65 protein-coding genes and 1 other RNA gene (1 of these 66 only partly in view) are annotated in these 56,315 nt (G+C 59.9%); 10 read left to right on the top strand and 56 right to left on the bottom strand.

The annotated features are described in order from the left end of the window. Nucleotides 1–77: 77 nt before the first annotated feature. Nucleotides 78–2,450 carry an endopeptidase La gene (gene lon, locus EDD75_RS09480; protein WP_123931452.1) on the bottom strand — a complete coding sequence of 791 codons (2,373 nt, stop codon included), beginning with the start codon at nt 2,448–2,450 and terminating at the stop codon, nt 78–80. Nucleotides 2,451–2,585: 135 nt separating this feature from the next. Next, complete coding sequence (gene lonB, locus EDD75_RS09475; protein WP_123931449.1) at nt 2,586–4,292, bottom strand: ATP-dependent protease LonB; 1,707 nt, start codon at nt 4,290–4,292, stop codon at nt 2,586–2,588. A gap of 201 nt (nt 4,293–4,493) precedes the next feature. Between lonB and EDD75_RS09470 the strand changes: the two genes are divergently transcribed. The 10 genes from EDD75_RS09470 to EDD75_RS09425 all read left to right on the top strand — a co-directional run bounded on the left by EDD75_RS09470 (nt 4,494) and on the right by EDD75_RS09425 (nt 15,938). Then, a complete protein-coding gene (locus EDD75_RS09470; protein ID WP_123931447.1) occupies nt 4,494–5,639 on the top strand; it encodes a S1C family serine protease in 1,146 nt (381 codons plus the stop codon). Nucleotides 5,640–5,771: 132 nt separating this feature from the next. Next, entirely contained in the window at nt 5,772–6,086 is a 315-nt protein-coding gene (locus tag EDD75_RS09465) for a LapA family protein (protein WP_123931445.1), read from the top strand. Nucleotides 6,087–6,136: 50 nt separating this feature from the next. Then, nucleotides 6,137–8,887 carry a helicase C-terminal domain-containing protein gene (locus EDD75_RS09460; protein ID WP_123931443.1) on the top strand — a complete coding sequence of 917 codons (2,751 nt, stop codon included), beginning with the start codon at nt 6,137–6,139 and terminating at the stop codon, nt 8,885–8,887. 333 nt (nt 8,888–9,220) lie between these two features. Continuing rightward, a complete protein-coding gene (locus tag EDD75_RS09455) occupies nt 9,221–9,775 on the top strand; it encodes a 4Fe-4S dicluster domain-containing protein (RefSeq protein WP_123931441.1) in 555 nt (184 codons plus the stop codon). A 1-nt stretch (nt 9,776) separates the two neighbouring features. Beyond that, the gene (locus EDD75_RS09450) at nt 9,777–10,637 is read left to right on the top strand and encodes a CoB--CoM heterodisulfide reductase iron-sulfur subunit B family protein (RefSeq protein ID WP_123931439.1); all 861 of its coding nucleotides are present in this window, start codon (nt 9,777–9,779) and stop codon (nt 10,635–10,637) included. 23 nt (nt 10,638–10,660) lie between these two features. After that, on the top strand, nt 10,661–12,646 hold the full coding sequence (locus EDD75_RS09445; RefSeq protein WP_123931437.1) for a CoB--CoM heterodisulfide reductase iron-sulfur subunit A family protein: 1,986 nt from the start codon (nt 10,661–10,663) through the stop codon (nt 12,644–12,646). Further along, the gene (locus EDD75_RS09440) at nt 12,643–13,092 is read left to right on the top strand and encodes a hydrogenase iron-sulfur subunit (protein WP_211328189.1); all 450 of its coding nucleotides are present in this window, start codon (nt 12,643–12,645) and stop codon (nt 13,090–13,092) included. The genes EDD75_RS09445 and EDD75_RS09440 overlap by 4 nt, the downstream gene beginning before the upstream one ends. Next, the gene (locus EDD75_RS09435) at nt 13,089–14,054 is read left to right on the top strand and encodes a 4Fe-4S dicluster domain-containing protein (RefSeq protein WP_123931433.1); all 966 of its coding nucleotides are present in this window, start codon (nt 13,089–13,091) and stop codon (nt 14,052–14,054) included. Before EDD75_RS09440 ends, EDD75_RS09435 begins: the two co-directional genes overlap by 4 nt. A 19-nt stretch (nt 14,055–14,073) precedes the next feature. Continuing rightward, nucleotides 14,074–15,099, top strand: a complete 1,026-nt coding sequence (locus EDD75_RS09430) for a 4Fe-4S dicluster domain-containing protein (protein ID WP_123931431.1) — start codon at nt 14,074–14,076, stop codon at nt 15,097–15,099. Next, nucleotides 15,096–15,938 carry an FAD/NAD(P)-binding protein gene (locus tag EDD75_RS09425; protein WP_123931429.1) on the top strand — a complete coding sequence of 281 codons (843 nt, stop codon included), beginning with the start codon at nt 15,096–15,098 and terminating at the stop codon, nt 15,936–15,938. Before EDD75_RS09430 ends, EDD75_RS09425 begins: the two co-directional genes overlap by 4 nt. 67 nt (nt 15,939–16,005) lie before the next feature. On the opposite strand, the gene EDD75_RS09420 is transcribed toward EDD75_RS09425, so the two are convergent. The 54 genes from EDD75_RS09420 to rpoB all read right to left on the bottom strand — a co-directional run. After that, a complete protein-coding gene (locus tag EDD75_RS09420) occupies nt 16,006–16,881 on the bottom strand; it encodes an Mrp/NBP35 family ATP-binding protein (protein WP_245963167.1) in 876 nt (291 codons plus the stop codon). A gap of 26 nt (nt 16,882–16,907) precedes the next feature. Beyond that, nucleotides 16,908–17,225 (bottom strand): MTH1187 family thiamine-binding protein, encoded by a 318-nt coding sequence (locus tag EDD75_RS09415; protein WP_123931425.1) that lies wholly within the window; start codon nt 17,223–17,225, stop codon nt 16,908–16,910. A 188-nt stretch (nt 17,226–17,413) separates the two neighbouring features. Then, entirely contained in the window at nt 17,414–18,379 is a 966-nt protein-coding gene (gene moaA / locus EDD75_RS09410; protein WP_123931423.1) for a GTP 3',8-cyclase MoaA, read from the bottom strand. Between the two features lie 17 nt (nt 18,380–18,396). Next, complete coding sequence (locus EDD75_RS09405) at nt 18,397–18,912, bottom strand: hypothetical protein (protein ID WP_123931421.1); 516 nt, start codon at nt 18,910–18,912, stop codon at nt 18,397–18,399. A gap of 64 nt (nt 18,913–18,976) precedes the next feature. Next, nucleotides 18,977–19,837, bottom strand: a complete 861-nt coding sequence (locus EDD75_RS09400) for a formate dehydrogenase accessory protein FdhE (protein ID WP_170157791.1) — start codon at nt 19,835–19,837, stop codon at nt 18,977–18,979. A 30-nt stretch (nt 19,838–19,867) separates the two neighbouring features. Further along, nucleotides 19,868–20,572: a 4Fe-4S dicluster domain-containing protein gene (locus EDD75_RS09395; RefSeq protein ID WP_123931417.1), complete on the bottom strand. Its 705-nt coding sequence runs from the start codon at nt 20,570–20,572 to the stop codon at nt 19,868–19,870. A gap of 37 nt (nt 20,573–20,609) precedes the next feature. Continuing rightward, entirely contained in the window at nt 20,610–23,060 is a 2,451-nt protein-coding gene (fdnG, locus tag EDD75_RS09390) for a formate dehydrogenase-N subunit alpha (RefSeq protein ID WP_484421916.1), read from the bottom strand. Nucleotides 23,061–23,072: 12 nt separating this feature from the next. Then, entirely contained in the window at nt 23,073–23,675 is a 603-nt protein-coding gene (locus tag EDD75_RS11610; protein WP_123931413.1) for a twin-arginine translocation signal domain-containing protein, read from the bottom strand. 204 nt (nt 23,676–23,879) lie between these two features. Beyond that, the gene (locus EDD75_RS09380) at nt 23,880–26,378 is read right to left on the bottom strand and encodes a DNA internalization-related competence protein ComEC/Rec2 (protein ID WP_123931411.1); all 2,499 of its coding nucleotides are present in this window, start codon (nt 26,376–26,378) and stop codon (nt 23,880–23,882) included. 39 nt (nt 26,379–26,417) lie between these two features. Continuing rightward, entirely contained in the window at nt 26,418–27,014 is a 597-nt protein-coding gene (locus tag EDD75_RS09375) for a ComEA family DNA-binding protein (protein ID WP_123931409.1), read from the bottom strand. Between the two features lie 50 nt (nt 27,015–27,064). Further along, nucleotides 27,065–27,781 carry a DUF421 domain-containing protein gene (locus EDD75_RS09370; RefSeq protein WP_211328167.1) on the bottom strand — a complete coding sequence of 239 codons (717 nt, stop codon included), beginning with the start codon at nt 27,779–27,781 and terminating at the stop codon, nt 27,065–27,067. A gap of 56 nt (nt 27,782–27,837) precedes the next feature. Further along, nucleotides 27,838–29,274, bottom strand: coding sequence for a methyl-accepting chemotaxis protein (locus EDD75_RS09365; protein ID WP_123931407.1), 1,437 nt, complete (start codon nt 29,272–29,274; stop codon nt 27,838–27,840). 109 nt (nt 29,275–29,383) lie between these two features. Next, nucleotides 29,384–29,739, bottom strand: a transfer-messenger RNA (tmRNA) gene (gene ssrA / locus EDD75_RS09360). Between the two features lie 11 nt (nt 29,740–29,750). After that, the gene (gene smpB, locus EDD75_RS09355; protein WP_211328188.1) at nt 29,751–30,212 is read right to left on the bottom strand and encodes an SsrA-binding protein SmpB; all 462 of its coding nucleotides are present in this window, start codon (nt 30,210–30,212) and stop codon (nt 29,751–29,753) included. Nucleotides 30,213–30,309: 97 nt separating this feature from the next. Further along, nucleotides 30,310–31,017: a hypothetical protein gene (locus EDD75_RS09350; RefSeq protein ID WP_123931403.1), complete on the bottom strand. Its 708-nt coding sequence runs from the start codon at nt 31,015–31,017 to the stop codon at nt 30,310–30,312. After that, nucleotides 31,014–31,811 carry a tRNA pseudouridine(38-40) synthase TruA gene (gene truA, locus EDD75_RS09345; protein WP_123931401.1) on the bottom strand — a complete coding sequence of 266 codons (798 nt, stop codon included), beginning with the start codon at nt 31,809–31,811 and terminating at the stop codon, nt 31,014–31,016. Before truA ends, EDD75_RS09350 begins: the two co-directional genes overlap by 4 nt. Further along, a complete protein-coding gene (gene rplQ, locus EDD75_RS09340; protein ID WP_123931995.1) occupies nt 31,808–32,146 on the bottom strand; it encodes a 50S ribosomal protein L17 in 339 nt (112 codons plus the stop codon). Before rplQ ends, truA begins: the two co-directional genes overlap by 4 nt. Before the next feature lie 71 nt (nt 32,147–32,217). Continuing rightward, a complete protein-coding gene (locus EDD75_RS09335) occupies nt 32,218–33,162 on the bottom strand; it encodes a DNA-directed RNA polymerase subunit alpha (RefSeq protein WP_123931399.1) in 945 nt (314 codons plus the stop codon). A 32-nt stretch (nt 33,163–33,194) separates the two neighbouring features. Beyond that, nucleotides 33,195–33,821 (bottom strand): 30S ribosomal protein S4, encoded by a 627-nt coding sequence (gene rpsD, locus EDD75_RS09330; protein ID WP_123931397.1) that lies wholly within the window; start codon nt 33,819–33,821, stop codon nt 33,195–33,197. Between the two features lie 15 nt (nt 33,822–33,836). Beyond that, entirely contained in the window at nt 33,837–34,223 is a 387-nt protein-coding gene (gene rpsK / locus EDD75_RS09325; protein WP_123931395.1) for a 30S ribosomal protein S11, read from the bottom strand. A gap of 12 nt (nt 34,224–34,235) precedes the next feature. Beyond that, nucleotides 34,236–34,607, bottom strand: a complete 372-nt coding sequence (gene rpsM, locus EDD75_RS09320) for a 30S ribosomal protein S13 (protein WP_123931393.1) — start codon at nt 34,605–34,607, stop codon at nt 34,236–34,238. Nucleotides 34,608–34,621: 14 nt separating this feature from the next. Then, nucleotides 34,622–34,735 carry a 50S ribosomal protein L36 gene (gene rpmJ, locus EDD75_RS09315; RefSeq protein WP_123931391.1) on the bottom strand — a complete coding sequence of 38 codons (114 nt, stop codon included), beginning with the start codon at nt 34,733–34,735 and terminating at the stop codon, nt 34,622–34,624. A 139-nt stretch (nt 34,736–34,874) separates the two neighbouring features. Continuing rightward, entirely contained in the window at nt 34,875–35,093 is a 219-nt protein-coding gene (gene infA, locus EDD75_RS09310; RefSeq protein ID WP_123931389.1) for a translation initiation factor IF-1, read from the bottom strand. A 36-nt stretch (nt 35,094–35,129) separates the two neighbouring features. Next, nucleotides 35,130–35,423, bottom strand: a complete 294-nt coding sequence (locus tag EDD75_RS09305; protein ID WP_245963141.1) for a KOW domain-containing RNA-binding protein — start codon at nt 35,421–35,423, stop codon at nt 35,130–35,132. A gap of 12 nt (nt 35,424–35,435) precedes the next feature. Next, nucleotides 35,436–36,182 (bottom strand): type I methionyl aminopeptidase, encoded by a 747-nt coding sequence (gene map / locus EDD75_RS09300; protein WP_123931385.1) that lies wholly within the window; start codon nt 36,180–36,182, stop codon nt 35,436–35,438. Nucleotides 36,183–36,192: 10 nt separating this feature from the next. After that, nucleotides 36,193–37,458, bottom strand: coding sequence for a preprotein translocase subunit SecY (gene secY, locus EDD75_RS09295; RefSeq protein ID WP_123931383.1), 1,266 nt, complete (start codon nt 37,456–37,458; stop codon nt 36,193–36,195). 1 nt (nt 37,459) lies between these two features. Next, on the bottom strand, nt 37,460–37,897 hold the full coding sequence (rplO, locus tag EDD75_RS09290; RefSeq protein WP_123931381.1) for a 50S ribosomal protein L15: 438 nt from the start codon (nt 37,895–37,897) through the stop codon (nt 37,460–37,462). A 15-nt stretch (nt 37,898–37,912) separates the two neighbouring features. Beyond that, complete coding sequence (gene rpmD / locus EDD75_RS09285; RefSeq protein WP_170157790.1) at nt 37,913–38,092, bottom strand: 50S ribosomal protein L30; 180 nt, start codon at nt 38,090–38,092, stop codon at nt 37,913–37,915. Then, complete coding sequence (gene rpsE, locus EDD75_RS09280) at nt 38,092–38,604, bottom strand: 30S ribosomal protein S5 (RefSeq protein WP_123931377.1); 513 nt, start codon at nt 38,602–38,604, stop codon at nt 38,092–38,094. The genes rpmD and rpsE overlap by 1 nt, the downstream gene beginning before the upstream one ends. 17 nt (nt 38,605–38,621) lie before the next feature. Further along, nucleotides 38,622–38,990, bottom strand: a complete 369-nt coding sequence (gene rplR, locus EDD75_RS09275; protein WP_211328166.1) for a 50S ribosomal protein L18 — start codon at nt 38,988–38,990, stop codon at nt 38,622–38,624. 14 nt (nt 38,991–39,004) lie between these two features. Next, complete coding sequence (gene rplF, locus EDD75_RS09270) at nt 39,005–39,553, bottom strand: 50S ribosomal protein L6 (protein ID WP_123931375.1); 549 nt, start codon at nt 39,551–39,553, stop codon at nt 39,005–39,007. A 14-nt stretch (nt 39,554–39,567) separates the two neighbouring features. Beyond that, nucleotides 39,568–39,966 carry a 30S ribosomal protein S8 gene (gene rpsH, locus EDD75_RS09265; protein WP_123931372.1) on the bottom strand — a complete coding sequence of 133 codons (399 nt, stop codon included), beginning with the start codon at nt 39,964–39,966 and terminating at the stop codon, nt 39,568–39,570. Between the two features lie 20 nt (nt 39,967–39,986). Beyond that, the gene (locus EDD75_RS09260) at nt 39,987–40,172 is read right to left on the bottom strand and encodes a type Z 30S ribosomal protein S14 (RefSeq protein WP_123931370.1); all 186 of its coding nucleotides are present in this window, start codon (nt 40,170–40,172) and stop codon (nt 39,987–39,989) included. Nucleotides 40,173–40,193: 21 nt separating this feature from the next. Further along, nucleotides 40,194–40,736, bottom strand: a complete 543-nt coding sequence (gene rplE, locus EDD75_RS09255) for a 50S ribosomal protein L5 (RefSeq protein ID WP_123931991.1) — start codon at nt 40,734–40,736, stop codon at nt 40,194–40,196. 46 nt (nt 40,737–40,782) lie between these two features. After that, nucleotides 40,783–41,100 (bottom strand): 50S ribosomal protein L24, encoded by a 318-nt coding sequence (gene rplX, locus EDD75_RS09250; protein ID WP_170157789.1) that lies wholly within the window; start codon nt 41,098–41,100, stop codon nt 40,783–40,785. Between the two features lie 28 nt (nt 41,101–41,128). Next, nucleotides 41,129–41,497: a 50S ribosomal protein L14 gene (rplN, locus tag EDD75_RS09245; RefSeq protein ID WP_123931368.1), complete on the bottom strand. Its 369-nt coding sequence runs from the start codon at nt 41,495–41,497 to the stop codon at nt 41,129–41,131. A 74-nt stretch (nt 41,498–41,571) separates the two neighbouring features. Continuing rightward, the gene (gene rpsQ / locus EDD75_RS09240) at nt 41,572–41,874 is read right to left on the bottom strand and encodes a 30S ribosomal protein S17 (RefSeq protein ID WP_123931366.1); all 303 of its coding nucleotides are present in this window, start codon (nt 41,872–41,874) and stop codon (nt 41,572–41,574) included. A 17-nt stretch (nt 41,875–41,891) separates the two neighbouring features. Then, nucleotides 41,892–42,092 carry a 50S ribosomal protein L29 gene (gene rpmC / locus EDD75_RS09235; RefSeq protein WP_123931365.1) on the bottom strand — a complete coding sequence of 67 codons (201 nt, stop codon included), beginning with the start codon at nt 42,090–42,092 and terminating at the stop codon, nt 41,892–41,894. Further along, nucleotides 42,082–42,513 (bottom strand): 50S ribosomal protein L16, encoded by a 432-nt coding sequence (rplP, locus tag EDD75_RS09230; RefSeq protein WP_123931363.1) that lies wholly within the window; start codon nt 42,511–42,513, stop codon nt 42,082–42,084. Before rplP ends, rpmC begins: the two co-directional genes overlap by 11 nt. Beyond that, nucleotides 42,491–43,171 carry a 30S ribosomal protein S3 gene (gene rpsC / locus EDD75_RS09225; RefSeq protein WP_123931361.1) on the bottom strand — a complete coding sequence of 227 codons (681 nt, stop codon included), beginning with the start codon at nt 43,169–43,171 and terminating at the stop codon, nt 42,491–42,493. Before rpsC ends, rplP begins: the two co-directional genes overlap by 23 nt. Nucleotides 43,172–43,174: 3 nt before the next feature. Beyond that, complete coding sequence (gene rplV / locus EDD75_RS09220) at nt 43,175–43,531, bottom strand: 50S ribosomal protein L22 (RefSeq protein ID WP_123931359.1); 357 nt, start codon at nt 43,529–43,531, stop codon at nt 43,175–43,177. An 11-nt stretch (nt 43,532–43,542) separates the two neighbouring features. Continuing rightward, nucleotides 43,543–43,827 (bottom strand): 30S ribosomal protein S19, encoded by a 285-nt coding sequence (gene rpsS, locus EDD75_RS09215; RefSeq protein WP_123931357.1) that lies wholly within the window; start codon nt 43,825–43,827, stop codon nt 43,543–43,545. A 13-nt stretch (nt 43,828–43,840) separates the two neighbouring features. Then, nucleotides 43,841–44,665, bottom strand: coding sequence for a 50S ribosomal protein L2 (rplB, locus tag EDD75_RS09210; RefSeq protein ID WP_123931355.1), 825 nt, complete (start codon nt 44,663–44,665; stop codon nt 43,841–43,843). Between the two features lie 17 nt (nt 44,666–44,682). Then, nucleotides 44,683–44,970 carry a 50S ribosomal protein L23 gene (gene rplW / locus EDD75_RS09205; protein WP_123931353.1) on the bottom strand — a complete coding sequence of 96 codons (288 nt, stop codon included), beginning with the start codon at nt 44,968–44,970 and terminating at the stop codon, nt 44,683–44,685. Further along, nucleotides 44,967–45,590, bottom strand: coding sequence for a 50S ribosomal protein L4 (rplD, locus tag EDD75_RS09200; RefSeq protein ID WP_123931351.1), 624 nt, complete (start codon nt 45,588–45,590; stop codon nt 44,967–44,969). The genes rplW and rplD overlap by 4 nt, the downstream gene beginning before the upstream one ends. Nucleotides 45,591–45,725: 135 nt before the next feature. Beyond that, nucleotides 45,726–46,355: a 50S ribosomal protein L3 gene (rplC, locus tag EDD75_RS09195; protein ID WP_123931349.1), complete on the bottom strand. Its 630-nt coding sequence runs from the start codon at nt 46,353–46,355 to the stop codon at nt 45,726–45,728. Nucleotides 46,356–46,390: 35 nt separating this feature from the next. Beyond that, on the bottom strand, nt 46,391–46,699 hold the full coding sequence (gene rpsJ, locus EDD75_RS09190) for a 30S ribosomal protein S10 (protein ID WP_123931347.1): 309 nt from the start codon (nt 46,697–46,699) through the stop codon (nt 46,391–46,393). 30 nt (nt 46,700–46,729) lie between these two features. Further along, nucleotides 46,730–47,932 (bottom strand): elongation factor Tu, encoded by a 1,203-nt coding sequence (gene tuf / locus EDD75_RS09185; RefSeq protein WP_123931345.1) that lies wholly within the window; start codon nt 47,930–47,932, stop codon nt 46,730–46,732. A gap of 15 nt (nt 47,933–47,947) precedes the next feature. Next, nucleotides 47,948–50,029: an elongation factor G gene (gene fusA, locus EDD75_RS09180; RefSeq protein WP_123931343.1), complete on the bottom strand. Its 2,082-nt coding sequence runs from the start codon at nt 50,027–50,029 to the stop codon at nt 47,948–47,950. Nucleotides 50,030–50,046: 17 nt separating this feature from the next. Beyond that, nucleotides 50,047–50,517: a 30S ribosomal protein S7 gene (gene rpsG / locus EDD75_RS09175; RefSeq protein ID WP_123931341.1), complete on the bottom strand. Its 471-nt coding sequence runs from the start codon at nt 50,515–50,517 to the stop codon at nt 50,047–50,049. Between the two features lie 18 nt (nt 50,518–50,535). Next, nucleotides 50,536–50,910, bottom strand: a complete 375-nt coding sequence (rpsL, locus tag EDD75_RS09170) for a 30S ribosomal protein S12 (protein ID WP_123931339.1) — start codon at nt 50,908–50,910, stop codon at nt 50,536–50,538. Nucleotides 50,911–51,054: 144 nt separating this feature from the next. Beyond that, entirely contained in the window at nt 51,055–51,306 is a 252-nt protein-coding gene (locus EDD75_RS09165) for a L7Ae/L30e/S12e/Gadd45 family ribosomal protein (RefSeq protein ID WP_123931337.1), read from the bottom strand. A gap of 95 nt (nt 51,307–51,401) precedes the next feature. Continuing rightward, a complete protein-coding gene (gene rpoC, locus EDD75_RS09160; protein WP_123931335.1) occupies nt 51,402–54,941 on the bottom strand; it encodes a DNA-directed RNA polymerase subunit beta' in 3,540 nt (1,179 codons plus the stop codon). Nucleotides 54,942–55,004: 63 nt separating this feature from the next. Further along, on the bottom strand, nt 55,005–56,315 hold the 3' portion of the coding sequence (rpoB, locus tag EDD75_RS09155; protein ID WP_123931333.1) for a DNA-directed RNA polymerase subunit beta. 2,115 nt of this gene lie beyond the right edge of the window; the window shows 1,311 of its 3,426 coding nt (coding positions 2,116–3,426); its start codon lies beyond the right edge, outside the window; it ends in the stop codon at nt 55,005–55,007.

Below are 56,315 nucleotides of genomic sequence, written 5' to 3'. Positions count from 1 at the left end.
CTTCAATCTTCTTTATCAAAGCGCCTTCGCCAATTCCCTCCGGCGGAAACGCGCCCCCCATTTACCCCCGGGGCCGCTCACGCCTGGCTCCAGGCCACCACCGGAATGTTCTCCGTCTGCGCGAAAGCCGGTGGGTGCTCGTCAACCAACGCCGCCGCCAATACTTCATCCATATGGCTGACGAAGATCACCTTAAGCTTATTCCGCACGTGCGGCGGGACCTCTTCGAGTTCCTTCTTGTTGTCTGCCGGCAGGATTACCGTCTTGATGCCTGCCCGGTGCGCCGCCAGAACCTTTTCCTTGATCCCGCCGACGGGCAGGACCCGACCCCTCAGGGTGATCTCCCCCGTCATCGCCACATCGTGCCGTACCTTGCGCCCGGTAAGCGCCGAAGCGAGGGCGGTCGCCATGGTGATACCGGCAGAAGGACCGTCCTTTGGGGTCGCGCCCTCCGGAACATGGATGTGGACATCAAACTTTTCGTAAAAATCTTCGTCGATCCCTAACTGCCGCGCGCGCGAACGAATGAAGCTATAACCGGCCTGCGCGGACTCCTTCATCACGTCGCCTAACTTCCCCGTCAGGATCAGGTTCCCCTTACCCTTGCAAAGGGTGACCTCGATGGAGAGGGTATCGCCGCCGGTTTCCGTCCAGGCAAGGCCGGTCGCCACACCTACTTCATCAGCATTTTCCGCCAGCCCGTAACGGTACTTCGGGATACCGAGGAACTTCTCGATGTTCTGGGCCGTCACCCGCGCCCGCTTCACCTTCCCGGAAACGATCTGCTTCGCCGTCTTCCGGCAGACAGCCGCTATCTGCCGCTCTAGGTTCCGCACCCCGGATTCCCGCGTGTACTCACGGATGATCTTCCGCAGCGCGTTCTCCGAAAGAGTCAGGTGCTCCTTGGTCATCCCGTGCTCCTTGAGCTGCTTCGGGATCAGGTGGCGCACCGCGATCTGAACCTTTTCCTCCTCGGTGTAGCCGGAGATCTGGATGATCTCCATCCGGTCCCAAAGCGGCCGCGGGATGTTGTACGGATAGTTGGCCGTCGTGATGAACAACACCTGCGACAGATCAAACGGAATCTCGATGTAGTGGTCCGAAAAGGCACTGTTCTGCTCCGGATCCAACACCTCGAGAAGCGCCGCTGATGGGTCCCCCCGGAAGTCGGTGCTCATCTTATCGACCTCGTCGAGCAAAAAAACCGGGTTCTTCGAACCAGCCTGACGCATACCCTGGATGATCCGCCCCGGCAAAGCACCCACATAAGTCCGCCGGTGCCCCCGGATTTCCGCCTCGTCCCGGACGCCGCCGAGCGAGATCCGGACGAACTTCCTTTCGAGCGCCCGCGCAATCGACCGTCCGAGTGAGGTTTTGCCGACGCCCGGCGGCCCTACGAAACAGAGAATCGGCCCCTTCATACTTTTGGCCAGCTTTCGGATGGCCAGGTATTCCAAGATGCGCTCTTTGGGCTCTTTCAAGGCGTAGTGGTCTTCCTCTAAGATCTGCTCCGCTACGGCGATGTCGAGGCGGTCCCTGGTCGTCTTAGTCCACGGCAGGGCCAGCAGCCAGTCCAAATAGTTTCGCACCACCGTAGCCTCAGCCGCCATCGGCGGCATCTTTTCCAGGCGCTCGACCTCTTTTAACGCCTTCTCTTCAACTTCCTTGGGAAGTTTAGCCTGCGCGATTTTGGCCCGGTACTCCTCACCCTCGGCCTGCCGTTCGTCTTTCTCGCCCAGCTCCTTTTGAATCGCCTTGATCTGCTCGCGCAAGTAGTACTCCTTCTGGGTCTTCTCCATCTGCTTCCGGACCCGGATGTTGATCCGCCGCTCAAGCTCCACGATCTCGAGTTCCCGGGAGATGATGGCGCAGAGCTTCTCCAGCCGCGCCGCCACATCTACCGCTTCAAGCAACTCCTGTTTATCCTCGACCTTCAGGGTCAGGTGCGACGCGATGATGTCCGCCAACCGGCCCGGCTCCTCGATGCTCACGATCGAAACGACCGTCTCGGGCGGGATGCGCTTGGAAAGCTTTACGTACTGCTCAAACTGGCTGATGAGGCTCCGTTTCAGTGCTTCCACATGGCTGTTTCCCGTCTGGGTCTCCGCGAACTCCTCGACCTCCACCCGGAAAAAAGGCTCCTCCGCCACGTAGCGCAGAACTTTCGCCCGCGCCACACCCTCCACCAGCACCCGGATCGTCCCGCCAGGAAGCTTTAAGAGCTGCTTAACTTCGGCAACAGTACCGACTTCGTAAATATCCCCGGGTTGCGGGTCGTCAATCTGGGCGTCCCGCTGCGCGGCCAAAAAAATAAAACGATCGCGCAGCATCGTTTCGTCTATCGCTCGAACCGATTTTTCCCGGCCAACGTCGAGGTGGATCACCATGTAGGGGAAGACCAACACCCCGCGCAGCGGTAAAAGCGGCAAAACCCGCGTCTTTGCTTCCACCTGTAGCACCTCCGTTGCGGCGAACCGCTCCTGTTACCTGATTAGTTAATTTTTATTTTAGCACAGGAGATAGGGGCATGCTACAGGAATAAACGCCTTGCAGAGTAATAAAAGCCCGAAAATGGAAATTTGGGCTCAGATGTTGTTGCAACTCATGCCGGCGCCGCAGGAAACCACCGGCCGCAGGCAGACCTCCCCGGCCGCAACCTTGTTCTCGCCAACCAATGCTTCCCGGATGGCGTCTTCCAACCGGTCCACAGGAACCACCGCGACCCCGCGAAACTCGCTGAAAAGCTGCTGGTAATTATCCCGGGGAATGAGTACCCGCTTCGCCCCGGCCCGGACCGCGGCCGCCACCTTCGGAACTATCCCGCCGACGGGACGGACCTTCCCACCGATGGAGACTTCACCTGTGAGGGCCACCCGGTTGTCTACCGGGATGCCGGTCAGGGCCGAGTAGATGGCCGTGGCAATCGCCACCCCCGCAGAAGGGCCGTCCACCGGCACCCCGCCGGGGAAGTTAACATGAATGTCGAAGTTCCCGGGCTCGACGCGCATTACAAAGCGCAGCGCCGTGATGACGTTTTCGACCGCGTTCCGCACCGAACTCTTCCGGCGCACCCGGCGTCCCGCTCCCTGGAGTTCCTCTTCTTCCACCACCCCCGTTACGGTAAGTCGCCCCCGCCCCTTTTCGGCCGGAAGCGCCGAGGCTTCAATTTCCAGCACCGTGCCGACATTGGGCCCGCAAACCGCCAGCCCCGCGACCACACCAACCGCCGGCTGGAAAGGCATCCTGTTCTCCGGGCGCAGGTTATACTGGCCACAGGTCACCACCCACTCCATATCGACCACCCGGACGGCCGACCGTCCTTCGGCGATGGCCATGCCGGCGGCAAGCTGAACCATGTTGACCGCTTCCCTGCCGTTGGTAGCGTACTTCATCACCACGCCGAGCACCCCCTCTTCCGCCTCCAGGCCGATGCGCCGGATCGCGTTTGCCGCAATCACGCCGATTTCTTCAGGAGAAAGCGGCCGGAAGAAGATCTCCACGCACCGGGAACGGATCGCTGGCGGGATTTCCTCGGGCAATCTGGTCGTTGCCCCTACCAGCCGGAAATCTGCCGGCAAGCCGTTCTGGAAGATATCGTGGATGTGCGCCGGAACGTTGGGGTCCTCGGGATTGTAGTAGGCGCTCTCTAACAGCACGCGCCGGTCCTCAAGAACTTTTAGCAGCTTGTTCATCTGGACCGGATGCAGTTCCCCGATTTCGTCGAGGAAAAGAATCCCCCCGTGGGCCCGGGTCACCGCCCCCGGCTTCGGCTGGGGTATCCCGGCCACGCCGAGCGGACCCGCCCCCTGGTAAATCGGGTCGTGTACCGAACCGATCAGGGGGTCGGCAATCCCCCGCTCGTCGAAGCGGGCGGTTGTCGCATCGATTTCCACAAAGTTCGCGTTTTTACCGAAGGGCGAATGCTCGCTTCGCTTCGCTTCCTCCAAAATAAGGCGCGCCGCGGCGGTCTTCCCCACCCCCGGCGGGCCGTAGAGGAGCACGTGCTGCGGGTAAGGGCCGCAGAGCGCCGCCCGTAGCGCTTTTACCGCCTCTTCCTGGCCAATGATCTCCCCCAGGCTACGGGGACGCGTTCGCTCTGCTAACGGCTCGGTGAGGGATATCTGCCGTAACTGACGGAGCCGCTCTACCTCCCGGTGCGATTCGCGCCGCACCGCCGTCCTGCCCCCCTGCTGGGCCCGCAGCAGGTTCCAGAAGTAGAGCCCGATGACGATACCGAAGAAAATCTGTACCAACGTAATGATCCCGGCCAGACCGTTAGGGAAATCAAGCATAATCCTGCCCCCTCTGCAAAGCGCTAGTTCGGCACCCCGTTCTTGCTTTCGCCAATCTCATCTTCAAGGTTCTATTATTGTTAGGTTTTCCCGTTTTTATCCAAATTTCCGGTATGAGCGCTTCTAAAAAGGCTTGTCTGCCTGCTAACGGAGTTTTATAATTTACCTGTCAGGGTAGTGACTGTATAAGGAGGAGAAAAGATGTTCAGACGCTGGCTCGTACCGGTAGCTCTGATAGCCTTTATCGCGGGCATCTGCTTTGCGGGGGGCTGCTACCTCGTCCAGGACCTCCACCAAGGAGCCGCATTCAACGGTGGGGGAACTACCGCGGTAGCCGGTCCAGAGCTTCCGGGCCTTGGCGCCGATACTATCGCCGCCATTGTAGATCGGACCGGGCCGGCAGTGGTAAAGATTGATACTCTTACGCCGGTTCGGAACCCCCACCTCGATCCCTTTTTCAACGACCCGTTCTTCCGCGATTTCTTTGGCCGGGTCATGCCGGAAGGGCAGGAGTACCGCCCGGGACTCGGTTCCGGGTTCCTCATCTCGGATGACGGCTACATTCTCACCAACGAACACGTGATCGACAACGCGAGCGAGATCAAGGTAACCGTTAGCGGTTTTAGCGAGCCCTTCAATGCCCGCGTGGTCGGCGCAGACTACGACCTTGACCTGGCGGTGCTGAAGATCGACGCGCCCCGCAAGCTCCCCTATCTCAAGCTTGGTGACGCGCAGCAGGCGCGCGTTGGGGAGTGGGTGATCGCAATCGGCAACCCCTACGGCCTCGACCATACGGTTACGGTGGGCGTGATCAGCGCGAAAGGGCGCCCGATCGATATCGAAGACCGCCATTACAAAAACCTTCTCCAGACCGACGCCTCGATCAACCCCGGGAATAGCGGCGGCCCGCTCCTAAACCTTAAAGGCGAGGTCATCGGCATCAACACCGCCGTAAACGCTCAGGCCCAGGGCATCGGGTTCGCCATCCCGTCCGACACGGTAAAAGGAGTGCTTGGCGAACTGATTAAGAAAGGAAAGGTGGTCCGGCCCTGGCTGGGCGTTCAGGTCCAGCAGGTGGACGAAAACTGGGCTAATTACCTCAAGCTGCCGCGGGCCGAAGGCGCGCTTGTAGTAGGCGTGGTGCCGGGAAGCCCTGCCGAGCGGGCGGGCATCACGCGCGGGGACGTGGTCTTGGAGATCGCCGGCCGGAAGATCAAGACTCCTGACGACTTAGTAGCGGCAATTAAGGACCAGAAGGTGGGCGCCACGGTCGAACTCCTGCTCTGGCGCGAAGGCAAGCTCGTCCGCATCCGCGTCGTAATTAACGAAAAACCGGCGCGACTGTAAATTGGCGCGAAAAAGGGCCCGACCTTAGGCCCTTTTTCTTTCAATCTTCAGCGGCGCAACCGGCAACTCCAGACCGGTAGGTTCTGAGCAGCGTAGCGCGTGAGTGGCTCTGTTTTCTTCGGGGGTGAATAAATGCAACTTTACATAATTATAGGCCTCATCTTCGCGCTCCTCGTCGCCGCTTTCGCGGTGCAAAACGCTACCAAGGTTGACATCCGGTTTCTCCTCTGGGAATTCAAGGGAATCTCCCTGGCGTTAGTGGTTCTCGGCGCAGCGGCCGGCGGGGCCCTTATCGTCTTCATCCTCGGCGTGGGGCGCGAACTCCGCCACACCCTGCGGGTACGCGAGCTCTCCCACCAGAACCTGAAGCTCTCCCAGCGCGTCTCCAAGCTAGAAGCCGAGCGGGAGAAGAAAAACCAGCGCCGCGAAGAAGAAAATCTCTCTTAGAGTTACGCTGCGGGTCTCAAAACACGGGAATTAAAGCAGAGGTTCTGCTCATGCTTTACGTAGCTCTTGACGTAGAAACTACGGGTCTGGACCGGACCCGGGACGAGATCGTCGAAGTAGGCCTCTGCCGTATCGAGAACGGCGCCATCACCGCGCGGTTTTCGTCTTTAGTGCGGCCAGAAGGTCCCATCCCCCTCCGGGTCAAGCGTCTTACCGGAATCGACGCGGCAGCGCTCCGGGAGGCACCCCCCTGGCGCGAGATCGCCCCGTCAGTCGCGGCCTTCATCGGCGATCTGCCCGTGGTGGGGCACTGCGTGGATTTCGACGCTGCTTTTTTGGAACGCTACCTCGGCCAGCCGCTCGCACACCGTCTCGATACCTGTGAACTAGCGCGCCTTCTCCTGCCGCAGCTTCCGGCCTTTAGCCTGCAAAGGGTCGCCGCCGCCCTCGCGATAGAGTGCCCGGTGCACCACCGCGCCCTTCCCGATGCCGAGACCACGGCGCAAATCTTTCTCGCGCTTACCCGAAAAATAGCCGAACTTCCCGTCGCCATTTTCCCGCGCTTGATCTTCTTCCTGGAGCAGGCCGGCTCCGCCTGGACCGCTTTCTTTAAAAAGGCGCTGCGGGAGGGAAGTCTTGCTGGACGTCACCCCGCAGCCTGCGCCCCGCCGCCTCCGGGAGAAACCGAAAGCAGCGCTTTACCCCCAGAAGTGGCAACCGACGCTGATATCTTCGGAACCGGCGGCAGGCTGGCCGCCGTCTTTCCCGGTTACGAAGAGCGGCCCCAGCAGAAAGAGATGGCGGCGGCCGTAAGCGAAGCCTTCAACGAAGGTTTCTACCTCCTCGCGGAAGCGGGAACCGGAACCGGAAAGTCGCTCGCCTACCTTATCCCGGCGGCCCGCGCGGCCCTGGCTCACGGCCAGCGCGCCCTCATCTCGACCCACACCGTCAACCTCCAGGAGCAGCTGCTCCGCAAAGACATCCCCGTGGTCCAGCAGGCCATTGGTGCAAGCTTCCCGGTGGCCCTGGTCAAAGGCCGCCAGCACTACCTCTGTCGCCGGCGCTGGGAGCAGGTCCTGGAGGAGCGCGCGCTTTCCCCCGATGCGGCTCGGTTTTACGCCCGGGTACTCGTTTGGCTTACGGCGACCACTACCGGCGACTTCGGGGAACTCAGCCTCCTCGAAGCGGAAAAAGAAGCGCTGCCACGGATAAACGCCACGGCCGAAGGCTGCTTTGGCAGGCGCTGCCCGTGGGTGGCGCACTGCTTTGTAAACCGGGCCCGCCGCCAGGCGGAACAGGCAATGGTGCTCATTACTAACCACGCCCTCCTCCTAACGGACGCCTTTGGCGGCCAAGCGGTCCTCCCCGAATACGGCCCGCTGGTTATTGACGAAGCCCACCACCTCGAGGATGTAGCCACTGAATGTCTCACCCGGAGCATTTCCCGGCACGCCATTGATGAATGGCTGGCGCGCCTCGATACGCTTCTCCGGCGCGCCGGCAAGGCCCTTCTCCTCCTGCCGGCCGGGGAAAGAACGGCCGGCAGGATAAAGACGGCGGTAGAGGCGCTGCAAGACGCGGCCGCAAATCTTTTCCTTCTGCTGGAAGAGATAGTAAGACACGAAGAGCTCCCGGGACCGGGAGGGGGGCTACCGGCCAGGTTGCTTAATACCGGCAGCAGCCACCTCATCCGCGACACGGAAGCCAATACCTGGTACCAAAAAGCGACCGCGGCGTTTAATGGTTTGCTCGCCGTCTGCCGGGAGCTCTTGCGGGAAACGGCCAACTGGGAGGCGGACTGGGTCGAAGAATTCGGGCTTGCCTTGCAGGAGGGGCAGAACCTGCTTGACACCCTGACGGAAATCGTCGCCAGCACGTCTGCGGATCGGGTCGCCTGGGTGGAGGGAGGTTATTCTATCGGCACGCGCCGGGCCGTGCTCAAGGCCGCTCCTGTATCGGTGGCGGCAGCGCTGCACCAGGCTCTTTTCACCCACCCCCGGGGCATCGTCCTCACCTCGGCTACTTTAACCGTGGAAAGGCGTTTCGACCACTACCTGCAGCGTGTCGGCCTCGACCGGGTGCCATCTGAAAAGCTCCGTTTCCTGCAAATCGACTCTCCCTTTGCCTACCGGGAAAAAGCGGCTCTCTGTATTGTCCGGAACCTGCCGCTGTGGCAGGAAGTAGCCGCCGCAGAGTATCTCGCGGCGGTAGCAGAAGCGCTGGCCGACCTGGCCAGCGCGGCAGCCGGTCGCACGCTGGTTCTTTTCACCGCCAGCCGGATACTGCGCGAAGTGGCCGTGCGCCTTAAAGCGCGCCTAGAGCCGGAAGAGATCGTCGTTCTCGCCCAGGGGATCGACGGGGGACGCACACGGCTCACCGAAGAGTTCCGGGAAATGCCGCGCGCCGTTCTCTGCGGCACGGCAAGCTTTTGGGAAGGGGTAGACCTCCCCGGCGGCATCCTGCGGCTGGTGGTCATCGTCAAGCTGCCCTTTCCGCCCTACGAAGCGCCGGTTCTGGCAGCCCGGCGCGCCCTCCTGGCGGCGCAGGGACAGGATGACTTCCAGGCGCTCTGCCTCCCCCACGCCGTTCTACGCTTCAAGCAGGGCTTCGGGCGCCTGATACGTTCCCAGCAGGATGAAGGAGTAGTGGTAGTGCTCGACCGCCGGCTGCTCGCAAAAAGTTACGGCGCTTCCTTTATCCGTTCCCTGCCACCCATACCCGTGATGGCCATGTCGCTCGCCGAAGCGAGCGCCTGGCTCCGGACCCGTTTTAAAAACCACACCACCGCCAGCCACGGATAGCGGGCTGGTATGATTTTCCGTTATCTTTCCTGCGCGCTCCCGAATAAAATAACGGTGGAGGCGACAAAACCGAAGGGGGAAGAAAGGTGCGCGTCTTCTTCATTAGGCTGCCGGGATTTTTACGGGCGTTACTTACCCGTTTTGCCCGTTGAGGCACGAAAAGTTTTGGTATCTATAGTATCTTCACGCGTGCCGTTCAGGGTTTTAATTTTACCGCCAAGGAGGATTTTTTGCTTTTTTAACGAACAACTAATAACGGCGCCCGCGCTTCGGAGTTAAAAATTAAGCAGGCGCAGGAACTCGTTAAACCTTATTTAAGAGGGAGTCTTGGCCGTGTTCCTCGAAAAAACAGATACTACCGACCCCGGTTTCCTCACAGCGGTAGTCCGGGCAAGCGGTCAGAAAACGCTTTTCCACTGTTACCAGTGCGGCAAGTGTACCGCGGGGTGTCCCGCAGCCTTTGCCATGGACTACAAACCCAACCAGGTCATCCGGTTGCTCCAGTTAGGGCAGAAGGACAAGGTCTTGAGCGCGCGCGCAATCTGGGTCTGCTCCGGATGCTCCACCTGCACCACCCGCTGCCCCTGCAACATTGATATCGCCCAGGTAATGGACAGCCTCCGGGTCATCGCCCGGCAGGAAGGCAAAACCGCGCAGGGCAGAAGGGTGGTTCTTTTTAACGATCTTTTCCTGCAGTCGGTCAAGCGAAACGGGAGGGTTTTTGAGACGGGCGTAGCCCTTTCCTTCAACCTCCGCACGAAAGCCCCCTTAAGGGACGCGGCAATAGGCCGGTTCATGCTCCGGCACGGTAAGTTAGGCCTCACGCCCGTAAGAATCAAGAAAATCCAGGAAGTCGCCCGAATTTTTGGCGAACGGGAGAAAGGGTAAAATGAGAATCGGGTACTACCCGGGATGTTCTTTAGAAAAGAGTGCTAAAGAATACGATCTTTCGGCCCGCCTGGTCGCACGCCACCTTGGCATCCAGTTGGTGGACCTGCCCGACTGGAACTGCTGCGGCGCAACCGCGGCCCACAGCACCGACCCTTTTCTGGCCGTGGCGCTGCCAGCGCGTAACCTCCTGCTCGCGGAGGAAATGGGGCTGGACGTTACGGTCCCGTGCGCCGCTTGCTACCAGCGCCTCCGGGTGGCGCACGAAGAGCTTGTGCGGGACGAGGACCTTGCCCGGCAGGTAACCGAAGTGATAGGGCGACCCTACCGGGGGACGGTGCGGGTCTATTCCCTCCTCGAAACGATCGCCGGGGTGGGCCTCGAATCACTGGCCGCTCAAGTGGTAAATCCCCTCAAGGGACTGCGCGTGGCCTGCTACTACGGGTGTCTTTTAGTGCGGCCGCCCCGAGTCGCCTGTGACGACCCCGAAAACCCGCAGCTGATGGACAAGATCATCGAAGTAACCAAGGCAGAAACGGTAGACTGGGGTTATAAGAACGAGTGCTGCGGCGCCTCGCTCATTTTCGGGGCCCGGGAAGCAGCACTTAGGATGATCCTCCGGATCTTGCGGAACGCGGTAAACGCCGGTGCCCAGGCGATTGCTTGTGCCTGTCCGCTCTGCCAGAGCAACCTCGACCTCCGGCAGGGGCAAGTTAACCAGCTCTTTGGCACCAACTTCGCGCTGCCCATCTTCTACTTTCCACAGCTCCTGGGTCTGGCAATGGGGCTTAATCCCCGCGATCTCGGTTTCGAAGGCCACTTCGTGGATCCGCAGCGGGCGCTGAAAGCGCTCGGTGCCTAACGGACGAGAGAAAGGGAGGCTTTATGCCGCGAATCGGCGTTTTTGTCTGCTGGTGTGGTTCGAATATTGGTGGGGTGCTTGACTGTCCGGCAATAGCGAAGGAGGCGGCTTCTTTCCCCGGGGTTGTTTTCAGCACCGACTATAAGTACATGTGTTCCGACCCCGGCCAGAACCTCATCATCGAGGCGATTAGGGAGCACCGGCTCGATCGCGTGGTGGTCGCTTCCTGCTCCCCCCGGCTGCACGAGGAAACCTTCCGCCAGGTGTTGCGAAGAGCCGGTCTTAACCCCTATTTCTTAGAGATGGCCAACCTCCGGGAGCACTGCTCCTGGGTCCACCCCCACGAACAGGAAGCAGCCCAACGGAAAGCAGTCGATATCGTGCGGCGGGCTGTGGCTAAAGCCGCGCGCCTCACACCCCTCTCACCCGGTCGCATCCCGGTCACCAAACGGTGCCTGATCATCGGCGGTGGCATCGCGGGCATCCAGGCGGCCCTGGACGTTGCCGATGCCGGATTTGAGGTGGTTCTGGTCGAAAGGGAACCCACCATCGGCGGCAACATGGTGAAACTCGACAAAACCTTCCCCACCCTCGACTGCTCGGCCTGCATTAACACCCCCAAGATGGTAGCGGTGGCCCAGCACCCCAGGGTGAAGCTGTACACCTACGCGCAGGTGGAGGAAGTAAGCGGTTACATCGGGAACTTCAAAGTGCGCATTCGCCAGAAGGCGAAATACGTTGACCACAGCAAGTGCACGGGCTGCGGCACCTGCTGGGCCAGGTGTCCGGTAAGTGTGAAGGACGAGTTTAACCTGGGACTGGGCGAGCGGTCGGCAATCTACATACCCTTCCCGCAAGCGGTGCCGAACAAGCCGGTGATCGATGCCGCCCACTGCCGGCAGCTTACTAAAGGCAAGTGCGGTGTCTGCGCCAAGGTTTGCCCGGCCAAAGCAGTGGACTACAACCAGCAGGACGAGATTATCGAAGTGGACGTTGGCGCCATTGTGGTGGCCACCGGTTACGGCCTCTTCCCCTGGGAAAAGGTTTACGGCGAGTACGGCTACGGACGCTACCCAGACGTTATCAGCGGTATGGCCTTCGAACGGCTGGTAAACGCTGCTGGCCCCACCGGCGGCAAGATCCAGCGGCCCTCAGACGGGAAAGAGCCGAAAACGGTCGTTTTTATCCAGTGCGTAGGCTCCCGGGATGAGGCCAAAGGCAAGGCCTACTGCTCGCGCATCTGCTGCATGTACACCGCTAAACACGCCCATCAGGTGTTAGAAAAGATACCGGGGGCCAGGGTTTACGTTTTCTACATTGACGTCCGCACCTTTGGCAAAGGCTACGAAGAGTTTTACCGCCGGGTTATGGAGGAAGGCGCGGTCTATATCCGTGGCCGGGTTTCGAAAGTCTTCCAGGAAGGTTCCAAGCTCATCGTTAAGGGTGCCGATACCCTTTTAGGCGAGCAGGTCGAGATTGCGGCAGATATGGTGGTCCTCGCCACCGGGGTCACGCCGGCCGAAGGTGCCCACGACCTCGCCCGCATGATTGGTATCCCCGTGGATAAAGACGGCTTCTTCCAGGAGGCCCACCCGAAACTGCGCCCGGTGGAAACGCACACCGGCGGCGTCTTCTTAGCCGGCGCTTGTCAGGGGCCGAAGGACATCCCGGACACCGTCGCCCAGGCAAGCGGCGCGGCGGCAAAGGTTTGCGCCCTGCTCTTTAAGGATGAACTGGAAACCAACCCGATGGTTTCCCGCGTAAACGAGGCGCTCTGCACCGGTTGTCTGGCCTGCCAGAAGGTCTGCCCCTACCGCGCGATCCAGGAAGCCGTCATCACGGAGCGCATTCCCGGCCAGCCCCCGCGGGAACGGATCGTGGCCCGGGTCAACGAGGGGCTCTGTCAGGGATGCGGCGCCTGTGCGGTTACCTGCCGGGCCGGAGCGATAGACCTCAAAGGATTTACCAATGATCAACTACTTGCGGAGGTTGACGCCCTTTGTCTATAAATAAAAATGGTGCAGCAGAAAGGGAAAACAGCACCTGGCAACCGAAGATTGTCGCCTTTCTCTGTAACTGGTGCAGCTACGCCGGCGCCGATCTGGCCGGTGTTAGCAGATTGAAGTACCCGGCCAACGTGCGCATTATCAGGGTGCCCTGCTCCAGCCGGGTTAACCCGCAGTTCATCCTGCGGGCTTTTCAGCGCGGCGCCGACGGCGTTTTGGTGGCGGGGTGCCACCCGGGCGACTGTCACTACGTCACCGGTAACTACTTCACGCGGCGGCGGCTCATGCTCTTCAAGCGGCTGCTCGAGTTCACCGGTTTTGCGCCGGAAAGGCTCAAGGTACGCTGGGTTTCGGCGGCCGAAGGGGGCCGTTTTGCCGAAACGATCAAGGAAATGGTTGAAGAACTGAGGGACCTCGGTCCCAACCGGGTAATGAGGGAAGAAAAATGAAGGAAATAACCGAATCCCTCCGCAGGGAAGCAGCACGGCTCTTAAATGAAGGCGTTGAGCTTTTCATCGGTTACGCCGCAGGCACGCGGCCGGCCTGCGCGCGCCCCTTCTTCGTTACAAAGCCGGAAGAGGTAACCGGCCTCGTTTTCGATCCTTTTTGCGTCCCCAACTTAGTGAAATACATCCTCCGGCACGCAGATAAAAAGGTAGCCGTGGTCGTTAAGGGGTGCGACCGCGCTGCCGTGGACCGTCTCGTTGCCGAACGCCACCTCGATCGCGCCCGCATCACGCTCGTAGGGGTTCCCTGCGGCGGCATGCTCGCCCGCGAGCGGGTGCTGGCGGAACTGGGCCCGAATCCCCGGATCGAAGCGGTAGAGGACCGGGGTCCAAGTTTCGTGCTCCGCGTCCGGGGCGAAGAACGCACCTTCGAAAAAAGGAAGTTCCTGATGGAAAAGTGCCTCGGCTGCACCAGGAACAACCCCGCCGGCGTTGACGTGATGGTGGGGAAGGAGGCCCCGCCGGTAGCCGACCCCGAATATGACCCGTTAAAAGAAATCAGAGCGATTGAGGCGCTTCCGGCTGCGGAGAGGGCAGCCTTCTGGGAAAAGGTTTTCGGCCGGTGCCTGCGGTGTTACGCCTGCCGGGAGGTTTGTCCCGCCTGCAGCTGCACCGAGTGCACCTTTGAGCAAGCGGTACCCGGGTGGCAGCAGGGAGCCACCTGGATCAGCAAGGCCAAGAGCCTGCCGGATAACTACCATTACCACCTGATCCGGGCTTTTCACGTCGCCGGCCGGTGCGCCGGCTGCGCTGAATGCGAGCGGGTCTGCCCGGTTGGCATCCCGCTGATGCTCCTCAACCGGAAGCTCGCCGCGGACATCGCGTCCCTCTTCGGTGAAACAGAGGAAGATCCGTGCGGCGCCCTGTGTGTTTATTCGCTCGCCGATCCGGATGAATTTGAGTAAAAAAGCGGGAGTCTGAGAGATGGTCCTGAAACTCCTAAAAAAAGAGCGTCTCCTTTCCTTTCTCGAGCGGCTAATGCAGAAATTCCTTTTAGTGGCACCGGTAAGAGAAGGCAACCTTACCGTTTACCGGCCGGTCAAGGCGGCAGCCGAAGTGGCTGTTGACGCGCCTAAGAGCGTCGTGCCGCCGAAGGAATGGTTCTTCCCGCAGACGGAAGAGATTTACCGTTACGCCACCAGCAAAGAAAATCTTGTCTTGGAAGAAAACGTTCTGGCGCCTCCCGCCGTCCTCTTCGGGGTTCGTCCCTGCGACCTCCGGAGTTTCCAAGTGCTGGACGCGGTATTCCTGCAGGAGCCGGCGGACCGCTACTATGCCGCCCGCCGCGAAAACACACTCCTTATCGGCATGAGCTGCAACACAGCCTGCCCCGAATGCTTCTGCACCGCTTACGGTATCTCGCCGCTCAAGGGAACGGGGGCGGACATTCATTTAACCGATATCGGGACGGCTTACCTTGTTGAGGCGCTCACCCCGAAAGGGGAAGAGATCGTGCTCCAGGACCCCGAGTTTTACGAGGAAAAGGTGGCCGGGATTGACGAGGCCCTGCGCGCCAAAGAGCAAGCGCTCACGGCGGAATTTGCGGTGCAGGTAGCGGTAACAGATCTTCCGGCAAAGATGGCGGCGCTCTTCAACCACCCGTACTGGGAGGAGCTCAGCCGGCGGTGTCTAGGGTGCGGTATCTGCACCTACGTTTGCCCCACCTGTCACTGCTTTGACATTACCGACGAGAACCGGGGAAACACAGGGAAGCGGCTTAGATGCTGGGACGCTTGCCTTTTCCGGGATTACACGCTCCATACCAGCGGGCATAACCCCCGGCACGCGCTCCACCAGCGCCTCCGGAACCGGTTTTTCCACAAGCTTAAGTACAATTTAGACCGTTACGGGATTGAGGGTTGCGTTGGGTGCGGCCGGTGCGTCGCCCTCTGCCCCGTCAACATTGACATCCGGGAGGTCATCGCCACAGTGAGGGGGCTCCAGGTATGAAGGTAGCCAATCCGCTTCTGCCGCAACCGGCAACCATCATCGATATCATCCAGGAAACCGGGGACGTCAAAACCTTCCGGGTGGTACTCGACGACCCCGACGCGATGGCGGCGTGGCGTCACAGGCCGGGTCAGACGGCAATGGTTTCCGTCTTCGGGGTAGGCGAGGCGATGTTCTGCCTCGCTTCTTCACCCACTTCCCGGGACTGGATCGAGTTTAGCATCCGGCGTGCGGGAAAAGTGACCACCGCCATCCACCAACTGGAGCCGGGCGCCAAGATCGGCGTCCGCGGTCCCTACGGCAACAGTTTTCCCGTAGAGGCAATGCGGGGTAACGATTTATTAGTCATCGGCGGGGGGATAGGGCTTGCACCCCTGCGGCCCCTGGTAAACTTCATGATTGCCCCGGAAAACCGGAAGGACTACGGCAATATCGAAATCATCTACGGCGCCCGCTCGTACGGCGACCTCTGTTATAAGGAAGAGGTCTTCCGGACCTGGCCGGAAACGCCGGGGGTTACAGTCTGGACGACGATCGACGCCCCTGAGGAAGGGTGGGAGGGGCACGTCGGCTTCGTTCCGGCCTACGTCGCAGAGATCAAGCCCGCGCCAGAAAACAAGTTTGTGGCCATCTGCGGTCCGCCGGTCATGATTAAGTTTACTTTGAAAGAGCTTGAAAAGTTGGGCTTTAAAGAGGAGCAGATCTACACCACTCTGGAGATGCGGATGAAGTGCGGCATCGGCAAGTGCGGCCGTTGCAACATCGGCGCCAAGTTTGTCTGCCGGGACGGCCCTGTTTTTAACCTCGCCGCGCTCAAGGAACTCCCGCCAGAGTATTAAAGGCCAGCGAAAAAAAAAGCAACTCCCGCCGGAAACGCGCACGCCGGCGGGAGTTGCTTTTCTTCTGTTACTGCTGGAAGAGAAGCCGGGCCGTCTTAGAGGAAGATTTGAACCGATCCTCAAGAGTGCTGGCCAGTTCCTCAAGTCCGGTGGGGGTATAATCCTCTATCCGCCCCTCGTCGCCGAGGCGGCTTAGCTCTGGGTCTATCGGCAGCGTTGACAGAAGCGGCACGCCGGTTTCCGCCGCCACCTTTTCCCCTTGCGGTTCGCCGAAAGCAAATATCTTCTGGCCGCACTTCCCGCAGGTAACGTAAGTCATATTCTCCACCAGGCCCAGGATAGGTACCTTCATCTCCGCCACCATCCTGATCGCCTTACGCACCACCATCACCGCCAGGTCCTGAGGCGAAGAAACGATGATTACCCCGTCAAGCGGCAGGGACTGCATCACGGTGAGGGGCGCATCCCCTGTTCCCGGTGGTAAGTCGACTATCAGGTAGTCGAGTTTTCCCCAAGCCACATCGGTCCAGAACTGCCTGATCACGTTGCTGATAATCGGCCCCCGCCAGATCACCGGGTCGTCTTCCCGCTCTAAAAAGAGGTTCGCCGACATCACGTAGATCCCGAGCTTAGGGCTCTTGGGAATATAAACGCCGAACTCGCTCCCTTCCACCCGCTCCTTAATCCCGAAAAGCTTGGGGATGCTCGGCCCGGTAATGTCCGCATCCAGGATACCAACCCGGCATCCCTGGCGGGATAGGGTTGTGGCTAAAAGCGCGCTCACCGAGGACTTCCCCACCCCACCTTTGCCGCTCATGACCGCTACCAGGTGGCGCACCTGAGAGAGCTTATGAGCCGGCGCAAAAGTTTCCCCTGCCGGACAGGTTTCCCGTTCGCCACACGCACCACACTGCTTACCAGCCTTTTCACATTCTTCCTTCACTCCGGCCAAGCAAAAAACACCTCCGCTTAAACCCCAAAATTCTTTAGTTGCCCGGTTACCGCCGCTACTTTGCCCCGAATCGAAAGTGCCTTATCCCGCCGCTCGTCAATCTTGATGGTCGTTACTACGCGGGCAACCCCGGCGGCGAAAGGTGCCTCGTGCATCTGCCGGGCCACAGCCAGCACCTTCTCGAGCTCACCCTCGACGATGGTCCCCATCGCCGTCACTTCGTACTTGAGCCCGCTCGCCGCAAGTAGCCGCACACACTCCGCCACGTAGCGGCTGACGCTTGGCGAGCCCGTCCCAAGAGGGACCACCGCGATTTCGGCCACCACGCCGGCCATAGGATTCCCTCCCGTAGAAAAGATAGACCCCCCTCTCCCGTTTCCGGTGCCGGGGGATTTATAGCTTATGCTCAAAACTTTAATCTATACACATTTTAAAGCGAAACACACCAAAAATCAAGACAGAGTCGCAGAAATGCACCCTCCGCCCCGCAGCGAAAAGCAGCAGCGCTACCTAATTTTACACCTTACCCGCCAAGACGGGCCATCACGCCAAGCCGCCCGGTTTTAGCCCTGGTTCCGGCCTTCTTCTCAATCGCCTCGCGGAGCAGCGCCGCGACCGCCGCCTGATTAGCACCAGCCCGGAGCGGCCCCTTGAGATCAACCCCCGGCCCCCCAAAAAGGCAGGTCCGGAGCTCTCCCGTAGCGGTCAGGCGCAGGCGGTTGCAGCGAGAGCAGAAATGGCCGGTAACCCCGCTGATAAAGCCGATGGTGCCGGTCGCACCCGGTATCCGGTAATAACAGGCGGGGCCGCAGCCGGCCAGTTTACGGATGGTGACAAGAGGACCAAAGTGCGCCTCAAGGCGCGCCCGGACCTCCCGGGTGGGGAAAAAACATTCGTTCTGCAGCGCGTCCGCCGGGCCGAAAGGCATTAGCTCGATGAACCGGACGTGTAACGGCCGCTCCAGGGAAAGCCGCGCCATATCGATAATTTCGTCGTCATTGAAACCCTTCAGCACTACCATGTTGAGCTTGACCGGGTGCAGTCCAAGCGCGAGAGCCGTCTCCACGGCCGTTAAAACCCTTTGCAAATCCCCGCCCCGCGTGATCCAGGCGTAACGTTCCGGCCGTAAGGTGTCGAGGCTGATGTTGACCCGCCGCAAGCCCGCTCTTTTAAGCGCCGCAGCCATTTCCGGAAAGAGGACGCCGTTCGTCGTCAGCGCTACATCGTCGATTCCGGGAACCGCCGCCAGCATCGCCACTAACTCCACAATTCCCCTGCGGACGAGCGGTTCCCCTCCCGTAAGCCGGACCTTTTTAATCCCCACCGCAACCGCCGCCTGAACTATAGCCACAATCTCTTCGTGCCGCAGGACCTCTGCATGCGGAACTGTAGGCACGCCCTCAGAAGGCAAGCAGTAACGGCAGCGAAGATTACAGCGGTCAGTCACGGAAATACGTAGGTAATCAACCCTTTGCCGTTCTCTACCCACAAAACAGCCCGCCTCTTTTAGTCGTTACTATGCGCGTGCGCGTGGCAGGCAGCACAAACTTCAGCGCCCTGCTTGGTCAACCCGATATGCCTGCCAGAACCTATATTAACCTCGTAGGCCAGCATAACTTTCACCGGCTGACGGCCGATTTTGGTTTTCACCTTTGTGGGTGCCTTCATATGGGCCGCGCCACCTTCATGACAGGCCTCACACTTCATCCCCGCAACGGGCGTTGTAGCCCGGGGGTGACACTGCTTGCAGGAAAGGGCCGCGCTTGCCGCCTGCTTAGCCTGTGCGGCCTGCTTCTGCGTTGCTCCGGCCTGTTTCTGCTGCGTCACCCCAGTTTTGCTAGAAGGCGTAGTCTTTTTCTGCGGTGCCGGTGCCGGCTTGCTGCCTCCCGGCGCACCGCCGGGGTGACAGAGAGCACAATTACCACCCATACTCGGGTAAGCCTGAACAGGACTCGGACCCAGACTCGCCAACCCGGTAAGTAAAAGGGCCAGCACTAACATCAGTATAGCGTATTTCTTCATTACCGAGAACCCTCCTTCTTCTGACTCCGTAAGCAAAGGCGCTATAAAAGATGTAGCCGCACCTTTAGCCTTCCGACCGCAAGGAATGGGGTTCCACCAGCAAGTTGCTCCACTCCAGCGCTGGGTTTTGGTAACCTTCGCGCAGCGCCAGCAGATCTAAAAAAAGCGTGCGAAAAGATTCTACAAGCAGGTCTTCCGGTTTCCCCCACTTAGCGTCAAACGCCTTCAAATAGGCCCGGCATTCGTGACAGAGGTAAACCCTGTACGCTGGCTGCTCTTCCCAGATGAGCAATTCCCCCTGCCCGTCCTGGCGGCCGCAAAACGGGCAAGCCAGCCGCTCAAACCGCCAGCTCGTGCCACAAAGGCCGCAATACAAATGCCGCGCCCGCTCCTCTTCCTGCAAAACGGCGAAAACCGGGTAATTCCCGCATACAGGGCAGATGCCCCGCCGCCACTCACCGGCGGCAAACCAGGCCGCTGCTTCCCTTGCGTAAGCCCGCATCAGAAGCCTCGCCGCCGTACCGGTTACAAACCCCACCGCCTCGGGGGAAAGGCCGGACGGCAGAGGTACTTCCCGCACAACGCCGTCCTTACGTATGATTCTCTCGCGCAGGTAATCTGTGAGAACCGCCTTCAACGACTCATCCTGCGTTAAAGCCCTATCTACCGCCGCAATTTCGGGTTCCAGTTCCGGTAGAACCTGCTTTATAGCACCCGCGATACAGGCAACCACTGTGGCGAAAGAATCCGTCTCAATCTGGGGCGGGAGAAGCATCACCCACGGAATACCCTTCCCCCACTCCTGCCGCTCTTGAACGGTAGGTGATCGCTTAAAGAAGAGCGGAGCAGTAACCCCACAGGAGCCCAACGCTCCCCAGAGGGCCACCATCTGCGCCGCAAGGTCTGCCACGTCCAGCCTCTTCACCTGCATCCTCCGCTACCCGAAATTTTGGCGTTAAGAGCCTGTTCTCAGCCTCTGCAACCGTTTAAAGAAGCTAGCCGCTCCCGAACCTACCTCAAATCCAAGCTCCGCAAACGGTACATCCGAGAGGTAAAGCCAGGAAGTGCCTCCCTGGTCCTTTTCCCCGTACACGTACCGCACGTAGTGTGGGTGGGCGTTGATTCGCTCCCACGCTTCAGCAATAAGCTGATCCCGTTCCCCAAACTTCAGGGCCCCGGTAGGGCACGCTTGAACGCACGCCGGGGCAAGTCCCTGACCAAGGCGATCGTACTTCCCGCCCGGTTCGAAGCAAAAGCGGCATTTCTGAGGCCGCGCTTTTCCTTTCTGCCACTCGTAGCGGGGCACCTCGAAGGGACAAGCCACCTGACAGTAGTAGCAGCCGATACACCTGTCCGCAGCGACGACCACCGGCCCCTGGGGCGTCTTTTTCAGCACCCCCATAAAACAGGCCCCGACACAGGCGGGCTCAAGACAGTGCATACACTGCCGTTTCACGAAACGGTAACTTAGTTTTGCTCCGTCCGTAACGTATTTATGTTCCACTCTGGTCCAGGTCGTCTTGCTTAAAGCCGCCGGGTTGTCCCGCCCGCCGCCGAAGGATGTCCGCTCCGCCGGCAGGTCATTCCACTGCTTGCAAGCGACCTGACAACTGCGACACCCGATGCAGCGCGTAAGGTCAACGAGTACCGCTTTGGGCATCCCGATCATCCCCTCTCATGCTTCTTTGCCGTTAACGCTAAGCCTTGCGGATGTTGCAGAGGCACGCCTTGTATTCGGGAATCTGCGTGTTGGCGTCGCCAAGAGAGAGCGTCAGCACGTTCGCAGATTCGCCCACTCCTATACCCTGGTAGCCCCAGTGCCAGGGAAGACCAACAACCTCTACTTCACGCCCGCCGACCTTTAAGGGTTTCAGGCTCGGCGTAACGCAAGCCTTGCACTTGATCGTGCCCCGGATAGTGGAGACCACAACGGCGTCACCGGATTTGATACCTAACCTGGCCGCAAGCTGTGGTGAAATCTCCACGAACACTTCGGGCATAAGCTCTACCAACCAGGGTGAATTCCGCGTCACAGCACCACTCTGGTAGTGTTCGACTAACCGGAAGGTGGTAAGCACGTAAGGATATTCAACACTTCCGCTTGGCGCAACCCGATCAAAAGCTCCCTTCCGGCGGAGGATGACAGGGTTGTTTTGCTGCTTGGCAATCAGGTTTGCAATCGGGCTTTCCACCGGCTCGTAATGCTCCGGAAGCGGGCCCTCTTTAAGAGCGCCAGCTCTAATTCCGTTATCAGCGCCGAAGAGCCGCCCGACCCCTTCCGGCACCATGATGAAGGGTGCTCCAGCCGTCTTCGCCGGTGGCACCGGATTCCCTGCCGCGTCCTTAACCGCAAAGTCCGGAACATCGTTAGTTACCCATTTAGTGCCATCCCAGGCTACCAGGGCGCGCTGCGGATCCCAGGGTTGTCCGTTCGGATCGCACGAGCAGCGGTTGTAAACGATGCGGCGGTTTACCGGCCAGGCAAAGGCCCATTTCGGGTAGAGTCCCAGACCACTTTTGTCCACACGGCTCCGCCGCTTCGCCGCCTCCACCTTCAGTTCCGGATCAACCACCCAGTAACCGGCGTAGATCCAGCACCCGCAGGCGGTAGAACCATCGTCTTTCAACTTAACAAAGGTATCTAACGCCTTACCGTCAGCAACGGTGTACCCGTTAATTTCCAGGGCCACCTTCCCGATATCAGGCTCGTCGCTGCCGGGCGCGTCGTAATTCCAAACCATATTCAAGATCGGGTCGGGGAACCTTCCCCCAGTCTGGTACTCCTTCCGGATGGCCTTGAAGAGCCGGTCCGCAATCCAGAGATCGCTCTTAGCGTCACCTGGGGGCGCCACCGCTTTCCAGCGGTACTGGACCCAGCGGCCGCTGTTGGTAACCGTCCCTTCTTTCTCGTAAGAAAAGGCTGCCGGTAGGAGAAAGACCTCCGTCTTGATCTTCTTCGGGTCAACACCGGGGCGCTTCCAGAAAGCCGCCGTCTCGGTCTCGAAAAGATCCACAACAACCAGCCAGTCCAGGTTCTCCATCGCCTGCCGTTCCGCTGCCACAGTCGGCCCGCCCACTAACGGGTTCTGCCCCCAGGCGAAGAAGCCCTTGATCTTCCCCTCCGCCATGCTCTGGAAGATGGAAACGTGGTCGTGGGGCTTCCCGTCAAGCTTCGGCAGCCAATCGAAACAGAAGTCGTTCTCCTTGGTCGCCTTATCGCCGTACCAGGCCTTCAACTGACTGATGAGAAACTTTCCGGTATTTTGCCAGAAGCTGGTTTTGGGAACTTCCTTATCCAGGTAATCTTGAAGCTTAGTATGTTTGGTGGCATCAACCATCGCCAGGTACCCGGGAAGCAGGTGGAAGAGCATCGCCATGTCCGTTGAACCCTGGACATTCGACTCGCCGCGCTGGGCGTTCACCCCGCCCCCCGCGACGCCAATGTTACCGAGAAGCAATTGCAGCATCGCGATGGCCCGCACGTTTTGGCTGCCGTAAGTGTGCTGGGTAATCCCCATCGCGTAAATGACGTTACCGGCTTTGTCGGGCACGCCGGTAGCACAGAAGGTTTCGCATACCTGGCGGTAAATATCTTCGGGCGTCCCGGTAATCTGGCAAACGGTTTTGATGTCGTACCGCGCCACGTGCCGCTTTAAAATTTGAAAAACACAGTTGGGGTCGCGGAGCGTGGGGTCCTTTTTGATGGTGTCGCCATCCTTCTGATAGCGCCAGGTGGTGGTGTCGTAGAAGACCTTTCCGTCCTTCAGATTGAAACCAGAAAAGAGGCCGTCTTCACACTTGAAATTTGGGTCTACCAGGAAAGAGGCGTTGGTGTAATTGACCACGTAATCGTGCTGGTAAAGCTTGTTCTCGATGGCATAGTTAATCAAGCCCAGCAGGAAGGCGATATCGGTTCCGGGCCGGATGGGAGCGTAGATATCGGCCAGGGCCGCACTCTTGGTAAACCGGGGATCCACCACGATCAACTTGGTGCCACGGGTCTCCCGGCCACGCAGGATCCAGCTCATTGCCCGGGGGTGACATTCGGCGGAATTGGAACCGATCATCAAGACAACATCCGCATTCTTGTAGTCGATGAAGTGGTTGGTCATTACTCCTCTGCCGAACGTGTTGGCCAGACCGGCCACGGTAGAGGAGTGTCAGAGACGGGCGTGGTGGTCGATATTAATGATGCCTAAGCTCCGGAGAAGCTTATGGATGACGTAATTCTCTTCGTTATCGAGGGAAGCGCTTCCTAAGTGAGCGATCGCTGGGGTCCGGTTAACCGTAACGCCGTTGGCGTCTTTTTCTTCAAAGGTCGCATCGCGCGTTGCTTTGACCCGCTTCGCAATTTCCTTTAAAGCCCAGTCCCAGTCTTTGACCTCCCACTTGGTAGCGCCGGGACGCCGGTATAAGACCTTGGTCACCCGCCGCGGGTTGGGCACCCGGCGTTTATTCTGATCCACGATCGTATTCGCGTCGGAAAGCGCGATCCCTTTCGGGCACATGTGGCCTTCATTGATAGGGTGATCGGGATCCCCTTCAATATAGACGACCCGGTCGCCCTCACTATAAACGACCAAGCCACAGCCACAGCCGCAGTACGAGCAAACCGAAACGGTTTCTTTGGCCCGTTTAAGCCTGTAGGACCCCGGCACAGGAGCTGGCAATTCACCTGCTGCACTTACGGCAGGAAAACCGGCGATCCCAGCCGTTCCTAAACCCAAAAGCTTTAGGAAATCCCGTCGGTTCAATCTGCTCATGGCTCTCCTCCTTCCGGTACTAACAAGTTTTCACTTCTTCCGTGTAATCGCTGCTATGCCGACTTACCACCCCTACTAAACATTTTCTAACATTTTACTACATATCCAGTCACAAATCAACCATGGCAATAACATTTTCTTGCGGAAAAGTTTTCTTTTCGACAAATCGGACGGCCAGGGGAAAATACTTGTACCGCTCTCTCCTCAAGCGGCGCGGCGGAGGAAGCGGCGGGCGGTGTGCACCTTAAGATTATGCCCGTCGGTCCAGAGGGAAACGGCACCGTCCTGGTCCGTCCGGTAAACTTTGGCCCCGACACGCTGGAGTATCGCAAGCGCCGCCGGAGCAGGCTGGCCGAAACGGTTCGGCGTCCCCACCGAAATGACCGCAACTTCCGGGCACACCGCCCGGTAAAAAGCCGGAAGGAAGTGCGCAGAACCGTGGTGGGGGACCTTCAGAACGTCACTTTGTAGCCGTACGCCTGAATGCAGGAGGCGCCCCTGCCCTTCCTGCTCTACATCTGCGGCAAAAAGCACGCTTCTTTCTCGGTAGCGCAGGCGCAGTACCAAGGACGCATCATTTAAAGTCGGCGCGGCCGGCAATTTACCGGCTGGAAGCGGCGCCAGCACCGCAACCTCCACCGCCGGGTCAAGCCGGATGCGGTCGCCTCCTTTGGCGGTGCAAACACGGATACCCCGCGCCCGAAAATCATCGAGGAGCCGGTCGTAAGGGGGTGCTATGCCGCGCGGCAGCGGCGGTACCACCACCAGCCGCACCGGTAAGCGCTCCACCACCGCCCGCGCCCCGCCGCAGTGGTCTTCGTGCGGGTGGGTCAGCACCAGCACATCAATGTGGCGCACCCCCTGCCGCCGGAGGTAACGGACAACGCGCATCCCGGCCCCATCGGGCCGCTTACCTTCCAGTTCTCCCGGCCAACCGCCCGCATCGATCAAGATTACACCCCCGCCCGGCGTCCGCACGAGAGCGCTGTCTCCCTGTCCTACGTCTAAAAAATCTACCCGCAATCCCGGTGTCATCCCGCCCACCCAGCGAAAGAGGCCAAGCCAAGCCACGACCACCAGACCAAGAACCGCGGCGCGGGCCAGAAAAGGACCGAAACCGGAGCGGCCGGGAACAGCCGCCCGCGCCGGGCGCCCGGAAAGCCGTAAAACCGCAAGGTAGAGAAGACCGTACCAGAGGGGAACGATCCCCCAGGGCAGCGCGGGAAGGTAAAAGAAGGCGCCGGGCAGGCGGTCAAAAAAGCGGATGAGGCCGGTAAAAAGATCGAGCAGCAGACCGGTGGGCGCCGCCATAATCTCCCCGAGAGGCAGGTAGAAGAGCCCAAAGACGGCCGCCAGCACGCCGCAGAGGAGGATAAAACCCGTGAGCGGCACCGCCAGGATATTCGCCAGCACCGCAACGGGGGAAACGAGACCATAGTATAGCGCCACCAGCGGCAGGGTCCCGAGCTGCGCGCCGAGCGGTACCGCCACCCCCCAGGCCAGCGCCGGGGGCACTTTTCGCTGCAGGCGGGCACCGCAGCCTTCGATCAGGTTGACCATTACCGGGCCCAGGAAAAGGATGCCCCAGGTGGCAGCGAAGGAGAGCTGAAAGCCGGGGTCGCCTACCGCAAGGGGATTGGCCAAAAGGATTATTAGCGCCGCAACTGCCAGCGCCGTCGGCCAGTCACGCTCCCGCCCCAAGTGTTTCGCCCAGAGAAAAAGAACCGCCATTACCGTAGCCCGGACGACCGGGGGTCCGGCGCCGACCATCAGGTCGTAGAAGATGAGGACAAGCAGGGAAACAAGAAGCGTTGCCCCAGACCGGAGCCGGATGCTGCGGGCGATACCGAGCACAAAACCGAGCACCAGACCGACGTGCAGCCCGCTGACGCTTAATATATGGACCACGCCTGTTTCTCTGAAGGCCTCGTTTACCAGCGGGTCGAGCGCCGTCCGGGCCCCGAAAGCGATCCCCTTCACCAACGCGCTCTGCTCAGGCGGAAAAAGGGCGTCCATGGCAGCGAACAGCCGCTCCCGGAGCCATAGCGCTGCACCGACTACCGGATTGAGACTCCCCCGCCCGGTTCGCGTGACCGCCTCCGCCCGGGCGTAAAGGAGCACGCCGACGCCGCGCCGCTCTAAGTACCTCGCGTAGTCGAACTCACCGGGATTTCCCGGCGCCCGGGGCGCACGCAAGAAGCCTTTTGCCGTTAGAAGATCCCCATAGCCGAAGACCTTCTCTGCCCCCCGGACGACCAGTAGCAGCCGGCCGCCGCTAAACCGCTTTTCCCCGATCCTGGCTTCAGCCACCCGTAAGAGATACCGCGCCTCCCCCTGCCGGACCTCCGGGGCCGCGACTACCGTACCGCGAACCACCGCGTAGTGGTCCGACCACGCGGTAAGCGGCGTCACCGCTTCGGCAACAGCCAGACGGACGCCCACCACGCCGAGGAAAAAGAAGAGCGCGTAAATGAGCGGGTGATTGCGGTTGCGGGCGTAGAAATAACCGATAACGGCGAGAAGGATGGTGAAAAGGCTGCCGAGAAAGGCAACCCCTGCCGCAACGGAAACAAAATAGCCAGCCGCGCACCCGCCCGCGTAAAGCGCAGCAACGAGGATAAGCGGTGGCACCGCGAAACCTTTTCTCCCTGCGGGGTCGCCCCCCGTCCCCCCGACCGCTACCATCCCTTCTTTAAAGCCCACGCGCCGCTTCCCCAACGGAAAAAATATGCGGCTGCAGCGCTAGTGAATCGTAACATGTTCTCTCAACTGCGCGAGCTTTTTCTCGCCGATCCCGGGGACGTTGAGGAGGTCTTCTACCGCAGTGAAGGGACCATGGGCCTCCCGGTACGCAACTATCCGCTGGGCAAGCGCCGGGCCGACGCCCGGAAGGGTTTCGAGGGCAGCGGCATCCGCAGTGTTGATGTTGAGCCTGCCGCCCGTAGCGCCACTACTGGAGCCGTCCTGCGCCACAGGCGCGGCGAAGGGATTCCCGGCACCCGCAGGAAGCTGTCCCTGAGCGGAAAGCCTGGCCGGTACAACCACCTTCTGCCCGTCTTCAAGCGGCTGGGCTAAATTTAGCGCATCCACGTCCGCATCAGGACGGGGCACCGCCCGGCGCACCGCGTCGAGGACGCGGCTCCCCTGCGTCAGCCGGTAAACGCCGGCGTGGTAAACCGCTCCCGCAACGTGGACATAGATTGCGGCGGGTTTCTCGGTTACTACCGCGGGCCCCTCAACCACTCGCTGGCGATTAAGCGCGTACTTGGCCCCAAAACCGAACGCCACCGCTACCGCGAGAAGAAGCAGGATGAGTTGTTCGCGGCGTCCGAACTCCACCGCCCCTAACCTCCGAATCCTGCGCGTCCGCTACCAGGAGCACGCAAAGTTCAATCTTCTTTTTTCGCGGTAGGCAGAGGAAATCCCTCCCGGGGACTCACAAAAAGCTCTCCGTCGGGGGAAAGGGTAACTAAAAAGGCATCTTTGGGCCGCAGGCCCCGCGCCTGCAGCGCCGCTTCAAGCCAGTCGCGCTCCCGCCCGCCGGCCCTGAGATCTGGCAACAGGAGCTCTCCGTCCGCTACCAAAACCTTCGGGAGCCCGGTAGGCCGGGCCTTCAGCCCCAGGTCCTGCCGGGTTGGCGGCTGGACCTCGGCCCACGGAACCACGCTTAGCCGCCCCGAGGTCTCTAACACGGCGAAGGCCACTTCCGCCGGGTTAGGGTAGCCTTTCTCCCGTAACTGGCTCAGGAGATCATCGAGGTTGTACCTGGCGCGGCGCATCTCCCGGTTCAGAATCCTACCGTTACTGATAACTACCTGCGGCCGCCCGCACATGAGCTGTCTTAACCACCGGCTGTGGAGAATGGCGTAAGAGAAAGCGATCTCTAAGGCCACGAGGACAAAAAGGGGAACCAGGCCCCGCAAGAGCGGAATCTCCGGCTGCTCCATCGGCAGGGCGGCCACCTCCGCGATAATGATCGCCACCACGAAATCGAAAGGCGAAAGTTGCCCGATTTCGCGCTTTCCCATAAGGCGCACCATGAGCAGCACCACAAAGTAGATGATGACCGTACGGGCCACCACTTCGAGCAAGCCCAAACCGCTCACCCTTCTGGGGGGAATCCTTTTTTATCTTGTCCGCCCGGGGGTTTTGGCTAACCGCTTTATCCCTCATCCCCTTTAAGTCGTGCCGCCAGCGCCTCGAGTTCCTCCGTCATCTGGGCGACAACGTAAATCGAAGAGGTTACCTCTTCGACCATCGCGGTATGCTGCTCGGCCATCGCGCCAAGACCGGTTACCTGCTCCTTCAGGGCCAAGAGGCGCTGCATCAAACCGCGGAATTCCTCCCCCCACTGCTCAAGCACCCCGAGGGTCTCCTGGAAGGAGCCGAGCGCTTCCGTTATGCGCCGGACCGCTTCGCCGGTAGCACCGCCTTCGGGATTTAAAAGCGCCGCCAATCCGGCGATCTCCTGCCGGAACCCGCCAAGCTCCTTCCCCTCGCTCACCGCCGCCTCCAGACGCCGCAGCACCATGCAGGCCCGTTCGAGGGTCTCCTGAAGGCCGTCCACTTCCTCGAGAACGGTAGCGAGCTTCGCCGTTTCTGCGCCGATCCTCTGGGTGACCACGCTGGCCGTGTCGGAAAGCGTCACGGAACCTGCCGATACCGCCTCGGCGTCCCGGGCCGCCTGAAACGCCGCCCAGGTAGTATTCATCACTAACCCTGCCGCCTGCTCCGCCCCTTCAGCCAGCGTATCTACCGCCCCGCGCAGATAGCGCGTCTTCTCCTCCAGCCTTACGGCAACATCCTGCAACTCCGCCAGCCGGGCATTCAGCAGGGTGAGCAGCTCCTCGAACTTGCCGCCGATGCCGCCTTGCTGAACTTGCCGCCGCGCCCCCGCCAGCTCTTGGGCTAACCGGTTAACCTGGCGGAAGGTCATAACGCAGAGGCCAAAATAAGCCGCGAAGGCCAGACCCAGGACCCCTTTGGCGATCGCCAACCACCGCAGCGCCGCTACCGCCTGGCGGTCGGTCTCCTGGTTATGGGCCTCGATCGCCGCCCCGATGCGCTCGCCGGCGCTGAAAATGTCCTGCCGGCAGGCGGCCAACTCGCCCCGGTAGAGCGCCTCTATCATCTGCGGGTCGCCCTTCTGCCCCGCTGCCATCCCTCTTTCGGCGAGGCGCCGGTAATCTTCCATCGCTTCTTCGAGCGCGTGGATCACGCCGGCCGGAATCTCGCCTGCCGCAAGCTCGTCCAGGCGTTTCAGATGCCGGTAAAAATCGTCCAGCCCGGCATAGAATTCCCGCTCTGCCTCTTTACTCCGGCTTTGCAGAAACCTCTGGCGCTGAAAATCGGCGGTGGTAAAAGCAAGGAGGGTCAAACGAAGCTCCCGTTCCACGAGGATATGACGGTTAAGCGCGTGCCGGTAAAGACTGGTGGTGTACCTTGCAGCCACGATACCAACAAGCCCCGTTGCCATCATCAGCAGCACAAAGGCAACGGAGAGTGCGAGTGTGCGCCGGCGCCAGGTTCCTGCTGGGGAAGAATTGATACCGTTTTTTGCCTCCTGCGGCTTAGTTTCACTACCCGTCAAAGCGCCCATCCCTCCTTCGGGTTCTCAAAAGTGATTTCGGCAAAAGAGGGAAAAATCTTTACGCGCGGCGCAAAACAAAAAACCCCCGCGTTTTCACGTCGGGAGTTCTGCGTGCTAATGGTGGAGGCGGGGGGAATCGAACCCCCGTCCGAAGGACCGGCCACAAGAGTTTCTCCGAGCGCAGGCTGTGTACTGCGCTTCGCGCCGGTAGCGCCCACAGCCAGGCTCTACCGGACGCTATCCCGGTTAGTTCTCCCTACCGGCCGCCGGGAACCGGCCTTAAGGCAAGCCTGCTCATGTCACACCCCGACCCGCCCCGCAGGCAAAGGCGCGCAGGATGCTGGCCGAACTTATGCGGCCAGAGCGAGCTCTTGTTTGTTGGCGTTTATACTTTTGCCACCGTTTTAACGGGCTGGCAGCAACCCCGGCTCGCTCCTCTTGCCTCCGCTTCCCCCGTCGAAACCTGTCGCCCCCATGTTTTAAGATCACTCTTTACCCCGCAGGGCCCGCTCCACTTCCCGCTTCGCCTCGCGGGCCGCAATCTCCTCGCGCCGGTCGTAGAGCTTCTTACCCTTGGCCAGCGCTATCTCGACTTTTGCCCTGCCGTCCTTAAAGTAACACCGCAAGGGAACAAGCGTCAAACCCTTCTCGCGCGTCCGCCCCCAGAGACGCATGATCTCACCTTTGTGCATCAGGAGCTTGCGCGGCCGTTTCGGCTCGTGGTTGAAGCGGTTCCCCTGCTCGTAAGGGCTGATATGCATGTCGTAGAGCCAGAGCTCCCCGTTTTCCACCCGGGCGTAGCTCTCTTTGAGGTTCCCGCGCCCGGCCCGGAGGGATTTTACCTCCGTGCCAGTCAGCACTATGCCAGCCTCGAAGGTTTCGAGGATAAAATAATCGTGCCGCGCCTTACGGTTTTCGCAAACCACCTTTACCGGCACGGCTCCCAGCTCCTTCGAAAACCCTCGCTTTTATTATATCCCTGCATAGTTCGCACCGTCAACCCGCTGCCGCCTGAAATAACAAAATATGTCTGACGTTACACTTTCAGCCACGCCCTCTACCCGCCTTCGCGCGCGCCATCTCCCGACCCGCCGCCGTTTCGAAGCTCGCCGCCAGCGCTTCGACTTCGAGCGGACTCTTCCCCTCCGTTTCCCGGGGCCAGTCCGCCAGGCGGAGCGCGTCCCGGGCCAGTCGCTCCTCAAGCTGTCCGGTGCCCGGACCGCCGGCAAGCACCCCGAGAACCGCCACCGCCGCCTCAATCGCCTCCGGCGGCAGGCCTACCGACGCCATTACTTCCCGCGCGTCAGCCTCAAGCCCCATCCCCGCAGCTTCCGGGCCAGCCAGGCCGATGTTCTGGAACAAAACCGCCGCCGTCACCACCAAGGGCGCCCCGCCTTCCCGCCGGGCCAACTCGGCCGCGTAAGTTGCGGCGGCGAGCGCCCGCCGCCGCGCCGCCGGAAAATCGGCCAGTATGCGGTTCACCGCCCCGACCAGCTTTTCCCGCAAGACTTCTGGCTGTCGGCGGTAAACCGCTGCCACCGCGCCAAGACACTTATCCGCGTAGGCGCACCAAGCCGCGCAGGCAGGGTTGAACTTCGGATTGCGGGCAAGCTTGCCGCAGGCAGAACAGCGCACCATGATGTCATCGGGGAAGAATTCTATCTCCGCCCCGCACGCCGGGCAGGGCGCCAGGATGACATCCTCCGGCTTAAAATCGCGCCGGTCCTGCCCCGGGCACTTCCACAGCGTCATAAGCATCGCTCCTCACCACTACCGGTAAAGAGTTCCTGCCGGTAGTGAACCTCTTCGAGGCAGAGCCCGTGCGGCGGCGCGGTCGGCCCTAAGAGCCGCCTCTCCCCGCTCTTCAAGGCCTCGCCGATCACCGCAGGCGCAAGCCGCCCACGCCCAATCTCGAGCAGCGTCCCCACGATGATCCGGACCATCTGGTAGAGAAAACCGTCAGCGGCGAACCAGAGGTGGAGGAAGTCCCCATCCTCCTGGACCCGGCACGTGAAAAGGGTGCGCACAGCCGACTCTACCGGCCGCCCGGTATTCTGAAAAGCGCGAAAGTCGTGCTTCCCTACTAAAAGGTCCATCGCTTCCGCCAGCCGCGCCACATCAAGGGGTCCGGGGAAATGGAGCGCGTAAAGACGCGCAAGCGGACAGCGTACTGCCCGCCGAAAAATGGTATAACGGTAAACCTTGCGCACCGCGTCGTAGCGGGGGTGAAAACCCGGTGGCACCTCCGCTGCCGCTAAAACGGCGATATCTTCCGGAAGCGCGCCGTTAAGGGCCGGCACCACGCGGTCCACCGGAATCGGCCAGTCCCCGCAGCAGAACGAGACCACCTGGCCTTTTGCGTGCACTCCCGCATCGGTTCGCCCCGCCCCTTGCACCGAACACGCCCCGCGGGTTAAAGACGCGAGACACGCCTCGAGCACCCCCTGCACCGTCCGGAGGCCTGGCTGCTTCTGGAAGCCATGAAAATGCGTCCCGTCGTAGGCAACCTTCAGGGCGAAGCAGCGCTTGCAGCCCGCAGCGCTCACACTAATTCCAGAACCACCATCTCGGCCGCGTCGCCCCGCCGCTCCCCAAGCTTCATAATGCGGGTATACCCGCCGGGCGTGTTGGTATAACGCGGGCCAATGGTACTAAAAAGCTTCCGGACGACGTCCTCGTCGTAGATGTAACCGAGAACCTGCCGCCGGGCGGCAAGATCCCCTCTTTTGGCCAGCGTAACCATCTTTTCCGCAATGCTGCGGACCTCTTTGGCCCGCGGTTCGGTTGTGGTAATCTTTCCGTCCCGGAAAAGCGCGGTAACCAGGTTTCGCAGCAGCGCCTTCCGGTGCCCGGTCCTCACGCCAAGTTTTCTGTAGCCCACAGCCAATCGTTACCCCCTTCCTGATCCATCCGCATAAAGAATCACAAACCGCAGTCAGTAAAGCTTACACCCTATTCGCCGCTCTTGCGGAGGGAAAGCCCGAGCTCAGCCAGCTTCTGCTTGATCTCCTCGAGCGACTTCTTGCCGAGATTCCGAACCTTGCTCATTTCCTCCTCGTCGCGCTGGATCAACTGTTCAACCGTCAGTATTCCCGCCCGCTTCAGACAGTTAGAGGAACGAACCGAAAGGTCAAGTTCGTCGATCGTCAGGTCAAGCAGCCGGTTCTTCTTTTCCTCTTCTTTTTCAACCATGATCGGCATCCTGCTCACCGTCTCGCTCAAGCCGGTGAAGAGCAGGAAGTGCTCCGACAGGATGCGTGCCGCCAGGCTCACCGCTTCGTCTGGACGCACGCAGCCGTTGGTCCATACTTCAAGGATCAGCTTATCAAAATCGGTGGCCTGCCCGACCCGCGTGCTCTCAACGGTGTAATTCACCTTTTTCACGGGGGAAAAGTCCGCGTCAATCGGGATCACCCCGATAACGAACTCAGCCTGCTGGCGTTCTGCCGGAACATAACCCCTCCCCCGCGCCACCTTCATCTCCATGAAGAGGCGACCTTCAGGCGCCAGGCTGGCGATGTAGTGATCGGGATTGATAATCTCTACGTCGGCGTCCCCGATAATATCCGCTGCCCGGACCACCTTCTCGCCCGTAGCCTCGATGCGGAGGACACGTTCCTCATCGGTATGCATCTTGATTTTCAGGCCCTTCAGATTCAGAATAATCTCCGTTACGTCCTCGCGCACACCCGGCACCGCCATGAACTCGTGCAGAACGCCCTGGATCTTCACCGTTGTTACCGCGGCGCCGGGAATAGATGAAAGAAGCACCCGACGCAACGCGTTTCCAATGGTAGTTCCAAAGCCCCGCTCCAGCGGCTCAACCACGAAACGCCCGAAATCACCCGCAGGCGAGATGGTGTCACACTCAATCCTGGGTTTTTCAATTTCCAACATAAAAAGCCCCCTTAAACCAGCCTCTCCCGGCGTTACCGTGAGTAGAGCTCGACAATCAAATGCTCCCGCACCGGAACGTCGATCTGGTCTCTGGCAGGATAAGCCAGGACCTCCCCCGTCGCCGCGTCCGCGTCGTAGCTCAGCCAGGCCGGGGGGGTGTTCTGGGCTGCCCGCTCCATCAACTCCTTGATCCGCGGCGACTCTTTCGAATTTGCCGCCACGCTGATCCGGTCACCGACCCGTACCAAGTATGAAGGAATATTGACCTTTCGCCCGTTGACCTGGAAGTGACCATGGCGCACAAGCTGCCGGGCTTCGGCGCGGGAACTCGCCAGACCGAGCCGGTAAACTACGTTATCGAGCCGCCGCTCTAGCAGGCGCAAAAGGTTCTCGCCGGTGATCCCCCGCTGCCGTTCAGCCTTCTCGAAATAGTTCCGGAACTGGGCCTCTAAGACCCCGTAAATCCGGCGGAGTTTCTGCTTTTCCCGCAGCTGCAAGGCGTACTCTGTAACTTTCCGCCGCGCCCGACCGTGCTGTCCTGGAGGGAAATTCCGCCGCTCCATGGCGCAACGATTACTGTAGCACCGGTCACCTTTGAGATAGAGCTTGACCCCTTCACGGCGACAGAGCCGGCAACGAGCCTCAGTATAACGTGCCACTTTTTCCCTTACCTCCTATACGCGCCGGCGCTTTGGGGGCCGGCAGCCGTTGTGCGGAATAGGCGTTACGTCCTTGATCAGACTTACCTGCAGGCCGGCCGCCTGGAGCGACCTGATTGCCGCTTCCCGCCCGGCGCCCGGACCTTTCACCAACACGGCAACCTCTTTCATCCCGTGTTCCATGGCTTCTCGCGCCACCTTCTCGGCGGCCAGCTGAGCCGCAAACGGGGTGCTCTTCCGGCTCCCTTTAAAGCCTACCGTGCCGGCACTGGCCCAGGATACCGTGTTGCCGTTGTTATCCGTAATCGTGATAATGGTATTGTTGAATGTCGATTTGATGTGGGCTATGCCCTGTTCAACATTTTTCCTCTCTTTCTTCTTCGTTCGCGCACGTCGCGCCATCCATTACCCTCCTTATTTCTTTCTCCGAACGCCGACCGTGCGGCGCGGGCCTTTCCGGGTGCGAGCATTAGTCCGGGTGCGCTGTCCCCGCACGGGGAGGCCCCGCCGGTGGCGCAAACCCCGGTAACAACCGATCTCCATCAGGCGCTTAATATTCAAGGCTACTTCCCGCCGGAGATCGCCCTCGACCTTGTACTCCCTGTCGATGACTTCGCGTAACCGGCTTATTTCTTCTTCGGTAAGGTTCTTAACCCGGGTATCAGGGTTGATCCCCGTCTTTGCCAGGATCTTCTTCGCGGTGGAGCGACCGATACCGTAAATGTAGGTGAGCCCGATTTCCACCCGCTTATCCTTCGGCAAATCAACACCTGCAATACGCGCCAACTTCCTTCACCTCCCTAGCCCTGCTTCTGCTTATGCTTCGGGTTGACACAAATAACCATCACTTTCCCTTTCCGCCGGATAATCTTGCATTTTTCGCAAATGGCCTTAACCGACGGCCGCACCTTCATTGCTTGCGCCTCCCCTCCGAAAAGTGAGCAAAAATGCCGGTCGAAGCCCGGCGCGGCACACCGGGCCCGTAAATCCGCACCGTTTTCTCGCCCTATCTGCGTCCAGCCGGCAACCTTGCACCGCGCTGCTGGGCCACGTTTACTTGTACCGGTAGACGATACGGCCCCGGGTCAGGTCATAGGGCGAAAGCTCCACCATCACCTTGTCCCCAGGCAGGATCCGGATGAAATGCATCCTGATTTTCCCGGAGACGTGGGCTAAGACCTTATGCCCGTTAGCCAGTTCGACCCGGAACATCGCGTTCGGCAGAGGCTCGATAACCGTACCCTCTACTTCGATAACATCCTGCTTGGACATGGAGCCCCCCCTTTTGGTCGCAGGGTCGATTCTTCCTTAATCTTCATTCTTGTTTACCAGGCGCTCGAGCGCCTGTCTAATCTCCGCATCCGTCACCCGCTCGCCCCGCCCTAACTTTTCAGCCACCGCCACGGCCACCGCAGGGTGGAACTGCAGGTGCTTCACATTCTTCTCTTTTGGGTTCTCGATCCGCCGCCTCACACCGTCGACAACTCTGACCAGGCGGTCGGAAAGCACCTCGTAGATGAGGTAGTAGCGCCCGCGATCACGCCCGGCTTTCGAACTTACAAGCCGGCCCGGCTGGAGTATCTTCAGCTCCTCGCCCGGCACCATCGTCCCCCCTTACGGGCGGGTCAAAATCTCGGCCGCCCCGTCCCTCACGGCCACGGTATGTTCGAAATGCGCCGATAGCTTGCCGTCCCTGGTAACTACCGTCCAGTTGTCCTCGAGGACCTGGACTTCATAGCTACCCTCATTAACCATCGGCTCTATGGCCAGCGTCATTCCGACCTCCAACCGCGGGCCGCGCCCCGGCGGCCCGAAATTGGGCACCTGCGGCTCTTCGTGCATCTTCCTGCCGATGCCGTGGCCCACAAAATCACGGACCACCGAAAAGCCGTGGTCCTCCACCCACTGCTGGATGGCGTGGGAGATATCCGACAACCGGTTGCCGGCAACCGCCTGTTCGATACCCTTCCCCAGCGCCTCCTCTGTAACGCGTAGGAGCCGCGCAGCCGCGCTACTGATGGTCCCCACCGGAAAGGTGGCCGCACCATCGCCGCAGTAGCCGTTCAACACCGTTCCGACATCGATGCTGATGATGTCACCTTCCTGGAGCCGCCGTGCTCCCGGTATCCCATGCACCACCTGCTCGTTCACAGAGGCGCAGATGCTGGCCGGGTACCCGTAGAGCCCCTTAAAGGCCGGCTCCGCTCCCTGCCGCCGGATGAACGCCTCGGCGATGGCGTCGAGTTCCCCCGTGGTAACCCCGGGCTTAATCACCTTTTCTAATTCCCGTAGGGTGAGGGCTACGATCCGCCCCGCGTCGCGCATGTAGGCAAGCTCACGCTCAGACTTTTTATAGATCATCCCGCTTACCCTACTTGATGAATCCCTGGTAACTCCGCATTAAGAGGTGGGCCTCAAGCTGCTTCATCGTCTCGAGGGCCACACCCACAACAATCAGCAAGGCCGTCCCGCCAAAGTAGATGTGCGGAATCCGCGTCGCCAGTAGCACAAAGCTCGGCAAGATGGCGATTAACGCCAAGAAAATTGCACCCGCCAGGGTGATACGCGTCATCACGCGGCTAATATACTCTGCGGTAGGCCGCCCGGGGCGGATCCCCGGAATAAACCCGCCATACTTCTTGATGTTCTCGGCCACGTCGAGCGGGTTCATGATTACCGCCGTGTAAAAGTAGGTGAACCCGATAATGAGCAGTGCGTAGATTATCGTGTGCGCTGCGGACCCCCAGTGAAAATAGCGCATGTACCAGTCCGCCACCACATTACCCTTCAGCCATCCGGCTACCTGTTCCGGAAACATCAAGAGCGAGGAGGCGAAAATTACGGGGATCACGCCCGCCATATTTACCCGCAGGGGCAGGTGCGTGCTCTGCCCCCCGTAAACCTTCCGGCCGACTACTCGCTTGGTGTACTGTACCGGAATCCGCCGCTGCGCCTCGTTTACCGCCACTATCCCGGCAATCACCGCCACCGCGATCACCACCAGGAGTACCACGCTTAAGATGTTGATCGTTCCCGCCTGCAGGTAATCGAGCACCCGGGCGCCGCCAGCCGGAATCCGGGAGACGATACCGGCAAAAATCAGGAGCGAAATCCCGTTGCCGATCCCCTTCTCGGTGATCTGCTCCCCGAGCCACATCAGGAAGACCGTTCCGGCGGTGAGGCTAATGGCTACCACCAGGTAGCTGAAGAAACCCGGGTGAAGGAGCGCACTCCGCAGAAAGAGCGCCATGCCGATCGCCTGCAGAAAGGCCAGGATTACGGTCCCATACCGCGTATACTGGGTAATCTTCTTGCGCCCCTCTTCGCCCTCTTTAGCGAGTTTTTCAAGGTACGGAATCACTACCGTCAGGAGCTGCATGATAATCGATGAGTTGATGTACGGTGTAATACTCATCGCAAAGACCGAAAAGTTTTTGAACGCCCCACCGGAAATCACGTCAAAAAAGCCGAAGAGCGCGCCGCTTTCGATAAGCTTGGCGACCACCGCCGGGTTAACACCCGGGACCGGAATGTGCGCCCCTAGACGGAAGATAAGTAGCAGTCCGATGGTGTAAAAGAGCCGCGTCCGGAGGTCCTCTACGTTAACCGCCGTTTTGATCCCCGCGAGCCCCGCCATCCTAGATCACCTCGGCTTTACCGCCCGCCGCCGCTATCTTCGCCGCGGCTCCTTGGCTGAACGCATGGGCTCTGACGGTAAGCGCCTTCTTCAGCTCTCCGGACCCCAAAATCTTTACCGCACCTTTCTTTTTGATCAGACCAGCCTCCCGCAGCACCTCCGGAGTCACCACTGCACCATCCTCAAACCGGTTAAGCTGGCCGAGGTTGATAATAACATATTCCTTTTTAAAAATGTTGGTAAAGCCCCGCTTCGGCATCCGGCGCGCTAACGGCATCTGACCGCCCTCGAATCCGGGACGCACGCCGCCGCCGGAACGGGCCTTCTGACCCTTATGGCCTCTCCCTGCCGTCTTGCCCAGCCCCGAACCGATACCCTGCCCCTTCCGGACGGGCTTCCGGCGCGCTCCGGGAGCGGGCTTGAGTTCCGCAAGCCTCATGCTTAACCCCCTTCCTTATGACTCTTCAACCCGGACGAGATGATGAATCTTCGCCACCATTCCCTTGAGTGCGGCATTATTCTGCTTCACCACCGTTTGGTTAACCCGGCGGAGTCCCAGACCCGCCACGGTCGCCCGCTGTTTCCTATTGGCGCCGATGGTGCTCCGCACCAGGGTGATTCTCATCTCCCCCATCACGCTTCCCTCCTAACCGCATAGTCCTGGCCAAGCAGGCCGCGTGAACGTTTGATTTCGTCCGGGTCCCGCAGTTTCTTGAGGGCGTCAAAGGTCGCCCGCGTCATGTTGTGTGGATTGTTCGTTCCGAGCGACTTGGTAAGGATATCCTTCACCCCTGCCAGCTCCAGGATCGCCCGGACGGCGCTGCCCGCAATGATCCCGGTACCGGGAGCCGCCGGCTTCAAAAGCACCTTACCGGCGCCAAAGTGCCCCACGACCTCGTAAGGAATCGTCGTGCCGACCATCGGTACTTTAATCAGGTTCTTCTTAGCGTCTTCGATTCCCTTTTTTATCGCGTCGGGCACCTCGCCCGCCTTACCGAGTCCCGCTCCCACATGGCCCTGACCATCACCGACGATCACCAGGACCGAGAAGCTGAACCGCCGGCCACCTTTGACGACCTTGGCGCACCGCCTGATCGAAACGACCTTCTCCGTAAGCTCAAGCTTCGAGGCGTCGATGCTCTCCACCCTGTTCCCCCCTTTTCTTAAAACTCCAGCCCGTTTTCCCTGGCCGCGTCTGCAAGGGCCTTTACCCGTCCGTGATAAAGGTAACCGGCGCGGTCGAAAACCACCTTGTTGATCCCCTTCGCCTTCGCCTTCTCGGCAATAAGCCTGCCGACCGCAGCCGCACCTTCAATATTACCACCGTTAACCTTGCCCCGCAACTCCGGCGAGAGCGAAGAAGCCGCCACCAGGGTGATGCCGCGGTCATCATCGATGACCTGCGCGTAGATATGCTTCAGACTCCGGAAGACGTTAAGCCGCGGGCGCTCAGCGGTGCCGTAAACCTTTTTCCGCACCCTCATCCGGCGCCGCTCGCGCAACTCTTTGCGGTCAGGTTTGTTAAAGCCCAAACTTCGCTCCCTCCTTACTTCTTCCCTTTACCGCCGGCCTTACCGGCCTTCCGCCGGATAACCTCGCCTTCGTACCTGATGCCTTTGCCTTTGTAAGGCTCTGGCTCGCGCACGCTTCTGATGTAGGCCGCCACGTGCCCAACCTTCTCCTTGTCGGCACCCTTCACAACGATCTTAGTAGGCGCCGGCACTTCGATCTCCACTCCCTCCGGCGGCTCGATCTCCACCGGGTGCGAATAGCCGATGGTGAGGGTGAGCTTGCGCCCCTGTTTGGCCGCACGGTAACCCACGCCTACTATCTCGAGCCCCTTCGTGAAGCCTTGCGTTACGCCGACCACCATATTGTTCAGCAGCGTCCGGCTTAGTCCGTGCAGCGCCCTGTCCCGCGGTTCGTCCGAACGGCGGTGGACTAAGAGCACCGCGTCTTGCTTTTCGATGGTCACCCCTTCGGGAAACTCCCTCTCGAGCGTCCCGAGCGGGCCCTTAACCGCCACTCTGTTACCTTCTATCGTGACCTCCACTCCCTGCGGTAGGGGAATGGGTCTTTTGCCGATCCGCGACATACGCCACCTCCCCGCTACCAGACGTAGCAGATAACTTCACCGCCAAGCCCGAGCTTCCGCGCCTGCTTGTCGGTCATGATACCCTTCGAAGTCGAAAGTATCGCTATCCCGAAACCGCCCAGCACCCGCGGGACCTGGTCCTTGCGCGCGTAGACCCGCCGGCCCGGTTTGGAAATGCGTCGCAACCCGCTGATCACCCGTTCTTTATTCGCCCCGTACTTCAGGTAGATCCGGATAATTCCCTGCTTGTTATCCTCGATGACCTCGTAGTCCTTAATAAAGCCCTCGTCCTTCAGCACCGAGGCCAGCGCAACCTTCACCCTGGAAGCCGGGATCTCTACCGTGCTGCGGTAAACCATATTGGCATTCCTGATCCGGGTCAGGAAATCCGCGATGGGATCAGTCATAACCACGGTAAAACAACCCCCTTCCCTTACCAACTCGCCTTCCGGACGCCCGGGATCTCGCCCCGGTAGCACAGCATCCGGAAGCATATCCGGCAAACGCCAAACTTCCGCATGTAAGCCCGCGGACGGCCGCAGAGCTTGCAGCGGTTATAGCGCCGGACCTCAAATTTAGGCGGCCGCTGGGCCTTAGCGATTAGCGATTTTTTGGCCATCCTGTACCTCCTTTACCAGAACTACGACGCGGCGAAGGGCATACCCAGAAGGCGCAGGAGCTCCCGGGCTTCCTCGTCGGTCTTCGCCGTCGTCACAAAAGTGATGTTCATGCCCCGCACCCGGTCAACCTTGTCGTAATCGATCTCCGGAAAAATGATCTGCTCCCGCAAGCCTAAGGTAAAGTTCCCCCGGCCGTCAAAGGCCTTCGGCGGCACACCCCGAAAGTCACGGACGCGCGGTAAGACGATGTTGAAGAGCTTGTCGACAAAATCATACATCCGCTCCCCCCGCAGGGTTACCTTCGCGCCGATCTGCATCCCTGCCCGGAGCTTAAAAGCCGCGATCGACTTTTTCGCCCGCGTTACAACAGGTTTCTGCCCCGTGATCACCTTCAAGTCTTCGACCGCCGCGTCGATTGCCTTGGGGTTCTGAATTGCTTCGCCCAGGCCCATGTTCACCGTCACCTTAGCGAGCCGCGGGACCTCCATTACGTTCTTGTAGCCGAACTTCTCCATGAGCGCCGGCACGACTTCTTTCCGGTATTTCTCCTTTAAGCGTGACACACGTGACACCGCGGTCTTGCCCTCCTTAACTGCCACTTCCTGCACCCTACAGCACTTCGCCGCACTTCTTGCAGAACCGGACCTTTGTCCCGTCCTCCAAAAAGCGGCGGCCGACCCGGGTAGGCCGGTGGCACTTCCCGCAGACAAGCATCACGTTGGAAGCATGAATAGGAGCCTCCTTCTCGACAATGCCTCCCTGCGGGAGTTGCCGCGTCGGGCGGGAATGACGTTTCACAATGTTTACCTTCTCTACGATTACTCGTTGCTTTTCCGGCAGGACGCTTAAAACCTTGCCTTTTTTACCCGCGTCCTTGCCTCTGATCACCAGAACGGTATCCCCTTTTTTCACGTGCACCTTAGGCATCTTACAACCCCCTAAAACCCGCGGGCAACTACAAGACTTCCGGCGCGAGCGAGATTATTTTCATAAAGTCCCGCTCCCGGAGCTCCCGGGCCACCGGACCGAAGATTCGCGTCCCCCGCGGGCTCTTGTCATCCTTGATAATCACCGCCGCGTTTTCGTCAAACTTGATATACGATCCGTCCGGACGCCGCATCTCTTTCTTCGTCCGGACCACAACCGCCTTGACAACGTCCCCCTTCTTAACCACACCCCCGGGTGACGCCTCCTTGACGGAACAAACAATAACGTCGCCAATCCCAGCATACCGCTGGTGGGCATGGCCAAGAATCCGGATACACATCAGCTTCTTCGCGCCGGTGTTATCTGCTACGTTTAGGATCGTATGGACCTGGATCATTTAGCTCCCTCCTTCCGCGAACCGAATACCGGACCAACGCGAAGCCGCCCTACAGCGCCAAGCCACCTGCCGGCTTACCCATTGTCCGAAATTTCCTCCGCCACGGCCGGTACCACGTCAAAACGCTTTCCCCGCTCGATGATCTCCACTACCCGCCAGCGTTTCTCCTTGGAAAGGGGCCGGCACTCCATGATCCTGACCTTGTCGCCCACGCGGCAGGTGTTTTCGGCGTCGTGCGCCTTTACTTTCTTGGTCCGCCGGACTGTGCGCTGGTAAAGCGGGTGCCGGACTAGGGTTTCCACGGCCACCACAACCGTCTTGTCCATTTTATCGCTCACCACGCGTCCCACGCGCACTTTGCGCCGTCCGCGCTCCATAGGACTTTACCTCCTCCTTAACTCCTAATCCCGAGCTCCCGCTCGCGCAAGATAGTCTTCAACCGTGCTATCCGCCGCTTTACTTCCCTGATCTTCATCACGTTATCCAGCTGGCCGGTCGCAAGCTGAAACCGCAGCCGGAAAAGCTCTTCCTTAGAATCGGCAATTTTCCGCACCAGTTCCTCCGCGGTCAACCCCCTGATCTCCTTAGCCTTCACTGACCTCACCCGCTTCCTCACGCTTCACAAACCTGGTTCTGATGGGTAGCTTGTGCGCCGCCAGCCGCATAGCTTCCCGGGCCACCTCCTCGGGTATCCCGCCGATCTCAAAGAGAATCCGTCCGGGCTTTACCACTGCCACCCAGTATTCCGGTGACCCTTTCCCGCTTCCCATACGCGTTTCGGCCGGTTTCGCCGTCACGGGCTTATCCGGAAAGATCCTGATCCACACCTTCCCGCCCCGGCGGACGTAACGGGTCATCGCGATTCGCGCGGCCTCGATCTGCCGGGCGGTAATCCAGGCCGGCTCCAGGGCCTGAAGGCCGTACTCACCGAAATGGACCGTCGTGCCGCCCTTGGCCTGCCCGGTCATCCGGCCCCGGTGTTGCTTCCTGAATTTAACTCTTTTCGGCTGTAGCACTTCCCCTACCTCCTCGATCTGCAGCCCGTTCCGGCAGGATCTCGCCTTTGTAAATCCAGACCTTCACCCCGATTTTGCCGTAGGTGGTCATCGCTTCGGCAAAACCGTAATCTATGTCGGCTCGCAGCGTATGCAGGGGCACCTTGCCTTCGCTGTACCACTCGGTGCGGGCAATCTCCGCCCCCGCCAGGCGCCCGCTGACAGCAACCTTGATACCTTTTGCACCCATCCGCATCGCCCGCGAAACCACCTGTTTCATCGCCCGGCGGAAGGCCACCCGGCGCTCGATCTGCTGCGCAATGTTCTCCGCCACCAACTGGGCGTCAAGCTCAGGGACCTTGATCTCCACAATATTTACGTTCACGTGCTTCCCGGTCAGCTGCTCCAGATCTTTCCGCAGGTGTTCTACCTCCGCGCCGCCCCGCCCGATCACGATTCCGGGCTTCGCCGTGTGGATAAAAATCCGGATTCGGTTCGCCGTCCGCTCAATCTGAACCGTAGAGATGCCTGCCTGGCGGAGACGCTCCTTGATGAACTTCCGGATCTTTACGTCCTCGAGAAGATATTTGGCAAAATCTCTTTTATCGGCAAACCACTTGGCGTTCCAGTCACGGTTAATACCGAGCCTCAAAGCCCGCGGATCAACCTTTTGACCCAAACCCTACCCCTCCTTTCTTTCACCGACCACCACAGTAACGTGGCTCGTACGGCGGCGGATGATATTAGCCCGGCCGTAGGCCCGGGCCCGGACACGCTTCAGCGATGGCCCCTGATCGACGTACGCCCGAACGATAAAAAGCTCATCCGGAATTAGGTCGTAATTATGCTCTGCGTTGGCCACCGCCGATCGGACCACCTTTTCCACCATTCTGGCGGCCTTGCGCGGTACAAACCGCAGAATGCTTAAAGCCTCGCCGACCCTTTTCCCCCGGATCAGGTCAACCACCTGCCGGGCCTTCCGGGGTGAAACACGCAGGTACTTGGCGGTAGCCCTTGCCTCTTTTACTGCTTCGGCCATCCCGAACCCCCCTATTTCAGCGCCGTGGAGCGCTCGGTGTGGGCGCCGTGCCCCCTGAAAGTCCGGGTCGGCGCAAACTCACCAAGCTTGTGCCCCACCATCTCTTCCGTAACGTAAACCGGGACGTGCTTGCGTCCGTCATAAACCGCGATCGTGTGTCCAATCATCTGAGGGAAGATGGTGGAACGCCGCGACCAGGTCTTGATTACCCGTTTTTCGCCCCGGGCATTCAGGTCTTCAATTTTTTTCAGCAGCTTGGGATCGCAGTACGGCCCCTTTTTAAGTGAACGTCCCATTGCCACTCCCCCTTTACTCGTAACGCCGCTTCAAGATGAGCCGGTCGCTCGGCTTCGGCTTCCGTGTCCGAACCCCGAGAGCCGGCTTGCCCCAAGGAGTTACCGGGTTGCGCCCGATCGGCGACTTGCCCTCGCCGCCGCCGTGCGGGTGATCCACCGGATTCATAACGACGCCCCGCACCGTAGGCCTGATGCCCATCCAGCGGGCGCGGCCGGCCTTACCGATGGAAATGTTCTCGTGCTCTTCGTTGCCCACCTGCCCGATCGTCGCGCGGCAGTCAAGCTGGATCAACCGCATCTCCCCCGAAGGCATCCGGATCGTCGCGTAATCGCCTTCCTTGGCCATCAGCTGCGCCGACGCCCCGGCGGAGCGCACTAACTTCGCGCCCTCACCCGGATTCAGTTCGATGTTGTGGATGACGGTGCCCACCGGGATATTCCTTAACGGTAGCGCGTTACCAACCTTAATATCCGCGTCCGGGCCGGAAACAACCGTCTGGCCGACCTCCAGCCCAGCAGGAGCAATGATGTAACGTTTCTCTCCATCCCGGTAATGGAGGAGGGCAATCCGGGCCGACCGGTTCGGGTCGTATTCTATCGCCACCACTTTCGCCGGAACCCCGTCTTTGTCGCGTTTGAAATCAATCACCCGGTACGCACGCTTATGCCCCCCGCCCTGATGACGAACCGTAATCCGGCCCTGGTTGTTCCGCCCGCCCTTCCGCTTGAGCGGCTTCAAAAGGGAGCGTTCCGGCTCGGTCTTGGTTACCTCTTCAAAAGTAGAGACGGTCACAAAGCGCCTGCCCGGCGATGTCGGCTTGTATTTCTTAACCGGCACCTGAACCCCTCCTTTCCTTACAGCCCTTCAAAGATCTCGATCTTGTCCCCGGGCCGCAAAGTGACAACCGCTTTTTTGCGGTCCGGAGCCTTACCGAGTGCACGCCGCACCCGTTTCACTTTTCCTTTTACCCTTAGCGTATTGACCTTTAAGACCTTGACGTTGAAAACCTTTTCTACGGCGTTCTTGATGTCGGTCTTGGTAGCCTTCGGATCTACGTAAAACGTGTACTTGTTCTCCGCCAACAAAGCCATGCTCTTTTCGGTAACCACCGGTCGTATAAGGATGTCGTGTGGGCTTTTCACTTTAGCGCCTCCTCTATCCGCGCCAGCGCTTCCCTGGTCACAATAAGCTTCGGGTAGCGCAAGATGTCGTAAACGTTAAGGTTGGTCACCGGCACAAACTTAACCCCCGTAATGTTGGCCACCGCCAACTTCATTTCGCGCGACGGTGCAGCACCAACCAACAGCGCCCCCCCGGAAGCCTCGAAGCGCGCAAGGAACTTTAGGGCCTCCTTGGTCTTCGGCGCCGGCAACGCAAACGTGTCAATAACCACCAGTTCCCCAGCCCGCACTTTCTCCGAAAGAGCAAACTTTAATGCGAGGCGGCGAACCTTCTTCGGTAACCTGTAGCCGTAATCCCGGGGGTGCGGCCCAAAGACGATGCCCCCGCCCCGCCAGATAGGCGACCGGATGCTGCCGTGCCGGGCACGCCCGGTGCCTTTCTGACGCCACGGTTTGCGCCCGCCACCGGAAACTTCGGCCCGGGTCTTTGTGTCGTGCGTCCCGCGCCGCCGGTTGGCGAGGTGCATCACCACCGCTTCGTGCAGCACGGCCGGGTTCGCGGCAACACCGAAAATATCGTCCCGAAGTTCAACTTCGCCGACCGGATCGCCTCCCATGTTATAAACGCTCACTCTGGCCAAGCCCATCTCCTCCTCAACGGTTCTCCTTCGGTCGTTGCGACTTGCCGGCCTGTGCCCTCGCCCTACCGCGGGCACTGCCCGCGGCGCGGTAATCCCGCCGGCACATCGCCTCTCACCCCTGGATGATCACCCAACCTACCTTTCCTGCTTTACCGCTTCCTTGATGATCAAAAGCCCCCCGCGGTTACCCGGAACCGCCCCCCGAACCATTAAGATGTTCCGTTCGGGATCGACTTTGACCACCTCGAGATTCTGGACGGTAACCCGTTCGTTCCCGTAATGCCCGGGCAGCCGCCGGCCTTTAAAGACCCTGGCGGGCCCTTTCGCCGCCAGAGCACCGGGACGGCGATGGTATTTGGAGCCGTGTCCCATTGGCCCCCGGTGGAAACCGTGCCGCTTAATGCCCCCGGCGAAACCGCGCCCTTTGCTCGTTCCGGTGATATCCACCCGCTCGCCAGGACTAAAGATATCGACCTTGATTTCCTGCCCCACCGCGTAGGCTCCGGCATTTTCAACCCGGAACTCCCGGAGGTAACGGAGGGGTTTTACGCCAGCACGGGCAAAGTGCCCCTTCAAGGGTTTGTTAACGAGCCGCTCGGGCTTCGCCCCAAACCCCACCTGCACGGCCTCGTAACCGTCGTTTTCCTTCGTCTTGGTCTGGACCACCACACACGGCCCTGCCTCGATCACCGTTACCGCGACCGCTTCGCCCGCCGGGGTGTAATATTGTGTCATCCCGAGCTTTCTCCCGAGAATGCCCTTCATTAAACCACCTCCAACGAAGAGAGCCTCATATACTTCTACAGCCTGATCTCAATGTCCACCCCAGCCGGCAGATCCAGCCGCATCAGCGAATCAACCGTCTTCGGCGTTGCCTCGCGGATCTCGATCAGCCGCTTATGCGTTCTGATCTCGAACTGCTCGCGCGAGTCCTTATCCTTATGCGGCGAACGTAGGATCGTATAAATGTTCTTCTCCGTCGGCAGAGGAATCGGACCCGCTACCGTCGCGCCAGTCCGCTTAGCCGTCTCCACAATCTTCTGCGCCGACTGGTCCAGCATATAGTGGTCAAAGGCCTTAAGCCTGATCCTTATCTTTTGTCCTGCCATTATTTCCTAAATCCTCCTGTACGGAAAGGATTACTCCTTGACCCCGGTCACCACACCGGCGCCGACCGTGCGGCCGCCTTCGCGGATGGCGAAGCGGAGACCCTCCTCGATCGCGATTGGCGTGATGAGCTCGATGTCCATCTTAATGTTGTCTCCGGGCATCACCATCTCCACCCCCTCGGGCAGCTTGATGACCCCGGTGACGTCCGTCGTCCGGAAGTAGAACTGCGGCCGGTAGCCGTTGAAGAAAGGCGTGTGGCGCCCGCCCTCCTCCTTCGTCAGCACGTAGACCTCCGCCGAAAACTTGGTGTGCGGCTTGATCGTGCCGGGCTTCGCCAACACCATGCCGCGCTCGAGCTCATCCCGGTCCACGCCGCGCAGGAGGCACCCAACGTTGTCACCCGCGACGCCTTCGTCGAGCGTCTTCCGGAACATCTCGACGCTGGTTACTACCGTCTTGCGCGGCTTATCGGAGAAGCCTACGATTTCCACTTCGTCGCCCGGCCTGATGCGCCCGCGCTCGATACGTCCGGTGCCCACCGTGCCGCGCCCGGTGATGGTGAAGACGTCCTCAATCGGCATCAGGAACGGCTTGTCAACGTCCCGCTCGGGCGTCGGGATGTATTCGTCCACGGCGTCCATCAGCTTCCAGATAGAGCCGCAGTGCGGGCACTCCCGGGAGGCGCAGCCGCACTCAAGCGCCTTGAGCGCCGAGCCCATGATGACCGGAATCTCGTCGCCCGGGAAGTCGTAATTCGAGAGCAGCTCGCGCACTTCCATCTCGACGAGCTCCAAAAGCTCCGGATCGTCAACCATGTCGGTCTTGTTCATGTAGACGACGATGTAGGGCACGTTAACCTGCCGCGCCAACAGAATGTGCTCCCGCGTCTGGGGCATCGGCCCGTCGGCAGCGGAAACAACCAGGATCGCCCCGTCCATCTGGGCCGCGCCGGTGATCATGTTCTTGATGTAGTCGGCGTGACCGGGGCAGTCAACGTGCGCGTAGTGGCGCTTCTCGGTCTCATATTCAACGTGGGCGGTGTTGATGGTGATACCCCGCGCCTTCTCTTCCGGCGCGTTATCGATTTCGTCGTACTTCTTGTAGGCAGCCATTCCCTGCTTGGAAAGCACTAAAGTGATCGCTGCCGTCAGGGTCGTCTTCCCGTGGTCCACGTGACCGATCGTGCCGATGTTAACGTGCGGTTTCGTCCGGACAAATTTCTGCTTGGCCATGAATCTTCCTCCTCCTTAACTTGCATAGTAGTACTTTTGCACTATCTTTTCCATCAGATTCCGGGGTACCTCGGCATAATGGTCAAACTGCATCGTGTAAGTGCCCCGGCCCTGCGTGAGTGACCGGAGATCCGTAGCGTAGCCGAACATTTCCGATAAGGGCACCAGCGCCCGGATGATCCGGTTATTGCCCCTCACCTCTATATCTTCGATCTGCGCCCGCCGGGCGTTCAGATTGCCGATGACGTCCCCAGTATACTCTTCCTGAGTGATAACCTCAATCTTCATGATCGGCTCCAGGATGACCGGTTCCGCCCGCTTGGCCGCTTCCCGGAAGGCAAGCGAACCGGCAATCTTAAAGGCCATCTCCGAGGAATCAACCTCGTGGTAAGAGCCGTCAACCAGCGCTACACCAACATCGATAACCGGGTAGCCGGCCAGGACGCCGTTTTCCATCGCCTCGCGCACACCCGCTTCAATTGCCGGCACAAACTCCTTGGGAACAACGCCGCCCACAATCTTATTTTCGAAGAGGAAGCCCTCCCCGGGTTTACGTGGCGCGATCTCGAGAACCACGTGCCCGTACTGGCCCCGGCCGCCCGTCTGGCGGATAAACCTGCCTTCCGCCCGCGCGGGCTTGGTAATCGTCTCGCGGTACGCCACCTGAGGCTTGCCGACCTTAGCGCCAACATTGAACTCCCTGAGCAGCCGGTCGATGATGACCTCAAGGTGCAGCTCCCCCATCCCCGAAACGATGGTCTGCCCGGTCTCCGCATCGACGTGGACCCGGAAGGTCGGATCCTCCTCTGACAGCCGGGCAAGAGCCTGCCCCATCTTATCCTGGTCGGCCTTGGTCTCCGGCTCAATAGCCACCGAGATAACCGGTTCCGGAAAGTCCATCGCCTCGAGAATGATGGGGTGCGCCTCGTCACAAAGGGTATCTCCGGTCGTCGTGAACTTCAACCCCACCGCCGCCACGATATCGCCGGCGTAAACCTCTTTAATTTCCGTCCGGTGATTGGCGTGCATCTGCAGGAGCCGGCCGATCCGTTCCCGCCTCTGTTTGGTGGCATTATAAATGTAGGAACCGGACTTCAAAGTTCCCGAATAGACCCGGAAAAAGGTTAACTTCCCCACGTAGGGATCGGCCATGATCTTAAAGGCCAGGGCCGAAAAAGGCGCATCGTCCCGCGCCAAGCGCTCTTCCTCCAGGCCCGTTTCCGGGTTCGTGCCCCTTACTGCCGCGATGTCGGTCGGCGCCGGCAAAAAATCGATAATGGCGTCAAGTAAAGGCTGCACACCCTTGTTCCGGTAGGAGGAACCGCAGAGAACGGGAATGGCCTTCACCGCCAGGGTCGCCTTCCGCAAAGCCCGCTTGATCTCTTCGACAGTAAGAGGCTCATTCTCTAAGTATTTCAACATCAGTTCCTCGTCCGCTTCCGCCACCGCCTCTAGCAGCTTCTCGCGGTATTCGGCCACGAGTTCCCTCATATTGGCAGGGATAGCCGTTTCTTTGCTTACCGTTCCCAAGTCGTCCAGGTAAATAATCGCCTTTTCCTGAATCAGGTCAATTACCCCGCAGAAGCTATCCTCCGCGCCAATCGGGAGCTGAACCGGCACCGGATTCGCCCCGAGCCGCTCCTTAATCATTGCCACCGCCCGGAAAAAGTCGGCGCCGGTCCGGTCCATTTTGTTGACGTAAGCAATCCGCGGCACGCCGTATTTATCCGCTTGCCGCCAGACAGTCTCGCTTTGCGGCTCCACACCTCCCACAGAGCAAAATACCGCCACTGCCCCATCGAGCACGCGCAACGAGCGCTCTACCTCGATCGTAAAATCCACGTGTCCTGGTGTGTCGATGATGTTAATCCGGTGGTCGCGCCAGTAGCAGGTGGTAGCCGCTGAGGTGATGGTGATGCCCCGCTCCTGCTCCTGCACCATCCAGTCCATCGTCGCGGCCCCATCATCAACCTCACCGATCCGGTGAATCTTACCAGTGTAAAAAAGGATGCGTTCGGTAGTCGTCGTCTTCCCGGCGTCGATGTGGGCCATAATCCCTATGTTTCTTGTTCTTTCGAGCGGAAACTCACGCGCCATACCCCAGCACCTCCTTTCTACCAGCGATAATGGGCAAATGCCTTGTTGGCCTCCGCCATCCGGTGAGTATCTTCCTTCTTTTTAACGGCCCCGCCCGTGCCGTTCGCCGCGTCCATAATCTCCGCCGCCAGTTTCTCGCGCATCGACTTACCCTGGCGCTGGCGCGCAAAGTTGGTAATCCAGCGGATGGCGAGGGTCTGCCGTCTTGCCGGCCGCACTTCTACCGGAACCTGATAGTTGGCGCCGCCGACACGCCGCGCCTTAACCTCCAGAACCGGCATTACGTTCTTCATCGCCTCTTCGAAGACCTCGAGCGGGTCACGCCCGGTTTTCTCCCTGATAATATCGAAAGCCCCGTAGCAGATACTCTCGGCGATGCTCTTTTTACCCTGAAGCATAACCTGGTTGATAAGTTTTGTCACCAGCCGGCTCTGGTATACCGGATCCGGTAGAACCTCGCGCTGGGGAACCGGTCCTCTACGCGGCACATACTTCCCCCCTTTCGCCTACTTCTTGGGCCGCTTGGCCCCGTATTTGGAGCGGCCCCGGTTGCGGTTCTGAACACCCGCCGAATCCAGCGCCCCCCTGATAATATGGTAGCGTACGCCCGGAAGGTCCTTGACCCGGCCGCCGCGCACCAGAACCACCGAGTGTTCCTGCAGGTTATGGCCGATGCCCGGAATGTAGGCGGTAACCTCCATCCCGTTCGTCAAACGGACACGCGCCACCTTCCTGAGAGCCGAGTTCGGCTTCTTCGGCGTGGTCGTGTAAACCCTGGTGCAAACCCCGCGCTTCTGCGGGCAGCCGCGCAGGGCCGGCGCCGATGACTTCTTGCGCACCGACTGTCTTCCGTGACGCACAAGCTGGCTAATTGTTGGCAATAGAACATACCTCCCTTCACAAATCGCTACGAAAACGACTGGAGATTTAAACCGGTTCTATCCCCCGGCCCTAACCACTGCAAACCAACCGTCCGGCAACCTTCCGCCCAAAACTTAGCCCCCTGCCTTTGCAGGGGGCAAGCTTTAGTCTTCGATAACCGCAGCTGACGCGCAGTTTACGCTTATGCCGCAGGCTTTACCTAACTCCCGCATCGAGGGCACCTCCTCTAACGGGGTACCCCGGGCACGGCACGCCCGGATAATCGGTTCGGTAATGCGCCGTTCGGCATTCTTCGCCACGTATACAACCTTCGCTTGCCCCCGCTCAATGCTCTTCAGGGTCTCCTTCGACCCGACAGCTTTTTTGCGGGCGGAGATCAGACGCTCGTAGGGCATGAGGTTTAACCCCTCCAAGCACCCACAGACTTTTTTAGTGTAACATTATTTTCCCTGAGTGTCAACAAGAATCGTATCCCAAAACTCAGGCCAGATCAACCTTCTGCGGACTGTTCTTCCGTATCACCACCCTGATCGTCGTAGAAAATTTTGAGGTTACGGTAGCGCGCGAGCCCCGTGCCGGCCGGAATAAGCTTGCCAATAATCACGTTTTCCTTGAGGCCGATGAGCGGGTCCTGCTTCCCCTTGATCGCCGCGTCAGTCAAAACCCGGGTAGTTTCCTGGAACGAGGCCGCCGACAGGAAGGAGTCGGTGGCCAGGGAAGCCTTCGTAATGCCGAGGACCACCGGCCGCACAACCGCAGGCTGCCCGCCTTTTTCGATCACGCGCTTATTTTCTTCCTCGTATTCGTAAATATCGACCAGGCCGCCGGGTAGCAGATCCGTATCCCCGGCATCCTCAACCTTTACCTTCCGGAACATCTGCCGGATCACAATTTCGATGTGCCGGTCGTTAATCTCCACACCCTGGAGGCGGTAAACCCGCTGCACCTCCTTGAGCAGGTAAAGCTGCGCCGCCTTGACCCCTTTAATCTTCAGCAGGTCATGGGGGTTGACCGGACCCTCAGTCAGCTCATCGCCCGCAGCCACCTTATCACCGTCCTGAACCCGCAACCGGGCGCCGTAAGGTACCGGATAGACAAATTGCTCTCCTTCCGGCGTAACCAATTCGATCTCCCGGCGGCCCTTGGTTTCCCGCACCGAAACGATGCCGTCTGCATCGGCAATGATCGCCTGGCCCTTGGGCCGCCGCGCCTCAAAGAGCTCCTCAACCCGCGGGAGACCCTGGGTGATATCCTCACCCGCTACCCCACCGGTATGGAAGGTGCGCATCGTTAACTGGGTTCCCGGCTCGCCGATCGACTGGGCCGCGATGATACCCACCGCTTCACCGATATCGACAAGGTAGCCGGTCGTCAGGTTCCGCCCGTAGCAGCGGGAGCAGACACCGTAGGAAGTTCTGCAGGTTAAAACCGAGCGGATTTTCACCTTCTTGATGCCCGCAGCTTCGATGCGCTCAACCGCTTCTTCGTCGATTTCCTCGCCCCGGGGAACGATAACTTCTCCCGTAGCCGGATCGACAACGTCCGCCGCCGCGATGCGCCCGAGGGCACGCTCTCTCAGCCTTTCGATGACTTCGTCGCCGTCGCGGAAATCCTCCACCTCGATATAATCCGTCGTCCCACAATCTTCCTCGCGCACGATCACGTCCTGCGCCACATCGACGAGGCGGCGGGTCAGGTACCCAGAGTCGGCCGTCCGCAAAGCGGTGTCCGCCAGCCCCTTCCGGGCGCCGTGCGTCGAGATGAAGTATTCGAGCACCGTAAGCCCTTCCCTAAAATTCGCCCGGATGGGAAGGTCGATGATCCGCCCGGACGGGTCGGCCATCAGACCCCGCATCCCGGCAAGCTGCCTGATCTGCTGGATGTTACCGCGGGCACCGGAAATGGCCATCATGTATACCGGGTTAAACCGGTCGAGTTTTTCGAGAAGCAGGTTCTTGATCCTCTCCGTCGCCTGGTTCCAGATTTCAATAACCTTCCGGTAACGCTCCTCCTTGGTGATCAGGCCCCGGCGGTACTGCTGTTCAACCTCTTCGACCGCCTTGTCGGCTTCGGCGAGGATCGCCGGCTTCTCTTCGGGAATGACCAAATCTTCGCTCCCGATGGTAAGCCCCGCCCTGGTACAGAAAGCGAAGCCGAGTTCCTTGATGTTGTCCAAAAGCGTGGCCGTTTTCGCGTAACCAAGCTTGCGGTAGCAGACGTCGATAATCTTGCTCAGCAGCTTCTTATCCACAACGCTGGAGAGAATCTTCTCGCCGAGAGGCGTCAGCCGCCCCGCGCCGTTTTCCCCTACCGTCTCGGTCAGCTTCGCCGGAATAGTCCGGTAGAAAATGAGTCGCCCCGCCGTTGTTTTAAATAGACGCGACCCGTCGGCCGCCACAAGGCCCGGAAGCCGCACCCGGACCGGAACGTGCAGCGGCAGCACCCCGCTCTCGTAAGCCCGTACTACCTCGTCAGGGTCGCAGAAGGCTTTATGCTCGTAAGCCGGATCTTCTTTCGCCAGCGTCATATAATAGATACCAAGAACCATGTCCTGCGTCGGAATCGTCACCGGCTGCCCGTCCTTCGGGTTCAAGATGTTACCGGTCGAAAGCATGAGAAGACGGGCCTCGGCCTGGGCCTCTGCAGAAAGCGGCACGTGAACCGCCATCTGGTCGCCATCGAAGTCCGCGTTATACGCGGTGCAGACCATCGGGTGAATCTGGATGGCCCGGCCCTCGACTAAAACCGGCTCAAAGGCTTGGATGCCGAGGCGGTGCAATGTCGGCGCCCGGTTGAGCAAAACCGGGTGGTCCTTAACCACCTCTTCGAGAACGTCCCACACTTCCGGCTTCATCCGCTCTACCATGCGCTTGGCGCTCTTAATGTTGTGGGCGTGCCCGCCTTGGACCAGCTTCTTCATCACGAAGGGCTTGAAGAGCTCCAGCGCCATTTCGCGGGGAAGGCCACACTGGTGGAGTTTAAGCCTTGGCCCCACCACGATGACGGAACGGCCGGAGTAGTCAACGCGCTTACCTAAAAGATTCTGCCGGAAACGGCCCTGCTTCCCCTTAAGCATGTCGCTGAGGGACTTGAGGGGCCGGTTGCCGGGACCGGTAACCGGCCTCCCCCGCCTGCCGTTATCGATCAGGGCGTCAACCGCCTCCTGGAGCATCCGCTTCTCGTTGCGCACGATGATGTCCGGCGCCCCAAGCTCCAGAAGCCTTCTGAGCCGGTTGTTGCGGTTAATGACCCGGCGGTAGAGGTCGTTCAAATCCGACGTTGCAAAACGACCGCCGTCGAGCTGCACCATCGGCCGGAGCTCCGGCGGAATCACGGGGAGAACCTCGAGGATCATCCATTCGGGCCGGTTCCCCGATTTTCTAAAGGCTTCGACCACTTCGAGGCGGCGGATCGCCCGCACGCGGCGCTGACCGGTGCTCTCGCGAATCTCACGGCGAAGCTCGGCGGCAAGCGCGTCAAGGTCTATTTCCTGCAAGAGCTCCTTGATGGTCGCCGCACCCATGCCCGCCTTAAAGGCGTCCCCGTACTTTTCGCGGTACTCCCGGTACTCGCTGTCCGTCAAGAGCTGCTTCTTAACCAGGGGCGTGTCCCCTGGATCGGTAACGATATACGAAACAAAGTAGAGGACCTTCTCCAGAGCCCGGGGAGACATGTCTAACAGGAGTCCCATCCGGCTCGGGATACCCTTGAAGTACCAGATATGCGAAACGGGCGCGGCTAATTCGATATGCCCCAGCCGCTCCCGGCGGACTTTGGAACGGGTCACTTCGACGCCACACCGGTCGCAGATAACCCCCTTATAGCGCACCCGCTTGTACTTCCCACAGTAGCACTCCCAGTCCCGCGTCGGACCAAAGATACGCTCGCAAAAGAGGCCGTCCCGCTCAGGTTTCAGCGTGCGGTAGTTTATCGTTTCCGGCTTCTTAACCTCACCGTGCGACCAGGCACGAATCTGTTCCGGTGAAGCAAGCCCGATCTGGATGCGGTCAAATGTGTTAAGCTCCATCATCAGAGCTTCCCCCCTTAAGGACTCTTTGCTTGAAGGCGAGCCTGGAGATTACGCAACTAAACGTCACGTAGTTTCCTCATCACCCGGCGGAAAATCTTCAGGGTCGTCCCCCTCATCCCGTATTTCCTCTTCGCTCTCGTCAATCGCCTCGTCAATCGCTCCGGCAAAACCTACCGGCGGTTCGTACCGGATGTCAAATTCAAGCTCCCGCGCCGTTTCGCCGATATCGTCCTCCGTCTCCTTGATTTCGATCTCCTTGTTATCCTCCGAAAGCACCCGCACATCAAGTGCCAGGCTCTGAAGCTCCTTAATCAGCACTTTGAAAGATTCCGGCACCCCAGGTTCCGGAACATTTTCACCCTTAACGATCGCTTCGTAGGTCTTAACCCGGCCTACAACGTCGTCCGATTTTACCGTCAGCATCTCCTGAAGCGTGTAGGAAGCGCCGTAAGCCTCCAGCGCCCAGACTTCCATCTCGCCGAAGCGCTGCCCCCCGAACTGCGCCTTACCCCCGAGTGGCTGCTGGGTAACCAGAGAGTAAGGTCCCGTGGAGCGGGCGTGAATCTTATCGTCTACCAGGTGTGCTAACTTCAGCATGTAAATATAGCCAACCGTTACCGGGTTGTCGAAAGGCTCTCCGGTCCTGCCGTCACGAAGGATCGTTTTGCCATTCTCCGGTAGGCCAGCCTTCTTCAGAGACTCGATAATGTCAGCCTCGGTGGCACCGTTAAAGATCGGGGTGCTGATTTTAATTCCCAGGACCTTTGCCGCCCATCCCAAATGGGTCTCGAAGATCTGCCCGAGGTTCATACGGGAAGGAACCCCGAGCGGATTCAGCACTATCTCGACCGGCGTTCCGTCCGCGAGGAAAGGCATATCTTCTTCGGGCAGAATCCGCGCGATCACACCCTTATTCCCGTGGCGCCCGGCCATCTTGTCGCCCACGGAAATCTTCCGTTTCTGGGCCACGTAAACCCGCACCAGATGGTTGACCCCGGGCGGCAGCTCATCACCTTTTTCGCGACTGAAAACCTTAATGTCTACAACCTTCCCCGATTCACCGTGGGGCACCCGGAGCGAGGTATCCCGGACCTCCCGCGCCTTCTCGCCGAAAATCGCCCGCAGGAGACGTTCTTCCGCCGTCAGTTCCGTCTCGCCTTTCGGCGTCACCTTGCCGACCAGAATATCTCCCGTCCGCACCTCCGCTCCAATCCGGACGATTCCCCGGTCATCAAGGTCCTTCAGCACGTCTTCGCCAACGTTCGGGATATCCCGCGTGATTTCCTCCGGTCCGAGCTTCGTATCCCGCGCCTCGCACTCGTACTCCTCGATGTGGATCGAGGTGAAGTAGTCCTCCTTGACCAGTTTTTCGCT

The organism is Thermodesulfitimonas autotrophica (assembly GCF_003815015.1).
Lineage (GTDB): Bacteria > Bacillota > Desulfotomaculia > Desulfotomaculales > Ammonificaceae > Thermodesulfitimonas > Thermodesulfitimonas autotrophica.
The sequence above is the reverse complement of the archived record's forward strand: the minus strand, read 5'-3'. Positions and strand labels throughout refer to the sequence as shown.

Bases quoted from the DNA above. Each gene is read 5' to 3' on its own strand.
- rpsS (WP_123931357.1), bottom strand. From the start codon at position 43,827: ATGGGACGTTCACTTAAAAAGGGGCCGTACTGCGATCCCAAGCTGCTG.
- EDD75_RS11610 (WP_123931413.1), bottom strand. From the start codon at position 23,675: ATGAGCAGATTGAACCGACGGGATTTCCTAAAGCTTTTGGGTTTAGGA.
- rpsJ (WP_123931347.1), bottom strand. From the start codon at position 46,699: ATGGCAGGACAAAAGATAAGGATCAGGCTTAAGGCCTTTGACCACTAT.
- rpoC (WP_123931335.1), bottom strand. From the start codon at position 54,941: ATGATGGAGCTTAACACATTTGACCGCATCCAGATCGGGCTTGCTTCA.
- rplF (WP_123931375.1), bottom strand. From the start codon at position 39,553: ATGTCGCGGATCGGCAAAAGACCCATTCCCCTACCGCAGGGAGTGGAG.
- secY (WP_123931383.1), bottom strand. From the start codon at position 37,458: ATGGCGGGGCTCGCGGGGATCAAAACGGCGGTTAACGTAGAGGACCTC.
- EDD75_RS09350 (WP_123931403.1), bottom strand. From the start codon at position 31,017: ATGACGCTGTGGAAGTGCCCGGGGCAGGACCGGCGCGATTTTAAGCCG.
- EDD75_RS09405 (WP_123931421.1), bottom strand. From the start codon at position 18,912: ATGAAGAAATACGCTATACTGATGTTAGTGCTGGCCCTTTTACTTACC.
- EDD75_RS09435 (WP_123931433.1), top strand. From the start codon at position 13,089: ATGAAGGAAATAACCGAATCCCTCCGCAGGGAAGCAGCACGGCTCTTA.
- EDD75_RS09430 (WP_123931431.1), top strand. From the start codon at position 14,074: ATGGTCCTGAAACTCCTAAAAAAAGAGCGTCTCCTTTCCTTTCTCGAG.
- rpmJ (WP_123931391.1), bottom strand. From the start codon at position 34,735: ATGAAGGTGCGGCCGTCGGTTAAGGCCATTTGCGAAAAATGCAAGATT.
- rpsQ (WP_123931366.1), bottom strand. From the start codon at position 41,874: ATGGAGCGCGGACGGCGCAAAGTGCGCGTGGGACGCGTGGTGAGCGAT.
- EDD75_RS09425 (WP_123931429.1), top strand. From the start codon at position 15,096: ATGAAGGTAGCCAATCCGCTTCTGCCGCAACCGGCAACCATCATCGAT.
- rplN (WP_123931368.1), bottom strand. From the start codon at position 41,497: ATGATCCAGGTCCATACGATCCTAAACGTAGCAGATAACACCGGCGCG.
- EDD75_RS09445 (WP_123931437.1), top strand. From the start codon at position 10,661: ATGCCGCGAATCGGCGTTTTTGTCTGCTGGTGTGGTTCGAATATTGGT.
- EDD75_RS09465 (WP_123931445.1), top strand. From the start codon at position 5,772: ATGCAACTTTACATAATTATAGGCCTCATCTTCGCGCTCCTCGTCGCC.
- map (WP_123931385.1), bottom strand. From the start codon at position 36,182: ATGATCTATAAAAAGTCTGAGCGTGAGCTTGCCTACATGCGCGACGCG.
- EDD75_RS09470 (WP_123931447.1), top strand. From the start codon at position 4,494: ATGTTCAGACGCTGGCTCGTACCGGTAGCTCTGATAGCCTTTATCGCG.
- lonB (WP_123931449.1), bottom strand. From the start codon at position 4,292: ATGCTTGATTTCCCTAACGGTCTGGCCGGGATCATTACGTTGGTACAG.
- EDD75_RS09460 (WP_123931443.1), top strand. From the start codon at position 6,137: ATGCTTTACGTAGCTCTTGACGTAGAAACTACGGGTCTGGACCGGACC.
- rpsK (WP_123931395.1), bottom strand. From the start codon at position 34,223: ATGGCGCGACGTGCGCGAACGAAGAAGAAAGAGAGGAAAAATGTTGAA.
- EDD75_RS09260 (WP_123931370.1), bottom strand. From the start codon at position 40,172: ATGGCCAAAAAATCGCTAATCGCTAAGGCCCAGCGGCCGCCTAAATTT.
- rplO (WP_123931381.1), bottom strand. From the start codon at position 37,897: ATGAGGCTTGCGGAACTCAAGCCCGCTCCCGGAGCGCGCCGGAAGCCC.
- rplX (WP_170157789.1), bottom strand. From the start codon at position 41,100: ATGCCTAAGGTGCACGTGAAAAAAGGGGATACCGTTCTGGTGATCAGA.
- EDD75_RS09450 (WP_123931439.1), top strand. From the start codon at position 9,777: ATGAGAATCGGGTACTACCCGGGATGTTCTTTAGAAAAGAGTGCTAAA.
- tuf (WP_123931345.1), bottom strand. From the start codon at position 47,932: ATGGCCAAGCAGAAATTTGTCCGGACGAAACCGCACGTTAACATCGGC.
- EDD75_RS09165 (WP_123931337.1), bottom strand. From the start codon at position 51,306: ATGCCCTACGAGCGTCTGATCTCCGCCCGCAAAAAAGCTGTCGGGTCG.
- infA (WP_123931389.1), bottom strand. From the start codon at position 35,093: ATGTCCAAGCAGGATGTTATCGAAGTAGAGGGTACGGTTATCGAGCCT.
- EDD75_RS09395 (WP_123931417.1), bottom strand. From the start codon at position 20,572: ATGCCCAAAGCGGTACTCGTTGACCTTACGCGCTGCATCGGGTGTCGC.
- rpmD (WP_170157790.1), bottom strand. From the start codon at position 38,092: ATGGGGGAGATGAGAATCACCCTGGTGCGGAGCACCATCGGCGCCAAT.
- EDD75_RS09335 (WP_123931399.1), bottom strand. From the start codon at position 33,162: ATGTTGGAAATTGAAAAACCCAGGATTGAGTGTGACACCATCTCGCCT.
- rplC (WP_123931349.1), bottom strand. From the start codon at position 46,355: ATGAAGGGCATTCTCGGGAGAAAGCTCGGGATGACACAATATTACACC.
- EDD75_RS09415 (WP_123931425.1), bottom strand. From the start codon at position 17,225: ATGGCCGGCGTGGTGGCCGAAATCGCGGTGGTCCCTCTTGGGACGGGC.
- fusA (WP_123931343.1), bottom strand. From the start codon at position 50,029: ATGGCGCGTGAGTTTCCGCTCGAAAGAACAAGAAACATAGGGATTATG.
- EDD75_RS09365 (WP_123931407.1), bottom strand. From the start codon at position 29,274: ATGGGCGCTTTGACGGGTAGTGAAACTAAGCCGCAGGAGGCAAAAAAC.
- rplV (WP_123931359.1), bottom strand. From the start codon at position 43,531: ATGGCCGAAGCAGTAAAAGAGGCAAGGGCTACCGCCAAGTACCTGCGT.